Source organism: Cetobacterium sp. NK01 (genome assembly GCF_024506395.1).
Classification (GTDB): Bacteria; Fusobacteriota; Fusobacteriia; order Fusobacteriales; family Fusobacteriaceae; genus Cetobacterium_A; species Cetobacterium_A somerae_A.
This window is the reverse complement of record NZ_JANIBO010000001.1, coordinates 1268310-1325980: the sequence shown is the minus strand read 5'-3', so window position 1 is coordinate 1325980 and position 57671 is coordinate 1268310. Positions and strand designations below refer to the sequence as shown.

Annotated in this window: 44 protein-coding genes and 1 riboswitch (2 of these 45 cut by a window edge); of the genes, 16 read left to right on the top strand and 28 right to left on the bottom strand. The window is 30.9% G+C overall.

All coding sequences use genetic code 11. The features are described from left to right. Nucleotides 1–150, bottom strand: partial view of a sulfatase-like hydrolase/transferase gene (locus tag NON08_RS06505; protein ID WP_256690635.1) — the start only. 1224 nt of this gene lie to the left of the window's left edge; 150 of the gene's 1374 nt are visible here — the first part of the coding sequence; it begins with the start codon at nucleotides 148–150; its stop codon lies off the left edge, out of view. A gap of 236 nt (nucleotides 151–386) precedes the next feature. On the opposite strand from NON08_RS06505, the gene NON08_RS06500 reads away from it, so the two are divergent. Genes NON08_RS06500 through NON08_RS06485 form a run of 4 tightly spaced genes read left to right on the top strand, consistent with a single transcriptional unit; the run spans nucleotide 387 to nucleotide 5738 of the window. Further along, nucleotides 387–2285 (top strand): autotransporter outer membrane beta-barrel domain-containing protein, encoded by a 1899-nt coding sequence (locus NON08_RS06500; protein WP_256690634.1) that lies wholly within the window; start codon nucleotides 387–389, stop codon nucleotides 2283–2285. A gap of 8 nt (nucleotides 2286–2293) precedes the next feature. Beyond that, nucleotides 2294–4549, top strand: coding sequence for a polysaccharide lyase 8 family protein (locus tag NON08_RS06495; protein ID WP_256690632.1), 2256 nt, complete (start codon nucleotides 2294–2296; stop codon nucleotides 4547–4549). A 2-nt stretch (nucleotides 4550–4551) separates the two neighbouring features. After that, complete coding sequence (locus tag NON08_RS06490) at nucleotides 4552–5193, top strand: lactate utilization protein (protein WP_256690631.1); 642 nt, start codon at nucleotides 4552–4554, stop codon at nucleotides 5191–5193. Beyond that, on the top strand, nucleotides 5193–5738 hold the full coding sequence (locus NON08_RS06485; RefSeq protein ID WP_256690630.1) for an LUD domain-containing protein: 546 nt from the start codon (nucleotides 5193–5195) through the stop codon (nucleotides 5736–5738). Before NON08_RS06490 ends, NON08_RS06485 begins: the two co-directional genes overlap by 1 nt. A 50-nt stretch (nucleotides 5739–5788) precedes the next feature. Here NON08_RS06485 and NON08_RS06480 read toward each other — a convergent pair whose 3' ends face one another. The 3 genes from NON08_RS06480 to NON08_RS06470 all read right to left on the bottom strand — a co-directional run bounded on the left by NON08_RS06480 (nucleotide 5789) and on the right by NON08_RS06470 (nucleotide 10941). Further along, complete coding sequence (locus NON08_RS06480; protein WP_256690629.1) at nucleotides 5789–6979, bottom strand: glycoside hydrolase family 88 protein; 1191 nt, start codon at nucleotides 6977–6979, stop codon at nucleotides 5789–5791. Between the two features lie 119 nt (nucleotides 6980–7098). Then, a complete protein-coding gene (locus NON08_RS06475; protein WP_256690628.1) occupies nucleotides 7099–9090 on the bottom strand; it encodes a helix-turn-helix domain-containing protein in 1992 nt (663 codons plus the stop codon). 30 nt (nucleotides 9091–9120) lie between these two features. Further along, nucleotides 9121–10941 carry a polysaccharide lyase family 8 super-sandwich domain-containing protein gene (locus NON08_RS06470; RefSeq protein ID WP_256690627.1) on the bottom strand — a complete coding sequence of 607 codons (1821 nt, stop codon included), beginning with the start codon at nucleotides 10939–10941 and terminating at the stop codon, nucleotides 9121–9123. A gap of 382 nt (nucleotides 10942–11323) precedes the next feature. On the opposite strand from NON08_RS06470, the gene NON08_RS06465 reads away from it, so the two are divergent. Next, nucleotides 11324–12646 carry a YjiH family protein gene (locus NON08_RS06465; protein WP_256690626.1) on the top strand — a complete coding sequence of 441 codons (1323 nt, stop codon included), beginning with the start codon at nucleotides 11324–11326 and terminating at the stop codon, nucleotides 12644–12646. 35 nt (nucleotides 12647–12681) lie between these two features. Here the strand turns inward: NON08_RS06465 and cfa are convergent, their stop codons facing one another. Continuing rightward, a complete protein-coding gene (cfa, locus tag NON08_RS06460; protein WP_256690625.1) occupies nucleotides 12682–13806 on the bottom strand; it encodes a cyclopropane fatty acyl phospholipid synthase in 1125 nt (374 codons plus the stop codon). 133 nt (nucleotides 13807–13939) lie between these two features. Further along, entirely contained in the window at nucleotides 13940–14251 is a 312-nt protein-coding gene (locus NON08_RS06455) for a hypothetical protein (protein ID WP_256690624.1), read from the bottom strand. 203 nt (nucleotides 14252–14454) lie between these two features. Here NON08_RS06455 and NON08_RS06450 point away from each other — a divergent pair, with 203 nt between their 5' ends. Continuing rightward, nucleotides 14455–15477 (top strand): DnaJ C-terminal domain-containing protein, encoded by a 1023-nt coding sequence (locus tag NON08_RS06450; protein ID WP_256690623.1) that lies wholly within the window; start codon nucleotides 14455–14457, stop codon nucleotides 15475–15477. A gap of 38 nt (nucleotides 15478–15515) precedes the next feature. On the opposite strand, the gene NON08_RS06445 is transcribed toward NON08_RS06450, so the two are convergent. Further along, nucleotides 15516–17630: a TonB-dependent receptor gene (locus NON08_RS06445; protein WP_256690622.1), complete on the bottom strand. Its 2115-nt coding sequence runs from the start codon at nucleotides 17628–17630 to the stop codon at nucleotides 15516–15518. Between the two features lie 239 nt (nucleotides 17631–17869). On the opposite strand from NON08_RS06445, the gene NON08_RS06440 reads away from it, so the two are divergent. Further along, nucleotides 17870–18421: a hypothetical protein gene (locus NON08_RS06440; RefSeq protein WP_256690621.1), complete on the top strand. Its 552-nt coding sequence runs from the start codon at nucleotides 17870–17872 to the stop codon at nucleotides 18419–18421. Nucleotides 18422–18455: 34 nt separating this feature from the next. On the opposite strand, the gene NON08_RS06435 is transcribed toward NON08_RS06440, so the two are convergent. The 3 genes from NON08_RS06435 to NON08_RS06425 all read right to left on the bottom strand — a co-directional run bounded on the left by NON08_RS06435 (nucleotide 18456) and on the right by NON08_RS06425 (nucleotide 23443). Then, complete coding sequence (locus tag NON08_RS06435; protein WP_256690620.1) at nucleotides 18456–19169, bottom strand: HI0074 family nucleotidyltransferase substrate-binding subunit; 714 nt, start codon at nucleotides 19167–19169, stop codon at nucleotides 18456–18458. 61 nt (nucleotides 19170–19230) lie between these two features. Beyond that, complete coding sequence (locus NON08_RS06430) at nucleotides 19231–20184, bottom strand: TDT family transporter (protein WP_256690619.1); 954 nt, start codon at nucleotides 20182–20184, stop codon at nucleotides 19231–19233. A gap of 154 nt (nucleotides 20185–20338) precedes the next feature. After that, the gene (locus NON08_RS06425) at nucleotides 20339–23443 is read right to left on the bottom strand and encodes an SNF2-related protein (protein WP_256690618.1); all 3105 of its coding nucleotides are present in this window, start codon (nucleotides 23441–23443) and stop codon (nucleotides 20339–20341) included. Nucleotides 23444–23580: 137 nt separating this feature from the next. Here NON08_RS06425 and NON08_RS06420 point away from each other — a divergent pair, with 137 nt between their 5' ends. From NON08_RS06420 to fsa, 3 genes are read left to right on the top strand one after another with little or no spacing between them, the layout of a single operon-like run. Continuing rightward, entirely contained in the window at nucleotides 23581–24420 is an 840-nt protein-coding gene (locus NON08_RS06420) for a transketolase (protein WP_256690617.1), read from the top strand. Further along, nucleotides 24413–25354 (top strand): transketolase family protein, encoded by a 942-nt coding sequence (locus tag NON08_RS06415; protein WP_256690616.1) that lies wholly within the window; start codon nucleotides 24413–24415, stop codon nucleotides 25352–25354. Before NON08_RS06420 ends, NON08_RS06415 begins: the two co-directional genes overlap by 8 nt. Nucleotides 25355–25366: 12 nt before the next feature. Next, nucleotides 25367–26002, top strand: a complete 636-nt coding sequence (gene fsa, locus NON08_RS06410; RefSeq protein WP_256690615.1) for a fructose-6-phosphate aldolase — start codon at nucleotides 25367–25369, stop codon at nucleotides 26000–26002. A 67-nt stretch (nucleotides 26003–26069) separates the two neighbouring features. On the opposite strand, the gene NON08_RS06405 is transcribed toward fsa, so the two are convergent. Then, nucleotides 26070–28313 (bottom strand): hydratase, encoded by a 2244-nt coding sequence (locus tag NON08_RS06405; protein ID WP_256690613.1) that lies wholly within the window; start codon nucleotides 28311–28313, stop codon nucleotides 26070–26072. Nucleotides 28314–28552: 239 nt separating this feature from the next. Between NON08_RS06405 and NON08_RS06400 the strand changes: the two genes are divergently transcribed. Then, entirely contained in the window at nucleotides 28553–29866 is a 1314-nt protein-coding gene (locus NON08_RS06400) for a CitMHS family transporter (protein ID WP_256690612.1), read from the top strand. Between the two features lie 19 nt (nucleotides 29867–29885). On the opposite strand, the gene NON08_RS06395 is transcribed toward NON08_RS06400, so the two are convergent. The 3 genes from NON08_RS06395 to NON08_RS06385 form a co-directional block, all read right to left on the bottom strand. Further along, a complete protein-coding gene (locus tag NON08_RS06395) occupies nucleotides 29886–30515 on the bottom strand; it encodes a GntR family transcriptional regulator (protein WP_256690611.1) in 630 nt (209 codons plus the stop codon). Nucleotides 30516–30627: 112 nt separating this feature from the next. Then, complete coding sequence (locus NON08_RS06390) at nucleotides 30628–31974, bottom strand: Na+/H+ antiporter NhaC family protein (RefSeq protein WP_256690610.1); 1347 nt, start codon at nucleotides 31972–31974, stop codon at nucleotides 30628–30630. Nucleotides 31975–32058: 84 nt separating this feature from the next. Then, complete coding sequence (locus NON08_RS06385; RefSeq protein WP_256690609.1) at nucleotides 32059–33456, bottom strand: PLP-dependent aminotransferase family protein; 1398 nt, start codon at nucleotides 33454–33456, stop codon at nucleotides 32059–32061. Nucleotides 33457–33562: 106 nt separating this feature from the next. Between NON08_RS06385 and NON08_RS06380 the strand changes: the two genes are divergently transcribed. From NON08_RS06380 to NON08_RS06365, 4 genes are read left to right on the top strand one after another with little or no spacing between them, the layout of a single operon-like run. Continuing rightward, nucleotides 33563–34708 carry an iron-containing alcohol dehydrogenase gene (locus NON08_RS06380; protein WP_256690608.1) on the top strand — a complete coding sequence of 382 codons (1146 nt, stop codon included), beginning with the start codon at nucleotides 33563–33565 and terminating at the stop codon, nucleotides 34706–34708. After that, complete coding sequence (gene mtnA, locus NON08_RS06375) at nucleotides 34705–35763, top strand: S-methyl-5-thioribose-1-phosphate isomerase (protein WP_256690607.1); 1059 nt, start codon at nucleotides 34705–34707, stop codon at nucleotides 35761–35763. Before NON08_RS06380 ends, mtnA begins: the two co-directional genes overlap by 4 nt. A gap of 4 nt (nucleotides 35764–35767) precedes the next feature. Continuing rightward, nucleotides 35768–36946 carry an S-methyl-5-thioribose kinase gene (gene mtnK, locus NON08_RS06370; RefSeq protein WP_256690606.1) on the top strand — a complete coding sequence of 393 codons (1179 nt, stop codon included), beginning with the start codon at nucleotides 35768–35770 and terminating at the stop codon, nucleotides 36944–36946. A 14-nt stretch (nucleotides 36947–36960) separates the two neighbouring features. Continuing rightward, entirely contained in the window at nucleotides 36961–37626 is a 666-nt protein-coding gene (locus NON08_RS06365) for an L-fuculose-phosphate aldolase (RefSeq protein ID WP_256690605.1), read from the top strand. A gap of 40 nt (nucleotides 37627–37666) precedes the next feature. On the opposite strand, the gene NON08_RS06360 is transcribed toward NON08_RS06365, so the two are convergent. From NON08_RS06360 to NON08_RS06305, 12 genes are all read right to left on the bottom strand, one after another. Beyond that, nucleotides 37667–40018 carry a TIM-barrel domain-containing protein gene (locus tag NON08_RS06360; RefSeq protein WP_256690604.1) on the bottom strand — a complete coding sequence of 784 codons (2352 nt, stop codon included), beginning with the start codon at nucleotides 40016–40018 and terminating at the stop codon, nucleotides 37667–37669. A 58-nt stretch (nucleotides 40019–40076) separates the two neighbouring features. Continuing rightward, the gene (locus NON08_RS06355) at nucleotides 40077–41375 is read right to left on the bottom strand and encodes a TRAP transporter large permease (protein WP_256690603.1); all 1299 of its coding nucleotides are present in this window, start codon (nucleotides 41373–41375) and stop codon (nucleotides 40077–40079) included. Continuing rightward, nucleotides 41375–41857, bottom strand: coding sequence for a TRAP transporter small permease (locus NON08_RS06350; protein ID WP_256690602.1), 483 nt, complete (start codon nucleotides 41855–41857; stop codon nucleotides 41375–41377). Before NON08_RS06350 ends, NON08_RS06355 begins: the two co-directional genes overlap by 1 nt. A gap of 12 nt (nucleotides 41858–41869) precedes the next feature. Further along, nucleotides 41870–42844, bottom strand: coding sequence for a TRAP transporter substrate-binding protein (locus tag NON08_RS06345; RefSeq protein WP_256690601.1), 975 nt, complete (start codon nucleotides 42842–42844; stop codon nucleotides 41870–41872). Nucleotides 42845–42872: 28 nt separating this feature from the next. Continuing rightward, nucleotides 42873–44477 (bottom strand): mannitol dehydrogenase family protein, encoded by a 1605-nt coding sequence (locus tag NON08_RS06340; protein ID WP_256690600.1) that lies wholly within the window; start codon nucleotides 44475–44477, stop codon nucleotides 42873–42875. 27 nt (nucleotides 44478–44504) lie between these two features. Then, a complete protein-coding gene (uxuA, locus tag NON08_RS06335; protein ID WP_256690599.1) occupies nucleotides 44505–45551 on the bottom strand; it encodes a mannonate dehydratase in 1047 nt (348 codons plus the stop codon). A gap of 28 nt (nucleotides 45552–45579) precedes the next feature. Then, complete coding sequence (uxaC, locus tag NON08_RS06330) at nucleotides 45580–46983, bottom strand: glucuronate isomerase (protein ID WP_256690598.1); 1404 nt, start codon at nucleotides 46981–46983, stop codon at nucleotides 45580–45582. A gap of 185 nt (nucleotides 46984–47168) precedes the next feature. Further along, on the bottom strand, nucleotides 47169–47864 hold the full coding sequence (locus NON08_RS06325; protein WP_256690597.1) for a GntR family transcriptional regulator: 696 nt from the start codon (nucleotides 47862–47864) through the stop codon (nucleotides 47169–47171). Nucleotides 47865–47934: 70 nt separating this feature from the next. Further along, complete coding sequence (locus NON08_RS06320; protein ID WP_256690596.1) at nucleotides 47935–48801, bottom strand: ROK family protein; 867 nt, start codon at nucleotides 48799–48801, stop codon at nucleotides 47935–47937. After that, complete coding sequence (locus NON08_RS06315) at nucleotides 48798–50423, bottom strand: FAD-binding protein (protein WP_256690595.1); 1626 nt, start codon at nucleotides 50421–50423, stop codon at nucleotides 48798–48800. Before NON08_RS06315 ends, NON08_RS06320 begins: the two co-directional genes overlap by 4 nt. A gap of 70 nt (nucleotides 50424–50493) precedes the next feature. Further along, nucleotides 50494–51369 (bottom strand): N-acetylneuraminate lyase, encoded by an 876-nt coding sequence (locus NON08_RS06310; RefSeq protein ID WP_256690594.1) that lies wholly within the window; start codon nucleotides 51367–51369, stop codon nucleotides 50494–50496. Between the two features lie 118 nt (nucleotides 51370–51487). Next, nucleotides 51488–52480 (bottom strand): LacI family DNA-binding transcriptional regulator, encoded by a 993-nt coding sequence (locus NON08_RS06305; protein ID WP_256690593.1) that lies wholly within the window; start codon nucleotides 52478–52480, stop codon nucleotides 51488–51490. 173 nt (nucleotides 52481–52653) lie between these two features. On the opposite strand from NON08_RS06305, the gene NON08_RS06300 reads away from it, so the two are divergent. Continuing rightward, nucleotides 52654–54243: a sodium:solute symporter gene (locus NON08_RS06300; RefSeq protein WP_256690592.1), complete on the top strand. Its 1590-nt coding sequence runs from the start codon at nucleotides 52654–52656 to the stop codon at nucleotides 54241–54243. A 57-nt stretch (nucleotides 54244–54300) separates the two neighbouring features. On the opposite strand, the gene mgtA is transcribed toward NON08_RS06300, so the two are convergent. Together mgtA and NON08_RS06290 are read right to left on the bottom strand one after the other, a co-directional pair. Next, nucleotides 54301–56946, bottom strand: coding sequence for a magnesium-translocating P-type ATPase (gene mgtA, locus NON08_RS06295; protein ID WP_256690591.1), 2646 nt, complete (start codon nucleotides 56944–56946; stop codon nucleotides 54301–54303). 248 nt (nucleotides 56947–57194) lie between these two features. Continuing rightward, a riboswitch (M-box (ykoK) riboswitch) is annotated at nucleotides 57195–57354 on the bottom strand. A gap of 62 nt (nucleotides 57355–57416) precedes the next feature. Further along, nucleotides 57417–57671: the final stretch of a mannitol-1-phosphate 5-dehydrogenase gene (locus NON08_RS06290; protein ID WP_256690590.1), read on the bottom strand. 894 nt of this gene lie beyond the right edge of the window; only the last 255 of its 1149 coding nucleotides appear in the window; its start codon lies off the right edge, out of view — the gene reads right to left on this strand; its stop codon occupies nucleotides 57417–57419.

Here is a 57671-nt window from a genome sequence, read left to right as displayed (position 1 = left end):
CAGAGGACATGTTGTATAGGCTCTTTTAAAGTCAAATCCCTCTTGTGCTAATCTATTTAGATTGGGAGTTACCTCTTTCCCATTTTGCACCATTCCTATGGTGTCCCCTCTTTGGTGATCTGTTGTTATAAAAATCAAGTTTTTCTTCACTAAAAAAACACCTCCTAATTTTATATGAGTATATTTTATTGAGCTATTGTTAGCAATATTCCGTTTTCTTGCTCAACTCATATAAATAAAAAAACATATATTTAAAAACGTTCTGTTTAAAATAATATACAAAGAAAAAAGAACATAAAAAACAGAATATTTACATGCTGTTTTTTTAAATGTAATATGGCAATTGAACTAGTTTCAAAAGTATATTAAACGGGAGAGTATATTTTATGAGAAAATTTTATTTTACTAATTTTATTTTATTAACACTTCTAATTGGAACAATATCACAAGGAAGCGAAAACTTAGGGAAAAGTATCGCTCATCTTCCTGAAACTAACTTAGAAGAAAACTATAATATCAGAAGATTTATTCGTTCATCTTTACAAAACGACCCAACAACTTGGGAAAAAGATAGATATATCAATTCAGTTGATTACTTACATGTTTCTGATAACTACAAAGGAGATTTAGATGGAAGTGGAAATTCAAATCTTTACCTAGCTACTTTCCAAAAAAGATTAAGTCCAAATGAAAAAATAGCATTTTTTATTGGAGGCGGTGATAATAAAATAAAATTTGATCAACCTATTAGAATTAATAGAGATATATTTTTCGCTGGTGGATATCATTTTTATGAGTTTTCAAATAAAATAGCTCTATCATCTATTTTGTCTTACAATCACTCTCATGATTCAGTGCACATAGAGAATAACTCTTCTACTTCACCATCTATGAGTTTATCTTTTGGAAGTCATTTAAGTTACCCTATTCCAAATGAATTCTTAAATCTTTATTTAAACGGAGGAATAGATTGGGCTAAAATATTCCATGGTACATATAGCAACGGTACGTACAATACAAAAAACAACACAGAATATTATGACTCAGTTAGACCTACTGTAGGTATTTCTGGAGAAAAATCTTTCCTTTTACAAAACAAAGAGGTTTCTCTTAAGCTTTCAACAAGCTACGAAAAAGAGATGGGAAATATAAAGGATAAAAAAGTTTTATGGAACAATGGCGTTAGAACAAAGGTTGATGCTTTAGATAAAGATGACATTGTTAATATTGGAGTAAATGCTGATATTAATCTAACTGAAAATTTAGATATTGGAGCTAGCTATAACAAACTTTTAGCAAAGGATTATGACGCTGATTTATATGGAGCTAACTTCACTTACTCTTTAGATAAACCTATGCTAGAAGGATTTGACTACTTCAATACCCTTGATAAAGAAAAGCGTTTTAGAGTTTCTTCTAACTTCATGCTAGAATCAGAGGATTATGACGACAATACCACTGGAACTGCTGGTTCTACATCATTCTCTCCTAGATTAATTTTAAGTGTTAACGACAAAAAAGGAGACTTTGTTTATTTAATGGATACTTTCTATAAAACAGAGGACTGGTTTGGAGGAAGAAAAGAAAAAGAGGGGAAAGATACAAATAGAAGAATCAATCCACAGATCAACTGGAAAGGTCTTCAAGTTACTGATAATTTAAAAATTCATGGTTACATTGGTTGGAGAAATCAAGTTAGAAAACAAACTGATTCTAAAGGAACTCATTGGAGAAACACAACTGACTCATACAGAATAGCTCCTGCAATTAACTATACAATAAACAAAAATGTTGCTTTCCTTGGTTCAACTCTACTTGCTATGGATGAAATTAGCGATTCTAGAGATAGCTATCCATTCACTCATAACTATTGGGCTGAAAATATATACGGATTTAGATTTATCATTAACAAAAATCTAATTTTAACTTCTAATATCTACAGACTAGATAAAAAATATATGGGAAATAATAGCAAAACTGCTCACAGTACTCAATTTAGACCTGTTATCAGATACAACTTCGTAGATGGATCATTCCTACAGTTACAAGGAAGATTCTCTTTAACTAATGGTGAAAGAGTTGAAAATAGACAGGGAATTGTAGCTCAATACAACGAAGAAACAAGATATACTGCTACTATGGGTTATAAAGTTACTGATTACTTCTCAACTTATGCCGAAGTTGCATTAAATAGTTTCAAAAGAACAAAAGATTCAGATAAATCAGTTTCTAGAATAAGTAGAGTTCTAGGAAAAGTTGGATTTATTTATATACTTGATATTTAGGAGGTTTTATGAAAAAAATTTTCTTATCTTTTTTACTGATATTTTTAGGAGGGGTTTCCTTTGGAAACTCCTCTTCTACCGATACATACTCTGTTATCAGAGAGCGTTTTACAGAACTTACAAACAACAATAGTAACGATGAAAAAGCTAAAAAGCTTTTAGATACTTTAAACACTAATCCTGATAGAGTTTTTCTTTGGGAACAGTTTTCTGATATGAAAAATGGGCCTCACATTTTATCTACTTATAGAAATTTAACAGACATAATTAAAGCCTATACTGATAAAAACTCATCACTATATCACAATAAAGAGGTTAAAAATACAATTATTAACTCTTTAAACTGGTTAAGAGAAAATGCTTATAGAGAGAACCTACCTGAATTAGGTAACTGGTGGCAATGGGAGATTGGAATTCCTAAAGAACTAAATCGTATTGTTGCCTATATGTATCCAGATCTTTCTAAAGAACAAGTTCAAACATTTTTAAATGGCAGCAAATATTTCCAACCTTACGCTGAATGGTCTGGATATAGCGAAGGAGCTAAAACTTCTACATCACCTAATAAAAGATTATCCACTGGTGGAAATAGAATTGATACCTGTTACATTGTTTTTATGAGAGGTATCTTAACTCAAAATAAAGATGAAGTTCTAAACGCTTTAAATAATCTTGGTGAAGTTGCTGAATACGTAACTTCTGGAGATGGTTTTTATAAAGATGGTTCTTTTATTCAGCATAGTAGTATACCTTACGGAGGAACTTATGGAGAGGTTTTATTAAGCGGTCTAGGAACTATCCAAAACTTAATTGCTGGTACAAATTTAGAGATTAAAGATCCTAGATTTAATAATATTTACGACTCTTTAATAATTGGATATAATCCTCTTTTCTTCAACGGAAGAGTATCAGACTCAATAAGTGGACGAGCTGTAACTAGAAAAAACTCTAGTGACTTAACTAGAGGTGTTAGCAATCTTGTTGCTATCGCTATGATCTCACAAGGAGCTCCTGAAAAGTATAAAACTCAATTACAAGAGATTGTTAAAAGAAACATAGAAACAGGAGATAAAGGAGTTATTTTAAGCAGAATCAAAAATCCTGTAGAAAAAAGAGTTGTTGAAAATATATTAAAAGACAAAAATATAAAAACAAACACTCCTTCAGGAGTTAAAATATTTGGAAATATGGATAGAGTTGTTAATAGAACTCCTAATTATTCTATTGTTTTAAGCTTACACTCTTCTAGAGTTGGAAATTTTGAAAGTATCTTAGAAGAAAATACAAAAGGGTGGCACGCTGCTGATGGGATGTACTATATCTATACTCCTAATTTAACTGAGTACTCTGAATATTGGCCTTTAGTAGACCCATATCACCTACCTGGTACAACTGAAAGTATAACTCATAGAGAAAATAGTGTTGGTGAAAGAAGACACGCTAAAACTATGGTTCAGAAAGATTTTGTCGGTGGAACTACTGATAATATTAACTCTATTATTGGAATGGATTTTTCCTCTTGGAACGATCTTACAACAGCTAAAAAATCATGGTTTATTACTCCTGAATTCACTGTTGCTATGGGATCTAATATCGCAAGTGAAGATGGAGAGGTTCACACAACTGTTGAAAATAGATCTATCAACACTAAAGATGAAATTGAAAAAATTACAAAAGATAGACTAATTCTAAAAAATCCAATTTCAAATCTTTACACTGGATTTATCATCTTAGATGATAATGCTCTTGTTACAACAACAGAAAGAAGAGTTGGTAATTGGGATAAAGATAACACTGAACTTTCTAAAAACTTTGTTAAATCATACATCAACCACGGAAATAATCCTAAGGAAAAAAGCTATATCTACGCTATAATTCCTGAGAATAATTTAACAAATGTAGAAAATTTCCCTATTAATGATATTAAAGTTTTAAGACAAGATAGCTTTGCTCATGGAATAAATTTTAAAAACATTACCGCTATAAACTTTTGGCAAGAATCTAATGACGAAGTTGGTATTTTCACTAGTAAAACTCCTGCATCAATATTAGCTATAAGGGATAAAAATAAAATGTTCATGTCAGTTAGTGATCCAACACATAAAAACTCTAAAGTTGTTTTCACTATCAAAGGAATATACACTTTAGAAAATATTAATACTAATATAAAATTAGATACTACTAAAGATTCTACTACTATAACTATTTCTAATCTAAAAAATGGAGCTACTGAAAACTTTACTCTAATATCTAAGGAGAACTAATAATGGATACATCAAAAAAAACTTTAAATAAAAATAAAATCCTAACTCTAATGGATACCCTTTCTAAAAATGACTACATTCCTATATATGCAGATAGTGTAAAGGATGCCAGAGAGATCGTATTAAATTTAATACCTATACACTCATCTATCGCTCTTGGAGGCTCTGTAACAATCAATGAGCTAGACGTTATAGATACCTTCAGAGATGGAGGATATCAACTTTTCGATAGATACAATCAACCTGATTGGCCCACAACTCTCCAGTGTATGAGAGAGGGCCTTTTAGCAGATTATTTTCTAACTAGTACAAATGCTATTAGTGAAAATGGTGAGCTTATACAAACTGATTCTGGTGGTAATAGAGTGGCTAGTCTACTTTGGGGGCCTGAAAACGTTATTGTCGTTTGCGGAATAAATAAACTAGTGAGCACTTGGCAAGATGGAATGGCTCGAATAAGAGAGTTTGCAGGACCTTTAAATTCTAAAAGAATCAATCATAAAACCCCTTGCAATATCTCTGGAACTTGCGAAGATTGTCAGACTAAACAACGAATCTGTAACTTTACATCTATAATAAAATCTGGTAAAAGAGTGGGTAAACCTATAACCGTTATAATTATAAATGAAGAGGTGGGATACTAATGGATCAAAATATGAAATGGTTTTATAAAATTAAAGCTGAAAATATCACACAAACACTACTTTCTAAAGAGTATGACGCTATTCTTTTAGAAAATCTAGAAAGAGTAAAAGAGTTTTTAATCTCTAAAATCTCTTCTTCAGATTCAGTAGTTCTTGATCAGTCTCCTTTTTTAAACTCCTTAGACCTTCTTCTTCCTATTGGTAAAAAAGGGTGTAAAGTATTCGATTATAAAAAAGAGCGCCAAGCTATTTTAGCTGATAATTTTATTGTAGAGTGTGATTTTATAACTGAAAATGGAGAGTTAATCTTTTTAGATGATTTTGCTAGCTGTGCAGCTACCTTTGGTCCAAATAAGATATTTGTCATTGTTGGAGTAAATAAAATTATAAAAAATCTATCTGAAATCGATAAAAAATCAAAAGATATTTTAACTTTAAGAAACTATTTCAATGAAACAAATGATAGTTTCAGCATAGTTCATCACGGAAGAAAATTTCCTAATAAATATACAGTTATTGTAGTTCCAGAGATAATCGGTTTTTAAAACTATATTTACAAATAAAAAAGCAGAGTTATAACTCTGCTTTTTTTATTCTACCAGTATTTCTTCCACTCTGGTTTAAAGATTCTTGTTAGAGCCTCTAAATAATAGTAATCTCCCCAAATGTTACACTCTTTAACTCCAGATCCATGAGGAATTGAGTATACAGCATCTGTTAAAAGACCATTAGAATAATCTAAATCTTTTGTACTATAGTTTTTCATAAGAGATTTCATCATCTTATGAGCTGCATTTAAATAGATCTCTTTATCTGGATCACTCTCATCTAAATATTTATCCATTTCTAGTATTCCACAAACAGCTATTGCTGCTGCTGATGTGTCTCTAGGCTGCCCAGAACCGTCTGTAAACACTAGATCCCAGTAACATACGTCATCCTCTGGTAAACTGTTTATAAAGTAGTTTGTAACTCTTTTATAAAGATCTATGTATCTCTTATCCTTTGTGTACCCATAAGCCAATGGGAATCCATAAACTCCCCAAGCTTGACCTCTTGCCCAAGCAGAGTTGTCTGAATACCCTTGAGCTGTAACTCCTCTTGTAGGCTCTCCTGTCTCATGATTGAAGTAATAAGTGTGATGAGTTGATGAATCCTCTCTCACAACAACACTTGAAGCTGTAGCTAAATGTTTTGCACCTATTTCAGCAAACTTTTTATCTCCAGTCATCTCCGTTGCCCAAAATAGTAAAGGTACATTCATATTACAATCTATAATAAGTCTATAATCCTCTGGCTTTCCTAAATCTCCCCAAGCTTGTATAAACTGCCCTTTCTCTTGGAATCTTGTAATTAAGTGCTCTGCAGCCTTTATTCCAACCTCTTTAGCTAATTCACTTCCAGTAACTCTTTCTTGAGCTACTGCTGAAAGAGAGTATAAAAATCCTATATCATGGTGATTTAAGTGAAGTTTCTTCTCAATTCTACTTCTATATCCTTTTAACTGATACTCAGCTATTTTTCTATATTTTTCATTTTCTGTAACCTCATAAGATAACCATAACATTCCTGTCCAGAACCCCACTGTCCAGTCGTCAAAATCCTCTGCATTCTTTGTTCCTGGGTATATATTATTCACACTTGCAGCTCTTGGATATGTATCAATAAATACCTTTGAATTTTCATCTATTTTTTTCATAGCTTCATGCATTGCAAAAAACAGATCCTCTTTTGATAATCTAAACTCTTCTGAATATTTTTCTCTTGTCTTTTTTAATATCTCCATTTTTATCTCCCCTTTTGAGTTTTAAATTTAAGTGGATTATAATGGGAATTTATTCAGTTGTAAATCATCTTTTTTGTATCATCTTTTTTCTATATTACATTTTATATTCCATTTTAGCTTTATTTTTCTAAAATCTCCTCAGGATTAAATTGTGTTGGTGATATCCCCTCATATTTCTTGAATATTCTAATAAATGTATTAGAACTGTTATATCCTAATTCTTCTGCTAAGTCCTTAATTTTAATGTCTTTTTTCTCTTTTAATATCTCTTTTGCTTTTTCTATCCTATAGACATTTATATAGTTTTTAAAGTTATCTCCCATAACTTTTTTGAATAAAATACTTGTATATTTAAAAGAAAGACCTAAATAATCTGCTAAGTTATCTAATGAAAAATCCAAATGATAATTATTATCTATGTAACTTTTTATCTTATCCCTTATAGCTTCATTTTCATCTTGTTCGCTACTCTTCTTTTGTTTACATATCTCAGATATTAAATCATTAAAAATACTTCTAATTTTATCTAAATCTCCTGTTTTTGTAATACTTTCTATATCCAAATCATCACAATGTAGTGAACTTTCAATCTCTTTTAGTTGTACAACAACTCTATTTAAAGTGTTGTATAAAAGTCCTGTGAACTCCTTTATATCCTTTTTATCCATAGCCTCAGGATTTATTCTATCTATAAAAATCTCATCCACTATTTTTTTAGCACCTTGAAGATTTCCATTTAATAACTTAGATACTAATTTCGCCTCTGTTTCTATTGGATATGTAAGTATTAATTTTCCACTTTTTATATTTTCAGAGAATAAAACTTTTCTTCCTTTTGCCATAAATTTAGCATCTAAAATCTTTTTACAAGTTATATACTCTTGAGGGAAACTTTCTACAGAAACAAACTCATCAGAAGCAGCAGCTATTAATTCTACACCATATTTGACACTTATATTTTCCAATATAAAATGAAATGCGTCTTCAATAACAGAGTCACTCTCTTCTGGAATTATAAAAGCAATACTTTTATAGTCAATGTTAATATATTCGTATCCACCCTCTGTTGATAAGCTCTCTTTTAGATACTCTCTAGCTGAAGTGAAATTCTTAAAGTCTAATCCTTCATCATCACTATCATATATCTCTACTAATACAATTTTTAACTTTCTTCCTTGAAGTCCCTTTACTTTTCTAGTCAACTCTCCAACTTCATCAATTTTTTTAATACCTAAAACAAAATCTCTTAAGTTTTTTCTTCTATCTACAACGGCTAAATTATTTATCTCTCCAATAAGCTGTTTTCTCTCTTTATATAACTTAATTGAGTAATCAATAAGCAAAAACAGTAGACCTAAAATCACGAATATAACAACTGATTTTAAAAATAACATCTGATAAAAAATTGAATAGTTCGGTGTATATAAAAATTTGAAATTTAATCCACTACTTCTTAATATATACCCCTCATTTCCTCTTCTTTTTACCACAATATTTTTATCTAGATAGTATATTTTATCATTTTTTAATATATCCCATCTTCCCTCTTCATCATCTATAAGTTCAGAGAAAAAAAGATCTCTATCTAAAGTTACTATCCAAAATATCCCTTCTTGTAAGTTAAAAATCTTATTTTTTAAAATAAAACTTATCTCTTTTTTTCCTGGAATTAAAAGAAAATTAGAATCTGTTTCTATTTTTTTCATAGCCCCTATTTTTTTTAAATGAACATTTTTCTCTCTTGTTCCATTTCCTGTAACTATAACATCAGAATCATCTTTTCCTAAACTTAAATTATATCCAAGTTTTCCATATATATTATTCTTTTTTTGTATCTCCTGTAAAACTTTAATTAAATTGTAATAAGATACATCTTTTAAGTTATAATACTCTTTTATTGGTTCAGTATTTTCTAAATCACCTATTGATGACATTACTAATTCTATCTTTAAATTTATCTTATTTAAAACTCTTTCAACTCTTAACTCTTCCTCTTTTTTATATGAAATATACTCACTAACCCCAAATAAACATATAATTATTGAAGATAAAAGTAAAAAAGCATAGACTTTTTTATAAAAAAATACATTTTTACGTTCTTTTTTTAACATGATTCCCCTTTTATAAAACTTTTTATTTTATTATACTACAACTACCACTTCCCATGCAATAGTATAATTGATCGGATTCTCTCCTAAATCTATCCAAATTTTTATAAACTTATTTTCATCTGATCCATACACTTCTAAATTTATTTTTTCACTTTTATAAAATTTATATATTAAATTCCCTAAAGAGATCTCTTTAAACTCCCCTGTTACCTTTTCTCCCTCCATTGGCTTTCCATCTAAACGTACAGTTTTGTTTTTTAGATTAGATATTCTCATATTAGCAACTGTTGAATAAACCTCTCCCTTCCCAGTTATATAGTTCTCTAAATAAACCATTCCACTCTTCTTAAAAATATAGTTTTTTCTGCTTTTTAACTTTCCATTCCAGTTTATAAACTCCATATACGCAACTCCAGAGTCCTCATTTCCATATCCTTCTGCCACACTATTTTTAGGCATATTATCTACAGTACTCTCTATATTTTTTACTTTTTCCATATCCATTTTTATCTCAGTTGTTCCTGGAATATAGTTAAAATCAACTCCTTTCCAGTAATCTATATACTCATCTCCTCTAGAATAGATATAAACTGCTCCATCTCCAGTGAACCAACCCCTTGTATTTTCACCATTGAAACTTTCAAAAGTTCCTATATTTTTACTATGCATAGCTATACCTATTGCAAAATTTTTATTTCTATAAAATACTCTATCCATCTCATTAAAACACTTTACTTCACTAGAATAATCTTTAACTTTGATCTTTGAGTTCTTTAAAACCTCTTTAGATAAATTGTAGAATATCGCTCTTTTCTCCTTCTTCTTATATGAATAAAACTCATCTAAAGCTAACTCTCTTTTAGCTATCTCTAAAAGTTTTATTCTATCAGTTTCCTCTACCCCATCAGCTAAAAGTAGTAGGGAATTTATAACCTCATGTCCTATTTGATGATCATTACCAGCTCTTGTTATAGCTCTTCCATTGACTATATCTGTCATAGCTCCTTTAAAAAACAGCGGTTCAAAAGAAGCATAAACTCTTTCACAAATTTTACCTGTATCTATTTTCTCTCTCAACTCTTTATTAACTAGATATATTATCTCTGCTATCCCTGAAAGTAAAACATTTCCATAAGTTCCTGCATATGGTATAAATCCATGTTGAATGAATGATCCATCTGCATAAAAACCATCTCTATTACTAATTGTCTCTACATTTTTTTCATCTATTATCTCTAAAGTTTCAGACATAGATTCCACTGCCTTTTGACACATAGCCATATCCTTTAAAAGAACCCCTCTTAAAAATAGAATCTTTGCTGTATCTATTAGATTTCCACCAGTTGCTCTTCTTAAAGGTTTTCCACTAGGATGAATTGCCACTGGATTATTTCCAAGGTAATTTTCATCTGGCAAAAAATATTTTGTTACATCTAATATTTTATTTATAAGCTCTTTTTTTAACTCTTTATTAAAAAGGATTAAGATATCATTTAAAAGTAAAGGATACCCAATCTCCCACTGCCACCAGTTTGTATGTTCTATAGAGTTTAGATTATAGTAGTTTTCATAGTTATTTTCTAAAACACCCTTTGCTATTTCAACTATTTTTTCATCTCTATAGTATTTTGAATTAGTTGTGTTATAAGCAACTCCTAAAGTCAGGATCTTTTTATAACTATCTCTCACCCTTTCAACTAAAACTTTACTCTCCTCTTTATCTATTAATGTACTATTTTCACTACACTCTTTTAAAATATCTTTACACTCATGCTCTAGTTTTTTTAAAACCTCTTCTGGTGCATTTTTCCCTGTTAAATATTCTATACGTTTTTTTAAAATCTCCCCCATTTATTTCACTCCTTTTATAATCTTTTTTCTATATTTATAGAATTCTTTTTGCCTTTAATATACTAATTTGAATATATTTAGTAAATATACCGTTTTCTCTAGCCATAGGCTTTTTTCCATTTCTCTACTAAAAAAAATATTTTTTTTCTTTACATTCCCTTTGATTTCAAGTATACTTAACTGACAATTTAAACAGAGGTTAGTTCACTTATATGTTTTGAGCCTAAGGCCGATGGCGATGACGACATGTTCCTGTGAATTAAGTATTACGAAGCTGCCATAGTAATACGCTTAATAACATAAGTTCTCAATTCAGGCATACTTTTTATTAAGTATGTTTTTTTATTTGGCAGAAATTTTTTAATTTCTGGAGGTTTTTATAATGGCAATACTAAAATTTGGTATTTATTCTTTAATGGGACTTTTAGCTTTTCTAGCTCCTATTACAATTGGTGGTGAATCATCTATTATTATGGGTCACCTAAAAAACTTTGTTCTAAATAATTTTTCAAGCTGGGTTAATTTCTTAATAATGTTTTGTTCAGTTATTACAATTTCTGGAACAATACTTGGATTCATCAAAAAGAATTTTAAAGAACAATATTTAAACGATCTATTCGTTACAGATAAATTAAGTGGTATCTTAAGAATAGGTGGTTCGTTCATGTTTATTTTAATCTCACTTGGAATTGCGCCTGAATTTTTAAGCAACGAGAACACTGGTGGTTTAATGGCTGGAGATATGATCCCTCCTCTTATGGTTACTTTCTTCATAGGAGTTATGCTAATGCCACTTCTTACATCTTTTGGATTAGTTGAATTTATTGGGACACTAATCGCTCCTGTAATGAGAAAAGTTTTCAAAGTTCCTGGATATGCTGCTATTGATGCTTTAGCTTCATTCCTTGGAGATGGAACTATTGGAATTGTAGTTACAGATCAACAGTACCAAAAAGGTTACTATACTCAAAGAGAAGCTGCTATAATTGCAACTTCGTTCTCAATAGTTGGTATATCTTTTGCTGCAGTAGTTGCAGATTTACTTAAGTTTTCTAAGATTTTCTGGGTATTTTATGGAACTATAGCTTTCTCAACAATAGTTGCTGGTTTCATAATTGCTAGACTACCTTTAAAAAAGTTTAAAAATGAATATTACGATGGAAATAAAGTGGATGACAACGGAGCTAAAAGTTTTGCTGAAGCTCTTCACTTAGCGACTACAACAGCTGGAAAGGCCTCTGAAAAAGAGATTATTGTAGACTCTCTTTTTAAAGTTTTAGTTATCTATATAACTTTCATTCCAGTTATTATGTGTGTTGGTTCAATTGGTTTAGTTATTGCTGAAAACACTAGTTTCTTCAATATCCTTTCTATGCCATTAATGCCAATTTTAAAGATGCTTGGATTCACTCATGAAGTTGCATCTCAAATGGCACCAGCTATGATTGTTGGTTTCTCTGATATGTATCTACCTGCTTTATTTATTGAAAATACAACTAGTGAAGTAGCTAGATTTATAGTTGGAACTCTTTCTTTTGCACAATTAATATTTTTAAGTGAAACTGGGATGATATTAGTTAACTCTAAGATGGGATTCTCTATATTAGACGTAGCTAAATTCTTTATTTTAAGAACTGCTATAACATTCCCTATTATCTATTCAATCGCGATGATACTTGTTAAATTCGGAATTTTAAGCTATTAAAAAAAGAGGGGTATCCCTCTTTTTTTTTATGTTTTTTAAGAGATACGACAATCTATCTTATCAACTCTTTTCTTTGTCATAACAATTTGCCAAAGTGATAGATCTCTAGCTCTAAAAGCTCCTGCACAAGCTAAGATATAGTATTCCCACATCCTTTTAAATCTCTCATCATAGTTTTCTTTTATGTTGTCCCAATTTTTTATAAATCTCTTATACCATTCCATAAGCGTCTTATCATAATCAGGACCAAAATCATGCCAATCTTCCATATAGAAATTATCTTCCATTGCTTCTCCAATACCTTTTATTCTTGGTATAGCTCCATTTGGAAATATATATTTCACTATCCAAGGATCAGTTCCTTTTCCAGAGTCAGATCCTCCTATTGTATGAAGTAAAAATACTCCATCATCTTTTAATAACTCATTCATCTTTTTCATAAAAACTTTATAGTTTTCTGGTCCCACATGCTCAAACATTCCAACAGAAACTATTCTGTCAAATTGTTCTCCCTTTATCTGTCTATAGTCCTCATATAAAAACTTTACAGGCAACCCTTCACAAAGTTCTTCTCCAAGTTTTATCTGCTCTTTAGATAGAGTCACCCCTGTGCATACAGCTCCATATTTTTCAGCTGCATATTTCATAAAAGGACCCCATCCACAACCTACATCTAAAAGTGTCATTCCTGGCTTTAACCCAATTTTTCTACAAATTAAATCCAGCTTTTGCTCTTGAGCTTCCTCTAAACTTCCTACACCTTTCCAGTATCCACAACTATAAACCATTCTCTCATCTAGCATATTTTTGAAAAGATCATTTCCTATATCATAGTGGTGATGTATATCTTTTTTACAGTTACTTATTGTATGTGATGAAAATACTCCTTTTAGCTTTTCTTTTGCTGCTGCTAACATAACCTCTTTATCATATTTACTTTTTAGATCAGCTCTTAAAACATTAAAAATAAATTGATCTAGCTGTTTACAATCCCAAAGATTATCCATATATGCTTCTCCTAATCCAAGAGAACCATCTTTTAAAACTTGACTATAGAAGTAGTCGTCATTTACTAGTATATCCCAATCTCTCTCTCCATTAATTTTTATGTCTGCATAGTCCAATAAACTTTCAACTGCTCTTTTAGAATCCATCTTCATCCTCCTATTTTTTAGTTTTACGCTCTCAATATACAAGATGTTTTTTTATTCTCCTACAAATTAGTTAATAATTTCAGATACGAAATAAAAAAGACTAGATCTTTTCATCTAGTCTTCATAACTCAAGCTCTAATTAGTCTCTATAAGCAAAGAAATGCTCACAGTCTCCAAACTCTTTTTCTTTTAATTTCATTAACTCTTTTATAACTTCATTAAAGTCAATATTTGAGTACTCTATATCTTCATTTCCTCTATCTATGATAGTAAATCTATCATCATCAACTTTTGTTAAAGTTATTTTATGAGCTTTTGAGAATGGTTTTCCTTTTTTTGTAAACTCTTCTCTTTCTACTTGACTGAATTCAACTTTCTCTCCAGTTTTCATTTCATTAACACACTCTAAAATAAATGATTCAAATTTTTCTGTTGTTATTTTTATAGACATAGCAAATCACCTTTCCTTAGATATATTATAATTTTTTTTACTCTCTGTAACCTTTGTTCTACAAAAAAGAGATTTTTCTTTTTATTTTTTATATATTTTTTTCTTTTATAAATCTAAAGGAATTTCTTCCTTAAGTTAGTAAAGTAAAAAAGATAGTTATATAAATTATTTAATTATAGTTTTACTATAAAAGGAGGCTAGCTATGGCTCTAAAAGAGGATTTTTATAAGATTTTAGAAGTTAATAAAAATGCCAGTGAAGCTGAGATAAAAAAAGCTTATAGAAAACAAGCTAGAAAATATCACCCTGACAAATTTAGTGCTTCTAGCGAAACTGAAAAGGCTAACGCCGAAAAGAAATTTAAAGAGGTTAATGAGGCTTACCAGATTTTATCTGATCCTGAAAAAAGAACTCAGTACGATACTTTTGGTCACGCTGCTTTTGAACAAGGTGGTGGTCCAAGTAGTTCTCAAGGTTACGGACAATATGGTGGTGGACAGAATTACCAAGACTTTAACTTTGGCAATTTCAACTTTAACTTCAATGAGTTTGGCGGTGGTAACGAAGAGGATTTAGGAGACATTTTTGGATCATTCTTTGGAGGTAGAGGTTCTAGAAAAAGAGGTCCTCAACCAGGAAGTGATCTTTCCATGGAGATTGAGATATCCTTAGAAGAATCTGCTAAAGGCGGAGAAAAAACTATAAGATATGCTCGTACTGGAAAAAATGGAGCTCCTGAAGAGGTTGAGAAGAAATTTAAAATACCTGCTGGTATAGCAGATGGACAGAAATTAAAACTTGCAAAGTTTGGTAATGCTAGTACAAGTGGAGGTCCACATGGAGATCTTTACATACATATAAAAATTAAAGCAGATGATCTTTTTGTAAGAGATGGTTATGACATTATCTGTAAAGTCCCTGTTAGTTACTATACTGCATCCCTTGGTGGAGAAGTGGAAGTCCCTACTTTAAGTGGAAATAAAAAAATAAAAATACCTGCTGGAACTCAAAGTGGAAAACGTTTTGCACTTAGAGAGTATGGTATCTTTAATCCTAAAACTAAGAAAAAAGGAAATCATTATGCTGAAATTGTAATTGAAGTTCCTGTTGATTTAGATGATGAGCAAAAGACTTTACTTAAAGAGTTTGATGAAAAACTAAAAGATAAGAACAGAAAAATTAAAACAAGTTTCTTAGATAAAGTTAAAAGATTTTTTAAATTGTAACTCTAAATAAAGCTAAGTAGAAAAACCTACTTAGCTTTTTACATTTGAAGTTTTCCAGAGATATAGTAGTTTCTTCCTGGAGCTGGAACTGCTGTGATACTACTCTCTTCATAGTTATATTTCTGATCAAAAACATTATTAACTCCAAAGGCTATGCTTAAAATATCTGTGACTTTATATGTCAGCATAAGATTAGTGTAATTATAACTACTTATTTTTGTATCAATAACCTCATCTTTTTTTCCATACTCTTTAAACATATAACTTCCAACTAAATTGAAATCTATGTTTAGTGCCACTTTATTATTTAAATCATAACTTACTCCCAATATAATCTTTCCTTTAGGAACCATTGGAAGCTCCTCTCCTTCGTATAATCCCTTCATTATTTTTATGTTTACATATGAAAGAGATTGGTATGTTGTTAATCTTTCAAAATATTGCTCTAAATATAGTTCTCCTCCAAACTTTCTCACTTTATTTAAATTTTTATACTGCCACTCTTTTAGTGCTGGATTATATGAATTTTTTTGAATTAAAACTATCTCATCATGAGTAAACGTTGTAAATAGAGATAGATTTATATAGGTTTGTTCTATAAAGTCTCTCACTCCAAACTCTATATTATCTGAAGTTTCAGACTTTAAATCATTTGGAATATACTTCATATTTATTTTATCCGTTATCTGTCCTGGAAGAGGAGATGTAAAACCTCTTTCATATCTTGCATAAAATGTTCTTGTACTTGTATCTTTATAAGTTCCTCCAACTTCAAAGGCATAGTTATCACTTTTTTCTTCATTATCAATCTCTTTATATTCATAGATTCTATTCATAGATAAAATCTCAGTTTCACTACTTCTTTTTCCACCAAATCTCGAATGTTCATATCTAGTTCCTAAAATTAGTTCAAATTTTTCTGTTAAATTATATCGATTTATTCCATAGATACCATTGGTCTTTTTATAGATATTATTTTTTAGATCAATATCTACATCTCCTTTTATTTTAAAGTCTGGTCTTGGTTTTAGAAAAAAATCTCCATTAGCTTTTATTTCACTATCTCTCAAAAGTTTTGTATAATCGTAATCATACCCTAAAATAAACTCACCATTTTCATATATATATTTACCTCTAATTTTAGCTCCTTTACTCCTCTCTTGAAAGTCTCCTGTCATAGATGCTAGTAAATCCTCCCCTAAAACTTCAAAGGGCATATTCCCAACTTTAGGAAGCTCATAATCCATAAGTGAATTCTCTTCAAACTCTCTTTTAAAATTTTGATAGTAAAAACTACTTAAAACAGTTAAGTTCTCAGTAAATTTATATTCATAATCTAAGCTATAACTCTCTCTTTTAGATTTACTATCTATTGGAAACCCCATAGTTTTCCTATTTTTTTCTAACTCATCTTTAAATACAGGTGTTGAATAATCTTTATTTTCCTGAAAGTAACCCATTTGAAACTTAACTCTGTTTCTCTCATCTATTTTATAATCTATTCCACCATTGAAGCTATTAGATTCTTGAGAATCTCCATCTCTATAACCATCTCCTTTTAGATAGTTATAATTGAAATTTGTATATAAATTTTCTGTTAAATTTTGTCCTAAAGATATTGCTTCATCTCTAAAATTATAAGATTTTAAACCACTTTCTAAAACTAAAAAATCCTTTTTTAAAGAGGATTTAGTTATTATATTTATAACTCCACCTGAACTTCCTGAACCATTTAAAACACTTCCTCCTCCAGGTATTACTTCTATTTTTTCAATAGAGTTTAAAGGTATCGTATTTATAGGTAAAGTTCCCATTGACTCATCAATGGGATTTAAACTCACTCCGTCACACAACACCTTAACTTTCGTTATTGACTTCTCTCCATTTCCTCTTATATCAACTCTTGGACCAAAGTATGTATCTTGTATAATAACATTTGGAACTCCTCTTAAAACCTCTTCTAAATTTTTATAATTCCCATTATCAATCTGCTCTTTAAATAAAATTATAACATTTTTATTCTCTGAAAGAAGAGGCGTTTCAAAACCACTAGTTGAAACAATAACTGAATCTTCTAATTTTATAATCCCATTTTGAGAAAAACTAAGTATAGATATAGCCCAGAATATAGCTATAGTTTTTAATGAACTCAATGTAAAATCCCCCTTTTGTACCCTTTTAAAGTTCTTACTGATATTTTAATTTTATTCCTTTTACAAAAATAAAATAAAAAATTTGAATCGTGGTTCAATTTTTTCTTGACTTTTAGCAAAATTTGAACTATAATTCAACTACGGTAAGAAATTTTTAAAACTTTTTCCAAAAAAACCAAATGAAAAAAAGACTCTTATTATTAGAGTCTTTTTTTATAAGAAACAACGGAGGTACAATTATGGCTTTAATAACTGTTGCTAATACTGGCGAAGTTATAAAAAATCAACTTTATTTAATTAATTTAATTGACGACTTTCACTACAATCTTCAAAGTAAAGAGGATAAAATTAACTATATACTAAATTTTAATTTAAATCAATTTCCAGCTTTTTTAAGAGATGACTTAGTACATATTGAAGCTGAGCAAGAATTAGAAAAATTTCGTTCTAAATTTTTCCCCAATCTTCCATCTAGATGTGGAGCTCAATTTGCTTTTGAAAAGCTTACAGATCTTTTAGCAGCTACTAAGATGTACGGTTGGAAAGGCACTATTTGTAAGGTCTCTGTAGATACATCTCAAAAGTACACTCTATCAAAGCACAATGCTGATATAATCTCTGAAATTAGAAAATCTGATTTTAAATCTATATCAGACAGCTTAAAAGAGTATTGGAAAGGCGATGTTCAGTGGGAGAAATGTCATGATAGAGATATTCATTTTTTACCTACAACAGAGTATTTAATTGAAGGAAAAATAAATATTATTGAAACTTTAGAAAGAACTATATAACTATAAAAAAGAGGAAGCTTTATAAGCTTCCTCTTTACTTTATTTTCTCTATCATAATAGTTTCAAATTTATTAAATAAATTTATATATTCTAATTTAATTTTATCATATATATCCCAAGCTGTTTCCTCATTATATGTATGAGAAGTTCTATTTCTATTTAACATAAGATTTATCCACTCTGAAGCATCCTCAATTAAGCCCTCTTTAAATCCCTCTCTAAAAGTTTCTCTTGGACTAACAACTTCTACTCCTTGATACTCTAAATAACTTTTCATAAGTTTCCAACTTAATTCGTATACAAATTCAAATCTTTGAATAGTTCCATCTAAATACAACTCATCTAAATGAGCATCTTTTTCTAAAGCAATATTTAATTTATTAAGAGCTTTTCTAAAATCTTCAAGCTTATATTTCAATTTATTTTCATTCATTAGAATTTCCCCCAAATCATTAGTTTTATATATTAAGATTCCATCTTTATCTATATTTTTTTTTATATTTTCTCCAATTTTATCATTATATTCTATAATATCTACCGTATATTTTAAATTTGATTCATAGAAATCTTCTTTTACAAAATTAAGAATATTTTCCACTCTAAAATTTATTGCTAAATCTATGTCTGAAGTTTTTTTATAATCTTCTCTGGCTCTAGAACCAAAAATTTTTACCCATTTTATTTTTTCTTTATATTTTTTTAAAATATCAATTATTTGAAAAAAATCAGTTTCTGATAGACCGTACATTATTTCCCTCCTAAACTTTTTTATATATTATAACACATAACTATAAAAAAAAGAGGAAGCTTTATAAGCTTCCTCTTATTTCTTTTACTTGATTTATTACTATTCTTACTATTCTTACAAATATAATTGTTATAAAAAATACTGCTAAAGTTGTTGCTGCTACACCAAAGTTATACCAGAAAATTCCTCTACTTTGGTCAATACTTGCAATATACTTAGAATATTTTAAAATTGCTGTAGATCCTATTGCAAGTGGGAATGTAAATGATGCATATACTGGTGTAAATTTAAGTCTTATAATTTTTACCATAGATATATAAAGTAGTGCTGTCATAAATATTCCTAAAGGAAATAAAAATCCTACCATTGCTGGGTTTGGAGTTTCAAAAGCAACTAAATAACCTGCTAAACAAAGATTAGGTGGCGCTGCCATTATAGCAAACGTTGGTAGTCTAGCATCATCTATCTTTTCAACAAATATAATTCTATAAAGCATCATAGGAAGCATAACTATGTAAAATGCAAACCCTATGAAAAAGATTGCCTTAGCTAACTCTGGCATTCCCATAGCTGCTGAGTCCACTGAAGCAACAACAACACCTATTGGAGGAACAAACCAACTTGGAACCATATGCTCTATATTCCAAGAACGAAATCTATGATATATAAACGATACTCCAAAGATCAGATGTAAAAATATACATAGTAACCATAATCCTTTTCCTAATACTGGTGAAAATTCATATAGTACAACTGAAAAGTTCATCAATGCCATATCTAAAGTAGGTATAAAACTTCCAAGTGTTGGATGCTTTAGTTCCTCTTTAAACACATCAAAGTGAAGAACATTCTTTATTATAATCGGTAATAACAACATTAAAGATATAAAGTTTCCTAAGTATAAAGCTCTTGGATCAAGTATAACCGCCACTGCTCCACTAACTCCAGATACACCTAAAGCTAAACCTGTTAGAGCCACTGGCAAATACTTAAAATAGTTTTTTAAATTCTTCATTTTCCTCGCCTCTGTTTTTATTCATTATTTTCAAATATAGTATAGCACTTTTTGAATCTCGGTTCAACTTTTTTTGTATATGTTTTATTTCTAAAATTTTAGTATACTTATTCTGAACTATTATACCTTTTTTTATTGATCTTTCTTTTTTTTCTTAAAATAATTTTAGAAGTTCCTCTCGATTCATTTTTAAAAGTTCCTGCTTCTCCCCTTCTAAAACCTCGCTTATCACTTTAGATTTCTCATTTTTAATGAGACTTATCTTTTCTTCAATAGTTCCCTTAGTTATAATCCTAAAAACATTCACTGTATTTTTTTGTCCCATTCTATGAGCTCTATCTGTGGCCTGATTTTCCACAGATGGATTCCACCAAGGATCAAAGTGTACAACTGTATCAGCTCCAGTTAAATTTAGTCCGCTTCCTCCAGCCTTTAAAGAGATTATGAATATATCTCCCTCTCCACTGTTAAACCTTTCTGCCAGTTCTAATCTCTCTTCTATTTTAGTTTTTCCATCTAAATAAAGCATACTAAACTCATTTTTCAAATACTCTTTTATTATGCTTAGCATCTCTGTAAATTGAGAAAAAAGAAGCACCCTATGCCCACCACTTTTAGCTTCTTGAAGAATTTCTAAAAGAGCCTCTAATTTTCCACTGTTTCCTTTGTAGTCCTCTATAAAAAGTTTTGGATGGTTACATATTTGACGTAGTCTTGTTAAGCACGAAAGGATCTTTATAGCATCGCTACCATCAGCTTCTACCTCTTTTTTATACTTCTCTAAATATGTGAGATATAATTTTTTCTGTTTCTCATCTAACTCAACAACAACATCCTGCTCTATTTTCTCTGGTAATTCTTTTAATACCTCTTTTTTAGTTCGTCTTAAAATAAAAGGTCCCACAACACTTTTTAAACTTTTTAAATTATCTAAGTATCTCTTTTTAAAAGTTGTGTGTGCTCCAAGGTACCCTGGAAATGCAAAATCAAAAATACTCCAAAGCTCTAATATATTATTTTCAATAGGAGTTCCTGTAAGAGCTATTTTAGTTTCTCCCTTTATCTCTTTTATAGCATTAGATGTCTTTGCTAAAATATTTTTTATATTTTGAGCTTCATCTATAATTATATTTGCAAACCCATCTTTAAACAGCATCTTTTCATAAAGCCCTAAATCATTTTTTAAAAGTCCATAGGTTGTTATTATTATCTCTTTGCTACCTATATTCTTAATAACCTCCTCTCTTTCCCATTTAACTCCTACGCACATCTTTACTTTTATATTTGGTGCAAATTTTTCAAATTCACTTTTCCAGTTATAAACTAAAGATTTTGGTGCTATAACTATGCTTGGTAGTTCTCTCTCCTCTAAAGCCAAATACACTATAGTTTGAAGAGTTTTTCCAAGTCCCATATCATCTGCTAAAATACCTCCAAGCCCTAATTTTTCAAGGGTTTTTAACCACTGAACTCCATACAGTTGATAATCTCTTAACATTGGAAACTCTTTTTTTATTCTTTTTTCTTCACCTTTTAAACATATAGTTTTTAGATTTTTTTCCATCTCTTTAAAATTTTCATCAAAAACTACATTTTTAATTCTTTGTAGTGTTGAGCTTAGAAAATAGCTATAATTCTTGGCTCTTGATATAACTCCAGCCTCTATCTCTTTTTTAGTGGCTTCTGCTATATTCAAAAGATCACTTAAATCATTTAGCTCCTCACTGTCTCCCACATCTATAATGCCACCATTTTTTAAAAGGTAATATTTTTTTCTCTCTCTAATGGCATTTAAAATTCCATTTAATTCACTTTTATCTATATTATCTATATTAAACTTTATCTCTAGTATATCTGTAACCTTTGTTTCTACTCTACAACTTGCCGTTGAGTAGCTTTTATTTTTAAACTCCTCTGAGTAGTAGATTTCATATTTTTTCTCAAGTTCAGGTATAGCTTCTACAACAAACCTATAGATACTTTCTAAATTTGTAATATGGTAAAACCCATTTTCAAAATTATTGTGATACACTTTTAAAACTTTACTATATAGGGACTCCTCCTCTAAAGAGTTATTTAAAAGTATAACATCCTCTAACTCACTTTCTGATTTTCCATCATAAAATCTCTTAGAATAAATCTTTAAACCATATGTGTTATATGAGTCTATATATATTTTATCCTCTATAACTTTAGGGGTATATATCTTTTCCTCTAATTTTTTAGATATCTCTAATCTTCCCATATTTTGAGCTGAATTTATAACTACTGGAAGGTTTTTTTCACTTACTATCATAGCTTTACTTCGACTTGTTCTTCTTAAAATATTTTTATACATCTCCATATCTAAAGATGAAATTCTATAAAAAACTGGTTCATTTTTATTTATAACACTTAAAAGAGTTCTTTCTCCTTTCAATATAAAATCATCTACATTTTTAAACTCCACAGCTACCGTTTCATCTTCACTCTCTTTCATCTCCACATCTAAAATATCTTTTAATGAAACTTCCTTTACAATAGCTTGATTCCCTTCTCCTAAAATATCAATAAATCTATCAAAACTTCTTTTATTTCCTAAAACTTCATTTAAATTTAACTCTCCATGATAACTTCTTTTGAATATGCCTTCATACTCTTTAAAAAAATCTAAGAATTTTTTTTCCCATCCTTGAAAATAATCTGTTTTTGGGTTGTAGCTGTAGGCTTTTCCAAAACTAAACTCCTCAGCCTCATAAGCTTCTAAAAATTTTGCAAATTTATTTGTTAATTTATATTTTTTTCCCTTTGAAATTATCTCCATATTAAAAGTAAGACTTTTATGCCCTATTATTACCTCTACCTCTGGAGTTATTTTTAAAAATATTGGATTCATTTTCTCTAAAGTTGGTTTTTTAAAAAATTCTAAATGAGTATCTGCCTCTGATTTTGAACTCATCTCTTTTTTTAGCACTAGGTTATAAGCTGCCATTCCCACTGCAGCTATATGCTTACACGGAGACATATTCTCTCTAAAATACATACAACTACAGTTGTAATCAACAACCTCTTTATAGTTAAATATAACATCAGTTCTGTAGTTTAAATATCCACTACTACCCTTTATAGTTCCAGTTAAATTACGAACACCCTCTCCATAGTATTCCTCTTCCACACTCTCTATTTGAAGTTTTAATATCTTTCCCTTTTTATAATACTCTTCCCCACGTTTATACATTATTGAACCGACTTTATCTAATAAATTTTTTAAAAATTCCACTCAATCCCTCCTAATGTTTTCCTACATTATATCACATCGCCCATCTTCACATAATTATGAAAAATAAAAAATATTTTGTAGGTTATTTCTAAAATTTATAGAATTATATAGTAAATACCTAAACTTAGGAGGTTTTTATGCCTGATATTATCCAAATGGAAAAATTTGCTAAAGATATTCGAAAAGAAACTTTAAAAATGCTTTTAAATAGAGGTTTTGGACACATTGGCGGAGCTATGTCCATTGTAGAAACTCTTGCAGTGCTATATTCAACTATGAAAATAAACCCTCAAGATCCTAAAAATTTAGATAGAGATTTTTTTGTACTTTCAAAAGGGCATGCAGGACCAAGCCTTTACTCCACTCTTGCTTTAAAAGGATTTTTTCCTTTAGAGACTCTGATGACTTTAAATGATAATGGTACTACTTTACCTAGTCATCCAAATAGAAACTTAACTCCAGGAATAGATATGACAACTGGTTCTTTAGGACAAGGAGTTTCTGCTGCTGTTGGAATCGCTTTAGGACTTTTAAGAGATAGCAGTGAAAGACATGTTTACTGTATTGTTGGAGATGGTGAGCTAAATGAGGGACAGTGCTGGGAAGCTATTCAGTTTGCTGCTCACTTTAAATTAACTAACTTTACACTTTTTGTAGATAACAACAAAAAGCAACTAGATGGAACAACTAATGAAATCTGTGAAACTTTTAGTATCTTAGAAAAACTTAGAAGTTTTGGATTTCACTCTATGCAAGTTAAAGGAGACTCTGTAGGGGAGATTTATACAGCTTTAAAAGGAGATAACTTTGGGAAACCTAAAGCTATTGTTTTAGATACTATTAAAGGGCAAGGAGTTAAATACTTTGAAGATTTAAAAGCAAATCACCATGTTAGATTTAATGATGAGATGAAGGGAGTTCTTCTTTGGGAGATTCAAAATTTTGAACAGGGTGATAAGGAGGATGAAAATGAGTAACCTTGTATTAGATAGTTTAGAGATGAGAAGAGCTTATAGTGAAACACTGAAGGAACTTATAAAAAATGATAAAAATGTCTATGTCTTAGAAGCTGATCTTTCTGAAGCTATAACTACAACAACTATTGGTGATGAGTTTCCAGATAACTTTGTAAACTGTGGAATTATGGAAGCCAATATGGTAGGAGTTGCAAGTGGCTTGTCTCTTCTGGGAAAAATCCCTTTTATACATACTTTTAGTCCTTTTGCTACTAGAAGATGTTATGACCAGATATTTTTATCTGGAGCTTATGCTGAAACAAATATTAAAATTTTAGGCTCTGATACTGGTATAACCTCTCAATATAATGGAGGAACACACACATCCTTTGAAGATATAGCTCTTATGAGAGAGGTTCCTGGAGCTACAGTTATGACAGCCACAGATTCTACTATGTTAAAATATCTAATTCGTGAGATAAAAAATATCTATGGAATCCACTATATAACAACAATTAGAAAAAATGCTTATAAAATATATGATGAAAATGAAAAGTTTGAAATTGGAAAAGGAAAAGTCTTAAAAGATGGTAAAGACTTAACGATAATTAGTAGTGGAATTATGGTTGCAGAAGCTTTAAAAGCTGCTGAAGAACTTGAAAAACAAGGAATTAGTGCAGCTGTTATTGATATGTTTACCATTAAACCACTAGATAAAGATTTAATTATTGAGTATGCTAAAAAAACAGGAAAAATTATAACAGCTGAAAATCATAATGTTTTAGGTGGTCTTGGAAGTGCTATTGCAGAGGTTCTTGTTGAAAATTATCCAGTCCCCATGAGAAGAATTGGAGTAGAGGATAGATTTGGACAAGTTGGTACTCAAGACTTTTTACAAAAAGAGTATGGTTTAACAGCTGAAAAAATTATAGAAAAAGCAAGTGAGCTTGCTTAGGGAGGAACAAATATGAAGATTTTTATTGATACTGCCAATGTTGAAGAGATTAGAGACGCTGCTAAGATGGGGTATATCTCAGGAGTTACAACAAATCCATCTTTAATTGCTAGAGAGGGTAGAGATTTTAAAGAGGTTGTCACTGAGATTACAGAAATTGTAGATGGTCCTGTAAGTGCTGAGGTTATCTCTTTAAAAGCTGATGAGATGATAGCAGAAGCTATGGAACTTAGTAAGATTCATAGTAATATAGTAATAAAACTTCCTATTACAAAGGATGGTTTAGAAGCTTGTAGACACCTTGTAGATAGAGGAATCAAAACGAATTTAACTCTTATTTTCTCTGCTAACCAAGCTCTTTTAGCTGCTAGAGCTGGTGCTACTTACGTTAGTCCATTCCTTGGAAGACTTGATGACACTGGAGTAAACGGTATTGATCTTATAAAGGAGATCTCTGAGATTTTTAAAGCTCATAATATTGAAAGTGAGATTATAGCTGCTAGTATTAGAAACCCTTACCATGCTAAAGAAGCTGCTAAAGCTGGAGCACACATTGGAACTATTCCATACTCTGTGCTTTGTAAAATGCTAGAACACCCTCTTACAGATGCTGGTATAGCTAAGTTCCTAGCTGATTGGAATAGATAAACTTTATACACACACACTTTATTATAGAGAAAGCTAGATAAATTAATATCTAGCTTTCTTTTATATTTTAGTTCTCTTTATAGTAGTTAATTAAACACCCATCTACTAGAATTTTTCTCTCTGTATCAGTTAATGCCTCTAACTTTAATTCAAGCTCTTTTATTTCGTCACTTCCACTTGATATTACATACCCTTTCACTGTATCCACTTTATTTTCAATAGCTGATTTTACATCTTTTATATAGATATAGTCATCATTTGCAAAGTTTACATCTTGCTTTATAATAAATGGAATCATTCCCCAGTTAATTAGGTTTGATCTGTAACGTTTTGTTGCATACTCTCTAGCTATATTTGCCCATCCACCTAAAACTTTCTGACAAGATGCAGCTTGCTCTCTAGCTGATCCATCTCCTGGTTTATTTGCATATATTGTACTTCCTATTCCAATCTCCAAAGGTTTTATATTACTATCAATAGTTTTTATTTTGTTTAAAACTTTTTCTAACTCTCCCACAAAAGGATTTTCTCCATTTTCTCTTTGTAACTCAAATCTATGAATCTCTTTTGCCTTTTTCGTATAATCAGGTACTCTTCTTGAAAGAGTAAATTCAGCAAGTCTCATTGGATTCGAACGATATGATGATGTCTCTCCTGAAGGTATAAGCTCATCTGTTGTTGTAACAGGGTCATTTATAACTGCACAAACTTTTAAAAGCATATTTTCTGTAAGTGCTGGCATTTTTGGCCAATCAATTATATTTGGTCCATAGATTAAGTCTGATGATTTAGACTCTTCAAATCCATCATAAACTTTATTTTTATAAACTTTATCACTAAACTCATACTTTGGCTTAGTAAACTCTACATCAATATCTGTAGCTGCTGTTAACTTTCCTCCATTGATTGCTGTTGCTGCAATAGACCTAGCATCCATTAGTGCTACCATTGATATTTGTCCATCTCCTGGTTTTGATCCTTCTCTATTTGGGAAGTTTCTAGTTGTATGTCTTAGACTTAATTGTCCATTTGCAGGTGTATCTCCCGCTCCAAAACACGGTCCACAAAATGCAGATCTAACAACTGCTCCACTTTCCATTATAGTTCCTATTGAACCATTTTTATTAAGATTTATATATGTTGGTTGGCTTGATGGATACACACTTAATGTAAAGTCCACTCCCACAGATTTATCTTTTAAAATATCTGCAGCATCCACTATATTGTCATAAGTTCCACCTGCACATCCTGCTATAACTCCTTGCTCAGCAAAAAGAGATCCATCTTTTATCTTACTTTTAAGATCTATTTTTATTCCCTGCTCTAAAGCTTCCTCTTCTACTTTTGTTAGTATCTCATCTAAGTTACTTTGTAACTCTTTTATTGAATAAACATTACTTGGATGGAAAGGAAGTGCTATCATAGATTCAATTTTATCTAAATCAATTACAACCATTCCATCATAATAAGCTACATTCTCTGGAGATAACTCTGAATACTCCTCAGATCTATTGTGCTCCTTTAGATACTCCTTAACTTTTTCATCAGTTTTCCAAATTGAAGTTAAGCATGTTGTCTCAGTTGTCATAACATCTATACCATTTCTAAATTCAACATCTAAGTTTGATATTCCCTCTCCCACAAACTCCATAACTTTATTTTTTACAAATCCATTTTTGAAAACAGCTTTGATTATTGTTAAAGCTATATCTTGAGGTCCTATACCTTTTTTAGGTGCTCCTTTTAAATATATTCCCACTACTCCTGGGTATTTTATATCATAAGTTTTGCTTAGAATCTGCTTTACCAGTTCTCCTCCACCTTCACCTATAGCCATAGTTCCCAACGCCCCATATCTTGTATGACTATCAGAACCTAAGATCATCTTTCCACACCCAGCCATAGTTTCTCTCATATATTGATGAATTACACCTTGATGAGGTGGTACATATATTCCACCGTATTTCTTAGCCGCTGAAAGACCAAACATGTGATCATCCTCATTTATTGTTCCTCCAACAGCACAAAGAGTGTTGTGGCAATTTGTTAAGACATAAGGAATTGGAAATTTTTCAAGACCGCTTGCTCTAGCAGTTTGTATTATTCCTACGTACGTTATATCATGAGAAGCTAAGCAATCAAATTTTAAATTTAAATCTTCCATATTATTTGAAACATTGTGCTTTTCTAAAATTTTATAAGCTATTGTTCCTTTCTTTGAAACCTCTTTATTATATTTTACACCAGATTCCTCTGATATAATCTCTTTTCCATTAATTAAAAATACTCCATTATTATATAAAGATATCATAAGTCCTCCCGCAAATTTCACTTTTGAATAATTGTATACAATTATATTTTATATATTTTTTTAATTTTGTCAACTGTTTTTTTATTTTATTTTTTAATTAATATGTTACTTTTTAGTAAAAAATGTTTTTAAAAAAAATATATTGACTTTTTTAAAACAAAAATTTATAATTTGCACAACAAGAATTTTTGTATACAATTGTTCAATTTAATTTTGATAGTTTTGGGGAGGTTTTATTTATGTTACTAGCCGTTGCTGGTTTTATTATGTTATTTGCTATGATGTATTTTCTTTTTAAATCAAAAACTATACCTTTGGTTGTTTTTATCACAATTCCATTTATTGCTGCTGTTTTAGCTGGTTTTTCATTTCCAGAGATTGTCACTTTTGTAAAAAAAGGTGTCGGAAAAACTAGTGAAATGGCCGTTCTATTTATTTTCTCAGTTACTTTCTTCGGTCTAATGTCTGATGCCGGGATGTTTGACGTTATTGTTGATAAGTTGGTAAAAAAAGCTGGAACAAATGTTATTGCAGTTGCCGTTGTCACTGCCATTGTTGCCATTTTCTCCCACCTTGATGGTGCCACTGTTACAACTGTTTTAGTTACAGTTCCAGCTCTATTACCACTTTATAAAAAATTAAATATCCGTCCACAACTTTTACTTATGATTGTTGGAGCTGGAATGGGTGTTATGAATCTTTTACCTTGGGGTGGTCCTGTTGCTAGAGCAGCTACAGTTTTAGGGATGAATCCAAATGATTTGTGGCATATCATGATTCCTATTCAAATTTTAGGAGTTGCTACTACAATTGGTCTAGCTGTTTTTGGTGCTATGAGAGAGATTAAATTTAATGGTGCTGGTGTTTTGGAAAAAACATCTCCTGAATTTGAAATAGAAGAGGGAACTCATATCTCTCAAAAGAAAGAGAATGAATTAAAAAGACCTAAGTTAACAGCTTTTAATATGCTTTTAACTCTTGGAATTTTAGTTTTATTACTGATTAATACTTTCCCTCCATATTTTGTATTTATGATTGGATGTGCTGTTGCACTTGTAGTTAACTATCCTAATCCTAAAGATCAAAAAAATAGATTAAAAGCTCATGCTCCTGCAGCCCTTGATGTATCATCTGTTATGCTTGGAGCTGGAGTTATGGTTGGAATTTTAGGTAATAGTGGAATGCTAGAAGCTATGACTATACCTCTACTAAAGGTTATTCCATCATTTATTGCTTCTCAGTTACATATATTAATGGGAGTTTTATCTCTACCTCTTGGATTAGTTTTAGGAACAGATTCATATTTTTATGGATTGATGCCTCTTGCTATTGAAGTTGGTAAAAACTTTGAAATTGCTCCTTTAAATATGGCTGTAGCTATGACTATTGGAAAAAACCTTTCTCTTTTCATAAGTCCTTTAGTTCCTGCTACTTTCTTAGGAATAGGACTTGCTGGTATTGAGTTAAAAGATCACATTAAATACTCATTTGCTGGTTTATTTGGTGTATCTTTAATTATGATGGTATTTGCACTATCTATAAATATGTTCTAATAAAAAAAGACCGTCAAACTTATTTGATGGTCTTTTTTACTACTTCTTTTGCATTTAACAGATGAAGTCTATTGGCTTCTTTAGCTTTTTCTAACTCTCCATCTCTCAATAAACTTATAATTTCAAAATGTTCGTTATAAGCTTTTAAAACTCTATTTTCACTTTTTAAAGATTTTCTCTTTAATGCTGATATTATAAAATCATAGTGTCTCAATATTTTCACAGCATACTCTAAAGATGATGCTGAGTAAACTAAAGAGTTATACTCTAAAAATAGTCTTCTTGCTTCTTCCCAATTTTCAGTATCTATAAGATATTTTGTCAAAATCAAATTTTGGTATATCCTATCTATTCCACTTTTATTTTTTGCAATAGAATCAAATAAAATTCCCTCAAGACATATTCTAATCTCAAATATTTCATCAATTTTTTGTTGAGTTATCTCCATAATTCTTAATCTACCATTTGGCAATCTTTCAATTATGTCCTCAATTTCTAACTTTTTTATAGCTTCTCTCAAAGGAGTTCTACTAACATTTAGTTTATTTGCATAGTCAATCTCTACTACTTTATCTCCAAAATCGATATTTCCAACTAATAGATCATTTTTTATTGTTTCATAGATATTATCACTACTACTCTTTCTCATTATTATAGTCTCCTAGTCTTTTTATATCTCATATGATACTTTTTTTTCTAAAATTTAGCAAGAAAAAAGACCAACTTAAAATCTAAAATTTTAAATTGGTCTTTTTATTTTTTTAGAATACCTCTTTTTCAACCTCTTGCTCTATTATTGTTTCTTTTTGATATGCTTTTAATCTTGGCACATTGAATACAATTGACAATCCACCAAATAGAATCATTAAAAATGAATAATAGTTATAAGGTACTATCTGCATTGGAGATATTTGAGCTAATCCTGCAGCTACAAGAAGTTGACCTCCATATGGAAGTAATCCTTGGAAAGCTGAAGAGAAAATATCTAATAAACTAGCAGTTCTTCTTAAATCTATTGAATATTGCTTTGATATATTTTTAGATAGTGGTCCTGCAGTTACAATAGAGATTGTATTATTAGCTGTTGCAACGTCGATTAATGCAGCTAATGTAGCTATTCCAGCTTCTGCTCCTTTTTTACTCTTTATTTTAGATGTTATTTTATCAAGTAGATAGTTAACTCCTCCATAGTAATTCATAAGAGCTATTATTCCACCTATTGTAATAGCAATTAAACATAGATCTTGCATCCATCCAAATCCTCTTTGAATAAATCCTAATAACTCTACAAAATTGAAAGCTCCAAGAGCTAACCCTAAAATAGATCCAGTTCCTATACCAATTGCTAAAACAACCATTACATTTAATCCAATTAAAGCACTCACTATAATCGAGATATATGGAAGTATTTTTATTAAAGAATAATCTCCCACTGCAACAGTTCCACTTGCTTCAGGAACTAATGATAAAATTATAATTGTAACTATTACTGCAGGTAAAACTATTAACGCATTCATTTTAAATTTATCTCTAAGCTCTATTCCTTGAGTTCTTGCAGCTGCAATTGTTGTATCAGAAACAAAAGATAGATTGTCTCCAAACATTGCTCCTCCAACAACAGTTCCCATTAAAAGAGATAGATCTAAACCAGTTTGTTGAGCCATTCCTATTGCAATTGGAACTATCGCTGTAATTGTTCCCATAGATGTTCCCATAGCAAAAGAGATAATACAACTAATAACAAAAATTCCTGGCAGTATTGCCTTTGATGGTAAAATACTTAAACCAAAGTTTACTGTTGCATCCACTGACCCCATAGCATTTGCAACAGAGTAAAAGGCTCCTGCTAAAATGAAAATTGTAACCATTAAAATTATTGTTGATTCTCCTCCACCTCTAGCAAAAATCTCAACTTTTTCTTCAAGTGATATTTTTTTATCTTTTCTATTCAGTGATAATGCGTATGCTAATACAAACATGAAACCAACTAAAACAGGCATACTTGAAAAATTATTTGTAACTATTCCTGTCACTAAAAACATTATCACAAATAAAATTAAAGGTGTTAATCCCATAAAGCTTTTGTAATTATCTTTTTCATTCAACATCTTTACTCACTCCCCTTAAAAACTTAGTGCTACGATATTAACTCATAAGTTTTTTAAAATCAAGAAAGTGCTTAACAAAGTGTTCTATAACACTTTATTATTTATCTCCTTTATGGCATTTTCAATTATGTTTAAACCTTTTTCTATCTCATCTTTTTTTAACCCAACAAAACTCAACCTAATTTTTGAGTCCACTCTTTTATCCCAGTAAAAAATAGTTCCAGGAAGAAAAGAAACTCCATTTTTTTTACAAAGATAATAGAACTCCTTTTCATCAATATCCTTATTTAGCTTAATCCAAATTGACCTTCCTCCTCCTGGACTATGCATAAGTCTTACTCCCTCTATTTTCTTTAATCTCTCTATCATATATTCATATTGCTCTTTTATCTTCTCTCTTATTTTTGCTAGACTCTCTTCATATATCCCATTTTTTATTAAATACTCTAAAGTTTTCTGAGTGAAATTACTTGGAGTTATCTCTGAATTTAGAACTTCAAAATCCAACCTCTCTCTAAATATAGGAGGTACAATCATATAGGATATCTTCATCTCTTTATGGATACATTTAGCTAGATCTTTTATATAAAAAACTCGCTCTCTTCCAGCTCTATCATAGCTTTTTAAAGATTTTGGTTTCTCCTCTAGGTAGTAAAAGTCTGAACTGTTATCCTCTTCAATTATATAAAAATCATACTCTTGTGCCAATTTAAGTAATTTCTCTTTTTTCTCACTAGACCACACTATTCCAGATGGATTTTGATAGTTAAAACTCTCATATACAAAGTCTATTTTACTATTTTTTAAAACCTCTTCAAAATCTTTAAAATCCCAACCATCCTCTAAAAGATGGATTCCATTAACAATAGCTCTCTCTTTAAATAAATTTAAAGCCTTGTACTTTGTAGGATCTGAAACTACTATAGTTCTCTCTCCTTTTTTCTTAAAAAATAGTTTTAAAACAGTATTTAAACACTGCTGAGAACTATTTAAAACCACTATCTCTCCACTTGATATAAATATGTCTGAATCCTCTAAGTGATCCGCTATTGTGTCTCTTAAATCTTTACTTCCCTTTAAATTTTCCTCTTCAAATATATCATCATTTAAAACCAAAACTTTAAGCATTATATTTCTCAAATCTAAACCTATAAGTTTTATTGAATCTATCTCATCCTTTGAAAAATCTATAAGATTTTTCTTTTCCTCTTCAGTTATTAAAGCCCTTTCTAAAATTAGTCTATTATCTAAATTTATGGAAAAATCTCTATTTTCACTTACAAAACTTCCCTTTCCTAAAACTTTAAAAATGTACCCTTCACTTTCAAGCATCTCATAACCTTTTAACACAGTTGTTGTATTTAACCCCTTTTTTATAGATATCTGTCTTAGAGATGGCAGTTTTTCTCCTGCTTTTAAATCTCCATTTAATATTTTTTCTTTAAAATACTCATAAACATCTAAACAAGACCCTCTTTTCATAATTTTGTCTAAGTGTTGTAAAACACTTAATGCCCCCTTTACTTGATTTTTTTCAGTTTTAGAATTATATATATTATATTATAACATATTTCAAGGGGAGGCATAGATGGAGAGTTTTAATTTTAAAAGTTCCACTAGAATAATTTTTGGGAAAGATAGTTTTAAAGATGTTGGTAAATATATAAAACCTCATTCTTCAAAAATATTACTACATTATGAGGGAGAGTTAATTAAAAAACTAGGTATATACGACACTGTAGTTAACTCTTTAAAAGAAAATGATATTGATTTTATTGAACTATCAGGAGTGGTACCAAATCCAAGACTATCTCTTGTGGAAAAAGGTATCGATATATGTATAGATAACGATATTGATTTTATACTAGCTGTTGGTGGAGGTAGCGTTATTGATTCATCTAAGGCTATCGCTCTTGGAACTCCATATATTGGGGATGTTTGGAACTTTTTTACTGGAAAAGATGAGCCTACTACCTCTTTAAAAGTTGGAGTTATTCTAACAATTCCTGGGGCTGGATCAGAGATGTCTGAAAGTAGCATCATTACAAGGGAGGAGGATTTAACTAAAGCAGTTTGCGACACTGAATTTAATATTCCTGAGTTTGCAATACTTGATCCTCAAGTTTGCTACTCTATTCCAACAAAACTTATGTGCTGTGGAATTGTAGATATTTTATCTCACCTTATGGAAAGATACTTCTCTCCCACTGAAAATGTTGAATTAAGTGATTCTCTTTTAGAAGGAGCTATGAGAACTATTGTAGATCTTGGACCTAAGTATTTGGAAAATCCAAAGGATTACAACACTTGTGCACAGATCATGTGGACAGCCACTGTTGCTCACAATGGTATGATTGCTTGTGGAAGAGTTGCTGATTGGTCATCACATAGAATTGAACATGAGATCAGTGCTATTTACGACTTAAATCACGGAGCTGGAATGGCTGTTATTTTCCCAGCTTGGTTAAAATATGTTAAAGATATAAATCCTAAAAAAATCCAGAGCTTCTCAAAAAATGTATTCCACTGTGAAAATGGAATTGAAGCTTTAGAAAACTTCTTTAAGTCCTTTGGTTTAGTAACTACATTAAAAGAGCTAAACATACCTAATGAAAGCTTTGATTTCATGGCTAAAAAAGCTTTAGGAAATAGAGGGACTATGGGAAATTATGTTAAATTAAATGCCAAAGATATTACAAATATACTAGAGATTGCAATGGGAGGAAACATATGAAAACTGAAAAAGATTTTATCTATTCTATAGAGTGGAGCGAGGACGGAGCTATTATTTTAGATCAAACTAAACTTCCTACAGAGACTGTTTTTTTAACAGTGACAGATGAGAAACAGATGCATCACTATATAAAAACTCTAACAATTAGAGGAGCTGGTGCTTTAAGTATTGGTGGAGCTTACGGTGTTTACTTAGGAGTTTGGAAATCAGAGGAAACAGACCCTAAAAAATTTGTAGATAAAGTTCTTGAAGTTTGTGACTATATGGATACAGCTAGACCCACTGCTGTTAAGTTATTTGTAATGGTTGATAAAATCAGAAAGTGTGCTTTAAAAAATGCTCATCTTTCTGTGCCTGAGATAAAAGCAGCTATTTTAAATAGATGTCATGAGATAAGACAGGAAAATATAGATGATTGCGCTAAAGTTGGTGAGTATGCTCTCTCTCTTTTAAAGGATGGAATGACTGTTTTAACTCACTGTAACGCTGGAAGTTATGCAACTGTTATAAGAGGTTCTGCATTAGCTCCATTTTACCTTGCTAAAGAGAGAGGAATGAATATCAAAGCTTTTGTAGATGAAACTAGACCTCTTTTACAAGGTTCTAGATTAACTGCTCATGAGCTTCAAAAAGCTGGAGTAGATGTAACTTTAATCTGTGATAATATGGCTGCTTACTGTATGCAGCAAGGACTTATAGATGCTGTTGTTGTATCTAGTGATAGAATCGCTGCAAATGGAGATACAATTAATAAAATAGGAACTTACAATGTGGCTGTTTTAGCTAAATATCACAACATCCCTTTCTATGTAGCTTCAACTTTTGCCAGTGTGGATTTCAGTATGGAAAAAGGTAGCGATGTACCTATTGAGCTTAGACCTGACGAGGAGATCACTGAGGGATTTGGAAAAAGAACTGCTCCTTATGGTATAAAGGTTTATAACCCTTGTTTTGATGTTACTCCTAACGAGTTAATCACAGCTATTATCTGTGAAAAGGGAATTGCTAGACCTAACTACAAAGAGAGCTTAGCTAAAATGAAAGGGGAGGAATAGTAATATGGCTGCTTATGAGATTTTAAATGAGGATTCTGCACTTATATATTCAGTTGAAACTTTAAATTTTTTTAATGATAAAAATTGTTTAACTTGTAAAGAGATTGGAGATGGTAATCTAAATAATGTCTTTAGAATTGTAGATTCTACCTCTGGAAAGTCTCTAATTTTAAAGCAATCTCTTCCATATGCTAGAACCTCTGTGGAGATGAAGTTAGATGCTAAAAGAGGAGAGATTGAAGCTATGGGCCTTATGACTCAAGGAAAACTATCTCCTAACATGGTTCCTATTGTCTATAACTATGATCCCTCTAAATATATTATAGCTATGGAGGATTTAACAGGTCATGAGATTCTTAGAACTGCTATGATAAATGGTGTTATATTTCCAAATTTAGGAAAAGATGCAGCTAGCTTCTTTGCTAATACACTTCTTAGAACTAGTGATATTGTTCTAGATAGCAAAACAAAAAAAGATGAGGTACTAAAGTTTATCAATAAAGATCTTTGTGATTTAACAGAGCATCTAGTTTTAACTAACTCAGCATTTTTAGCTTCTAGAAATAAAATTGATGATCATCTTCTAGATTTCGTTAAAGAAAATGTTTTCAATGATAAAAAAGTAGCTTTTGAAGTGGCAAAGCTAAAACATAACTTTATGTGTAACGCTCAAGCTCTTCTTCACGGAGATGCTCATATAGGTAGTATATTTGCCAAGGATAACAGCTTAAAATTCATTGACACTGAGTTTTCATTCTACGGTCCTATGGGATTTGATGTTGGTATGTTTTTAGCTAACCTTTTTATGAATGCTTGTTACCATAAAGCTCTTGGAAATATACAGTATAAAAACTATGTTTTAAATCAAATTGAAAGCTTTATAGATAACTTTAAAAAGGAGTTCATTGAAGTTTGGGATACATACGCAACTGAACACTTTGCTAAAACTAATGAGGAGTTTAAGTTCTGGTATTTAAACAACGTTTTAAAAGATACTGCAGGGTATTGTGCTTGTGAAATGATAAGAAGAACAACTGGTTCATCTCACGTTAAAGAGATGGATGATTACAACGATAAAGATATACAAAAGAAAGCTCAAATGAAAAACATCACTTTAGCTTTACAAATACTATTTAACCAAGAAAAATTCAAATGTGGAAAAGACTATAGAGAACTTTTTTAAAGGAGAAAAAAACTATGCTTTTAGAAAAAGAGAGAGAAGAACTTATTGTTTACGGTAAAAAAATGATTACAGAAAATCTAACTAAGGGTACTGGAGGAAACTTAAGTATCTTTAATAGAGAGAAAAATTTAATGGCTATTACTCCTAGTGGTATTGGTTATTTTGATATAACACCAGAGGATATTGTTATTATTGATGTGGCTACTGGAAAAATTGTAGATGGACATAGAGTTCCTTCAAGTGAATGTGATATGCATAGAATTTTCTATAAATATAGAGATGATATTGATGCTGTTGTTCACACTCACAGTACTTTTTCTACAACAATCTCATGTCTTAATATAAATCTTCCTCCTATTCACTACATCCTAGCAACTGCTGGTATAGATGTTAGATGTGCTGAGTATGCAACTTATGGAACTGTGAGACTAGCTAAAAATGCCTTTGAAGCTATGAAGGATAGAAATGCTGCGCTACTTGCAAATCATGGATTAATAACAGGGGGAAAAACTTTAAAAGAGGCTTTCTCTGTGGCTTTAGATGTTGAGTTTTGCTCTGAGCTTTTCTGTAGAGCTAAATCTATGGGAGAACCTGTTTCACTATCTGTTGAAGAGATGACTTCTATGATGGAACGATTTAAAACCTATGGAAAAAGAGTTGAGGAACACGAAGAAATTTAAAATAAAAAGGGGTAGTATCTTAAAGATACTACCCTTATTTTTATTTTATTATTTTTCTATTTTTAGAATCTACTACATAGATCTCATAGTTATCTTGAATAAATGCTTGATCTCCATCTTTTTCAATGTTTATTTTTACAGTATCTTCTTGTGTTTCTACTCTAACTGTTACTTTTGCACAGTTTCCTGTCTTGTAACTTTGAGTTAATCCATCATCTTCAAAAGATGTGAATTCTGATACTCCAGTAGTTTCATTTGCATAGATGATAAAGGCTCTCTTATCTTGATCCTTTGTTTCAAAGCTATAGTCATCAGTATCATTTATAGGTATAATTGCTCCCTCTCTTATAAATAGTGGGAATGTACCTAACTCCACTTCAACCTCTATAGTTTGTCCACCTTTATAAAGCTTGTTAGTGTTGTAATCATACCATGAGTTTCCTTCTGGTAAGTACACTTTTCTTACTTTTTCTCCCTCTGTAACCACTGTTGCTACTAACATATCGTCACCTAATAAGAACTCATCATTTTCATTAAATGTATTTCTGTCGTTTTCGTAGTTATAGAAAGTTGGCTTCATTATTGGAGTTCCCTCTGTGTGAGCTCTATATAGTAAGTTATATATGTAAGGAGTTATCTTTCTTCTAAAGTCCATAGCCTTTTTTATCTCAGCTAAAACTTCTGGATACATCCATGGTACATTAACTGACTTATCATCGTTCCATGAGTGAATTGTAAATCTTGGATAGAAAATTCCATTTTGTACCCATCTTACAAATAGCTCAGGTGTTGGTGCTGGACCTGAGAATCCTCCAACGTCATGTCCTAAGTTATAAACTCCTGAAAGTGCTAAACTTATTGCCATGTAATTATTATATCTCAATGTTTTCCACTCTGTTCTGTTATCTCCAGACCATGTTTGAACATACTTTTGCATCCCTGGACATCCTGCTCTTGAGATTAGGTAAGGTCTCATGTTACCATCAAACTCTTTTTGAGCTTCAAAAGATGATTTCATCATAAGTAAAGTTTGAATAGGTCTTATTAACTCTATGTCTAACCCCTCTCCAAATCCATTACATCTAGCTTTTGGATCCCAAATCTCATACTCATTATTATCGTTCCAAGTTGAATCTATTCCTAATTCTAAAAGCTTCTCTTTTACATTCTCTTTCCACCAGTTAACAGCATCTTTATTTGTAAAGTCTATGTAAGCTCCATTGTCATCCCAGAATTGAACTAACTCAGGCTCATCACTATTTCTCTCTTTTACAAATAGTCCTTTCTCTTTCATTTCAGCAAATTTTGGATGGTCATGTAAAAATGCTGGTTTTATGTTTGCACAAAGTCTAACTCCATTTGCGTGGTAGTTATTTGTGAACTCTTTTACATCTGGGAACTTCTCATTATTCCAGTTAAATACATATCTCTTGTCTCCAATAGAAGTATATCCTGAAGATAGTTGGAATGAATCACATGGAATCTCATGCTTTTTACAATCATCTAAGAAGTTATTTAAAAGTTTTTGTGACTCTGGTAAATCTGTGTAAGTCATAGTTGATCCTGAATAACCAATACTCCACTTAGGTGAGAATATAGTTTTTCCAGTTAACCAAGAGAATCTCTCTGTTACATCTTTTACTTGTGGTCCAGCGATAACATAATAGTCTAAATCCCCATCTTTAGCTTCAAAATATCTGTATAATCCGTGGTAGTTATCTAGCTCTGTTCCCATCTCAAAAGTAACTGTTGAGAAGTTATCATAGAATAATCCAAATGAGTATTTAGTCTTTGGATTTCTAGTTATATAAAATGGTATATGCTTGTATAATGGATCACTATACTCAGCATCATAACCCATTGGATCTAGGTTTTTCATTCTCATTCTTCTAAAGTGTTTATTTAATTTTCCACTTTTCTCTCCAAATCCAAAGTATTGCTCCTTTAAATCTCTCTCTAAGTAGTGGTATATGTTTTCATCCCAATATCCAAAGTTATAAGCTTGAGTTTTTCTATCTTGAGCTATCTTTACCCACTCATTTTCTGATTTTCCAAACCAAGTCATCTTCATACCATTAAGGTCTACAATAACTTTTAAAAGCTCAGTTGAAATAGTTACTGTTCCTTCAGCTTCTACAATTTCAAATTGAGGTAGTTGGAATACAGAGTGATCAAATCTATCTCTTCCCTCTATTGGAAAGTCCTCCATTCCAGGTGTTACAGTCCAAGTTTTTCCAAGCTTTAATTTACCCTCTTTTAAAAATGTTACTTTAAAGATATCTTTTTCTAAAATTGAAAGTTTCACTTCTAAGTTTAACTCTTTTGAAGCAAATGTTACTATATTTTCTCTATTGTCTATTTTTTCAAATAGATAATTTAATTTTATTCCCATAATATACTTATGAGGGTAAATTTACTTTACCCTCACCCTCCTTATTTATACAATCTTTTTATATTAACTTAAATAGTTTTGGTAATCCTAAACTTATCCACGGAATATACGTTATCATTAAAAGAGTTATAATTAAACCTATAAAGAACGGTATTAATTCTTTTATTACCTCTTCAATTTTAACCTTGGCTATTCCACACCCTATAAATAAAACACTTCCCACTGGTGGAGTACATATTCCAATACATAGGTTTGATACTAACATTATACCAAAGTGTACTGGGTGTAGTCCTAATTTTGTTGCAATTGGTAAAAATATCGGTGTAAATATTAAGATTGCTGGTGTTAAATCCATAAATGTTCCAGTTATTAATAAAATAACATTCATTAATAGTAGGATTATTATTTTGTTATCTGATAATCCTAAAATAGCGTTTGTTATGAATTGAGGTATAGTTGAAAACGCCATTGCCCAAGACATGATGCTTGATGCACCTATTAGAAACATTATTATTCCAGTCATTTTTATAGTATCTTTAAAAATTGTTTGCATATGTTCAAAAGTTAAGCTTTTATAAACTACAACTGATAGAAACAGTGTATAAACTACTGATATTGCAGATGCCTCTGTTGCAGTGAATATTCCAGCTATTATTCCACCAATTACTATAACTATTAATAGTAAACTTGGAATTGCATCTAATATAACTTTTGTAGCTTCTCCAAATGAAACTTTTCCTTCAACTGGATAGTTATTCTTTTTAGCTATAAAGTAAGCTATTATCATAACACTAAGTCCCATAAGTATTCCAGGTACATATCCTGCTACGAATAGAGCTCCTATTGATGTTCCTCCACTAACTAGTGAGAAAACAATTAGAGATCCACTTGGTGGAATAAGTAATCCTGTTGGAGATGACGCTATATTTACTGCTGCTGAGAATTTTGGATCATATCCCTCTTTTTTCTGTAGAGGATCTAATGTTCCTCCAATAGCTGCTGCTGCCGCTACTGCTGATCCAGATATTGATCCAAATAACATATTTCCTAAAACGTTAACCTGAGCAAGTGATCCTGGTAGTCTTCCTCCAAGTAACTTTGCAAAGTTAACTAGCTTTATTGCTATTCCTCCTGTGTTCATTATACTTCCTGAAAGGATGAAAAATGGTATTGCCAGTAGTGTGAAACTGTCCATTCCAGTTATCATCTTTTGAGCTGAAGCTATAACTGCCACATCAAAAGGAAGATTAATAAGTATTGTTAAAAAAGAAGCCAGTCCAATTCCAATAGATATAGGTGTTCCTATTGCTAATAGAATGAAAAAACTTATAAATAAAACGCTTACCGTTAGAGCCATTATTTATTTCCCTCCTTTAACATACCTTTTAATTCAACTATGTCTATTAACATATATAATAAATTGATTATTCCTGATATAGGAAGTATTGAGTAGACAACTCCCATAGGAATCTGTAGTGATGGTGATAACTGTCCCATTGTGTTCAGTGAAAGTTGCCCTCCACCAATTACTTGAACTAGCAGTATGAAGATTAAAACAATTACTGAAATTAACATCTGTAACTTTGTTATCTTCTCCTTTGGTAGTTTACTTACAAGAAGATCTATTGATAGGTGAGCTTTTACTCCAAAAGCGTAAGTAGCTCCTAATAATCCTATCCAAATTAAACTAAATCTTGAAAATTCATCTGTAAATGTACTTGGATTATTTAATACATATCTTGATATAACTTGCCAAGTAACTGCTAAAACTAGCAACGTTAAAACTAATGAAGAAAATAAAATTATTATTTGATTTATTCTATTTCTTAAGCTTTCCATTATTAGCCCCCTTTATTTTGTATCCCTAATAGAATTGATTAATCTTGCCATTGTCTCATTTTTCATCAACTCATCATACATAGGTTTAACTTTCTCTTGAAATGGCTTTTTATCTGGATACACAAACTTTACATTCATCTCTTTAGCCTGCTCTATTTGTATTTTTTCCATTTCATCCCATAGAGCCACTTGATATTCAAAAGCTTCTTCTGCTGATTCTTTGAAGATTTTCTTTTGCTCATCATTTAACTTTTTCCAAGTAGAGTTACTAATAAAGAAAACGTCTGGTACAATTGTATGCTCATCATATGAATAAAACTTTGAAACCTCTCCATGTCTATCTGTTGTTATAGCTGAGATGTTATTTTCAGCTCCATCTACAACTCTTTGTTGTAATGCTGTATATAATTCACCATAAGATAGAGGAGTGGCAGTCCCACCTAAGTACTCAACCATTTTAATAGCTGTGTTACTTGGCTGAACTCTTATTTTTAATCCTTTTAAATCATCAGGTGATTCAATAGGTTTTGAACCGTAGAAGTTTCTAGTTCCTGCTGTAAAGTAACCTAATCCTACGAATCCACTTTTTTCAGTCATCCCTAAGAACTCATCTCCCACAGGACTTTTTAAAACTCTTAAGAAGTGCTCATAGCTGTTAAATAGGTATGGCATTGAAAATATAGCATACTCTTTAACGAATCCCTCTATTGGAGAAGCACTGGCTTTAGTCATATCTATAGCCCCTGCTTGCATCAATTCAATTAACTCTCTCTCCTGACCTAACTGACCATTTGGAAATATTTGAATCTTTACCTCTCCATTTGTTTTTGTTTCCACTAGTTCAATAAACTTTAGCATTCCTTTATGAACTGGATGTGTCTCACTTAAACCGTGAGCTAATTTTAAATTTAAATCCCCACTGCTTTCATTTTTATTGCAACCCAAGAATGTAAAAAGTGTGGCAATTAAAAAAATTATTTTTTTCATATCTTTTGCTCCCCATAAATTTTAATTTTTATTTTGTTTCTAAATATTTATGTAAAGTATTTCTTACTGCATCCTCCCCAGATAGCATTTCTACAAAATAATTTTCTACTAATTCTGAAAGACCAATCTCCTCTAAATTAACTCCAAAGATTCTCTCATTTGTAAGTACATTTTTTAATTGCCCTTTATAACTTTCAGGTTTTCCAAACTCAATTCCTGCTAGCTCCTTTTTAAGCATCTCTAACATCGGGTCATTACTAATTGATCTCTCTAATCCCTTATCATCCACTCCTAAAAGGTATCTAAACCATCCTGCTAATACAAGTGGAATATATTTTAACGATTTAACATCTAAGTTCTCATCAGCCACATATGACTTTATAGTCTCTCCAAATCTGATAGCTATCTTTTGAGATGTATCTGTAGCTATTCTTTCTGGTTGATCTGGAATATATGGATTTAGGAATCTCTCATCTATAACCTCATCTATAAAGGCCTTTGGATCGATTATCTTTGGACTTTCAACAACTTTTAAAGCCTCGTTATAACCAACCTCTTTTATTAATCTGTTTAAATCCTCATCACTTGCAGCATCATAAACTGATTTTTTATTTAGAATACATCCAAATATTGCAAGTGTTGTATGTAATGGGTTTAAACATGTAGTTACTTTCATTTTCTCTGTTTTCTCAACAGTTTCTCTATCTGTTAAGAACACTCCAGCTGCCTCTAAGTTTGGTCTTCCATTAGGGAATTTATCCTCAACTATAAAGTACTCTGGTATTTCAGCGTTAACAAAAGGAGCCACAAAGCTGTTTCTATTTGTAATAACTGGTGACATATCCTCAAATCCTAACTTCTCTAAAGAGATCTTTACCTCTTCAGCTGGTCTTGGAGTGATTTTATCTATCATAGTTACAGGGTAAGAAACTTTAGACTCATCTTTTAAATATGCTAAGAAAGCATCCTCAACATATCCATTAGTGTTCCAAGCTGTAGCTATTTCTAAAACAGCCTCTCTTATTTTATCCCCGTTTCCAGAACAGTTATCCATACTAACTAAACTTATTGGTGTTCCATTAGTTTTGAATCTTGAATAAAGTAGTTTTGTAATTAAAGCCATTACATGTTTTGGAGAAGTAAATCCATTTTTGAAATCCTCTAAGATAACTCCAAAGTAGTTTCCTGAAGGATCCTTTAAGTTATATCCTTTTTCAGTTATTGTAAAACTGATCATCTGAAGTGAATCTTTTTTTACAATCTCCTCTAAAGTATTGAAGTTTTCGTCAGTAGCTTTTATCGACTCAACGATACTACCTATGATCTCATTTTGGAAATCCCCATTTTTATTTAACGTTGTTAAAATCGTTAAGTTATCAAATGGTGTGTAAGCCTTATCTATAATCTCTGTATCAAACCCCTCAGCTACAATAATCCCTGTATTCTCTAGATCTTTTTCAATTAAAACTTGTTGCACTTTCCCCATGTATGCTCTAAAGATATTTCCAGCACCAAAGTGTAACCACTTTGGTGTTTTTAAAGTCTCCTCTTTTACCTTTTCAATATCATATTTTGGTACTATTACCCCTAATGAACCATCTATGTTTTTTATATCCTTTAAGTTTAATTTCATCTTGCTATCTCCTTTTGTTACTAACTGTTACTTTAACTTAGAAAGAGTTTCCCAGATTCCTGTTATATAACTTGCTCCTAAAGCTCTATCATATAATCCGTATCCTGGCTTTCCTGTTTCTCCCCAAATCATTCTTCCGTGATCTGGTCTTAAGTATCCATCAAAGTTGTTTTTATGAAGTGCTGCCATAATCTTAACTATATCTAATGATCCACACCCTGAGTAGTGAGCTGACTCTTCAAAGCTTACTCCATCCTCAAGAAGTTTTACGTTTCTTACATGCATAAAGTGAATTCTTCCCATTGCACTGTACTTGTCTACTAATTTCTCCATATTGTTGAAGTTAGCACATCCTAATGATCCTGTACAAAGAGTTAATCCGTTGTACTTGCTATCAACTAGACTTAAGAATCTATCAACATTTTCTTCACATGTTATGATTCTTGGAAGTCCAAAGATTGGCCAAGGTGGATCGTCCGGGTGAATAGCCATTTTTACATCAGCCTCTTCAGCTACTGGAATAATCTCTTTTAAGAAATACTCTAAATTAGCCCAAAGTCCCTCTTGTCCTATACTTTTATATCCTGCAAATAGCTCTGCTAATTGCTCTTTTGTGTAGCTTGAATCCCATCCTGGAAGTGATAGGTTGCTGTTTAATGGATCTAATGCATCCACTTGGTCCTTGTAGTAAACAAGTGCTGTTGACCCATCCTCTAACTCTTTATCTAACTGTGATCTTGTCCAGTCAAATACAGGCATGAAGTTGTAACATATAACTTTAACTCCTGCAGCTCCTAAATTTCTTATGTTCTGCTTGTAGTTTGCTATATACTCATCTCTTTTTCCAATACCTAATTTTATATCTTCATGTACTGGTACACTCTCTATAACATCAAATTTTAGTCCAGCTTTTTCAACTGTCTCCTTTAAAGCTAATATCTTATCCATTGGCCAAACATCTCCAACTGGAACATCATATATAGCTGTTACAATACTATCCATTGTTGGAATCTGCTTTATATATTCCAGTTTTACTGGATCAGATTCTCCATACCATCTAAATGATAATTTCACTTTCTCCTCCTTAAAATATCTATATTAATTAAATTTCTAACTTAAAGTAGTTCTTTGCATTGATGAAACATATCTCTTCAATCATCGCTTTTAAAATCTCCTCATCATATGGAACCTCTCCATCCTCTACCCAAGTTCCCACTAAGTTACAAAGTATTCTTCTGAAGTACTCATGTCTTGTGTAAGATAGGAAACTTCTAGAGTCTGTAAGCATTCCCACAAATCTTCTTAAAAGTCCCAGTTGAGATAGAGCTGTCATTTGACGAATCATTCCATCCTTTTGGTCGTTAAACCACCATCCAGATCCAAACTGAATCTTTCCTGGAGTATCACTATTTTGGAAGTTACCAATCATTGTTCCAAGAACTTCGTTGTCCTTTGGATTTAAACAGTAAAGAATTGTTTTTGGAAGTTCTCCATTCTTATCTAAGCTGTTTAACACTTTTGATAAAACCTCTCCATAGTTATTATCTGCTATTGAATCAAAACCAACATCTGCACCTAGTTTTTTAAACATTCTTTCGTTGTTATTTCTAAGAGCACCCATGTGCAGTTGCATTCCTAAATCATTTTTGTAGTAGATCTTTCCAAGTGCTAAGAAGATCTCAGTTTTATATGTATCTGCTTCCTCTTTTGTTAAAACCTCTCCTGCTAATCTCTTAGCGAAGATCTTCTCTATCTTATTCTCAGTGTCTCTTCTATAAAAAGGTGCCTCTAAACTGTGATCAGTTACAACACAACCATTTTCAACGAAGAACTGCACTCTACTTTCTAAAACTTCTACTAGTTTTTTGAAAGAATCTATCTTTTCATTTGAAACAGTTTCTAATTTTTCTAACCAGATTAAGTAATCATCTTTTTCTAAATAGATAGCTTTATCAGGTCTAAAAGTTGGTAAAACTTTTACTTTAAAGTTCTCATCTTTTAAAATCTCTTGGTGGAACTCTAATGTATCAGCAGGATCATCTGTTGTACAAAGTGCTTTTACATTTGATCTTTCAATAAGTCTTTTAGCTGTAAACTCACTTGTTTTTAAAAGCTCATTAGCTTTGTTCCAGATGCTCTCAGCAGTCTTTCTATTTAATACCTCTTCTATTCCAAAGAATCTCTTAAGCTCTAAATGAGACCAGTGAAAAAGTGGGTTTCCATAAGCGTATTCCATAGTTTCTGCAAAAGCTAAGAACTTCTCATAGTCAGTTGCATCTCCTGTAATGTATTTTTCATCCACACCATTTGATCTCATAGCTCTCCACTTGTAGTGATCACCATAAAGCCAAATTTGTGTTATATTTTCATAGCTTTTATTCTCAGCTATCTCCTTTGGATTAAGGTGACAGTGATAATCGAATATTGGCATTTTCTCTGCGTATTCATACAGTTTTTTACTCACATCATTTTTTAATAAAAAATCTGAATCCATAAATTTTCTCATAGAAACTCCTTTTTAAAACTATCTTTGTATTAGTTGTATGCAAGTATGATAACCAATCTTTCACATTTTGTCAACATTTTTTTTCGTTCTATTTTAGAACTATATTGTTCATTTTTAAATAAAAAGCACTTGAAACATAGTGTTCGAACCATACTTCAAGTGCTTATCTTATATTATCTTTAATTTTATTTGTTACAAAAATATTCTGGGTACTTAGCTTCATATTTTTTTATCACATCTTTATAGTTTAAAAGATGCTTTTCTATTAAATTACCTATATTCTCATTGTTTACGTTTTTTATTGAATCAACTATTTTTATATGTTGATTTAGTGTAGCTTCAATATTTGTTTTTTCTAGAGCATCTAAAAGTCTAAGTCTATCATAGTGAGTAGATAATCTTTTTATAGCTTTCCAACTATTCTTTTTATTGTAGTGATCAAATAAGATATAGTGGAACTCATTATCTAAAGTAAAGAACTCATGTAGATCTCCATCAAAATTCAAAATTATCTTTTGATATTCAATATTTTTTTCCAATTTCATTACCAGTTCATCTATATTTTCATCTTGACAAGCCATTTTTAAAATTCTCTCCTCGCAAGTTTCTCTCACAAAAATAGCTTCCTCAACTAGGTTTAGGTTTATCTTAGAAACAAAAGAACCTCTCTGTGGAAAAACTTCTAATAACTTTTCTTCCACTAGCTGAACTATTGCCTCTCTAAGTGGAGTTCTACTCACATTTAACATTTTACTTAACTCTATCTCCCCTATAGATTCCCCTGGCTTTAAATTTAGATTCATTATATTCTCTCTTAATACTCTATAGATATACTGTCTAGTGTTTTCTTTAGAATTTTTACTTACCCCTTGTAATCTCATCCTTTTCTCTCCTGTCGTTGTTTGATATTTATATTATAACAGCAATTTAAAAGAATGTATACTAGTCATACTAAATTTTTAAAGCTAAAGCTATACCACCTAACAGTCCAGCATTATCTCCAAGCTTAGGACTAACAATATATTCATCTATATTTTCTAAAATTTCTTTAGTTTGAACATAATTATTTAATATCTCTTTTATATTTTTTCTAATCAAAGGGAATAATTGCAGTTGTTTCATTACTCCTCCTCCAAGAACTATTTTCTCTGGTGAAACTATCAAGATATAGTTTACAAGAGCTTGAGCTATATAGTATGCTTCTAATTCCCAAGCTTTATGGTCAACTGGAAGTTCATAAGCCTTTGTTCCCCATCTCTCCTCAATAGCTGGTCCAGATGCCAATCCTTCAAAACAATCCTTGTGAAATGGACATTTTCCTTCATATATATCCTCTGGATGTCTTTTAACAATAATATGTCCCATCTCAGGGTGAAGCATTCCATGGACTAACTTTCCAGAAACTAATGCTCCCCCTCCTATCCCAGTTCCAACAGTTAAATAAAGACAGTTTTTCAATCCTTTTGCTGCTCCCCAAGTAGCTTCTCCCAGTGCAGCTCCATTTACATCTGTATCAAAAGCTAGAGGAACATTTAAATTTTTTTGTAACTCTCCAATTAAGTTAAAATCGCTCCAATATTTTTTAGGAGTTTTAGTTATGTATCCATAAGTCTCAGAATTTGGATTTGGATCAATAGGTCCAAACGAACCTACTCCAATGGCTTCAACTCCTTTATCTTTAAAAAAATCATAAACTTTTTGTAAAGTAATCTCAGGTGTTTCAGTAGAAAAACTAACTCTTTCTAAAACACTCCCATTTTCATCGGCAATTCCACATACAAATTTTGTTCCTCCAGCCTCAATCGCTCCTAATTTCATAGATACTCCTTTTCTACTTTAAATTTATTATTTAATCTTGATACTATAACTCTATATGTTTTACTATCTCTTTTTGGAAAATCCTCTCTATAATGAGCTCCTCGACTCTCTTTTCTCATTTTCATAGAGTTTAATAGTAATTTTGCGCTCTCTATTTTTAAATAAAGTTCTATAGAATTTGGCTTTATATTTTTTAATTTTTCCAATCCTTCATCTAAACTTTTTTCCTCTCGTTTTATTCCACCATGTAAAGTCATAATTTTTTTTAACTCTAAAATATTTTTTTCGTTCTCTTTTAAAGATGATGTATTTTTATTATCTTTTAAAATTTCATTTTTCCAACTTATAAACTCATCTATAAGATCTTCAGTTAAGATTGTTTCGTTAGGAAGATTTGCAATATATTCCCAAGCTTTTAATGCTGCTCTATTTCCAAAAACAAGGGCTCCACCAACAGAATTTCCTCCTAATCTATTTGCACCTTCCACACTAGAAGAAAGCTCACCTATAGCAAATAATCCTTTTACACCAGTCTCTCCACAGTCAGTCACCATAACTCCGCCATTGCATCCATGTGCAAATGGAGCTATGACAATTTTATCTCTACACATATCTATATTTAAGCTATCTTTTAGCCAACTAAGGTAAACTGTATAAAACTCTCCCTTATCTTCATAGAGATCCTTATGAAATTTCAATTCTACACCTTCACTACCTTCACCAATGGCTTTTATCATAGCCAAATCAATTTCAAAACTTTTAAAATCACAGCTAAAAGGAGCATAAGAACTTCTCTCCAACCAATAATCTTTTTTGTCACTGTCTATTCCAGGGTATATAAGCTTACCATTTAAGTCATACATCCCTAAAACGTATTTTGCTGTATGTTCTCCGTATAATGTATTATATTTAGGGCTTATAAACGCTGGTATAAACTGTATAAACTCCATATTTACAACCTTAGCTCCAGCATCTAAAGCAACTATATGTCCTGTACCATCCACATCAGTTGGATATAAGTTATGTTTATAAAGTCCTGCAACTCCACCAGTCGCCATTATAATAGCTTTTGTTCTCACTAGAAAAAACTCTTCTTCACCATTTTGGAAAATAACGCCTTTAACAGCACCATCTCTTTGTAAAATTTTAACAATTTTACATTCCTCTTTTATTGTTATATTTTCAATGGAATCAAATATCTTCTTTCCATTGTCTCTAGCTTTATCCCAGTTGTTTATTAAGTATATGTCTCTAGGATATTTAGCAAAGCAAGCTGGTCTATTATCTCCTCTTAACCAAGGTTCAAAACCAATCTCTTTTAAATAATCTATGCTTTTTCTAATATTTTTTATATACCCTTGAACCATATGTGGATTATCCATTCTTAATCCAACCCTGGCTATATCTTCATAGAATAATTTCTCATCTTTTTGAAAAGAAGCTGTTGCTTGTATACCCAAAGTTCCCTTTAGAGGGAAGAAACTAGCACCACCTCCAAATTTAGAGCTCGACACTAACATTACATCTAATCCTTGATCAGAAGCTTTTTTAGCTGCTACTAATCCACCAATACCACTTCCCACAATGATTATATCTTTATCTTCTAAAACTTTTATCCCCATTTAAACACCCCACTTACAATTAAATATCTCTATGAAAAAGAGAGAGTTTTACCTCTCTCTCAGAATATTCTTATAGATAATTTTTATAGATCTCTTTTGCTCTTTCAACTTTTTCAGCAGGTAATTTTCCTAAAGGTTCTTTACAGTATCCTGCATCTACTCCTTGACACTTTAAAATCTCTTTTAAAGTTTGGAATAATCCATTTCCTAAAACAGCTTCAATCATATTATTTGCTTGTCTTTGTAACTCTCTTGCCTCATCAATTTTTCCCTCTTTAGCTAAAGTAAAGATCTTCTTAGCATTAGCACCGTTTACATTGTATGTACTTCCTATTGCACCATCAACATTTAAAACTGTTGCAGATAGTAACATCTCATCAAATCCTGAGTATAATAATTTATCAGGGAAAGCATGTCTTAATCTCTCCATTAAATAGAAGTTTCCTTCTGTAAACTTAACTCCAATAATATTCTTATTCTCAAATAATTCTGCAAATTGATCTACGCTCATACTAACTCCTGTTAAAAGAGAGATTGAATAAACGATCATTTTATTGTTAGTTTCATTAACTATTGTATTGTAGTAATTTTTTATCTCTTCAAAAGTAAACTTATAGTAGAATGGTGTTACTGCAGAAAGAGCATCATATCCTAAATCTGTTGCGTATTTTCCTAATTCCACAGCTTCTTTTAAATCAAGTGATCCAACTTGAGCGATCATTGCTACTTGCCCTTTACATTCGTCCATCGCTATTTGAAAAATTCTTTTTTTATCTTCAATTGGTAACATGAAGTTCTCTCCTGTTGATCCACCTACGTATAATCCATCAACTTTCATGTTATCGATATTATGTCTTACTGTTTCTCTAATTCCCTTTTCATTAATATTTCCGTTCTCATCAAAAGCTACAAGTAATGCTGAAAAAATCCCTTTTAAATTATCCATTTTCTTTACTCTCCTTTTTCTATTCTTGCATTTTTCATATTTTCAGAACATATGAACGCGCGAACATTTTTATTTGAGTTTAGAATAATCCATTTTTTTTCAAATGTCAACCTTTTTTTTATTTTATGAGAGATTTAAATGCAACAACTGGATTTATAAAAGTATGTTCTATGGATTTTCTATTTTTATATAGAGATTCAAACATAGTTTTCCCAGCAATATAGCTTATTGTAGAAAACTGCTCATTTATAGAGGCATACATAATCTCCTCTTTTACGTAATTATTTATTTTTGGATTTCCTGCTATTCCCACTATTTTATATTTTTTTTCTTTTGTTAAAATTTCTAAATTTTTATCTATTAATTCCAAAGTATATCTATTGGAAAAAATCCCTTTTATACTGTCATCTAAATACTCCTCTAAAAAATTATCTAATTGGAGAATATTTTTTCTAACTTCAACAACTCTCAGTTGATTCCTTGGAATTGATATTGCTAGCCCTTTGTAATACTCCTCTACAGAAACCTTATCTCCAGGAAACTTCAATACTAAAACTTTTTCATCCTCTCTTAAAATTCCTCTAAATATATCTCCTGCAACCTGTCCACTATTATGGTAGTTTGCTCCCACATGTGCCACTGTTTCACATAAAAAGTTATCTAAAGATAAAAATTTTACTTTTTCATTACTTTGTACTCTTTTTAAAATTTCAGTTTTTATTAGAGGAGTTATAATAATACCCGCCACATCTTTTCTCTCTAAAACTTGATCTAACTCTTTAAGTTGATTTTCAGGTTCATTTATAGATGTTTCTATCACTTTTATTTTATAACCAAATCCTTTGTATTCTTCCTCTATCTCTTTCAATCCCTTTTTTAACTCATCACTATAATAGTTGATCACAGATTTTAAAAGAAAGGCATAAACTATCTTTTCATTTTTAGTGGCTAAGGTACTACTGATATAATTTTTTTCATACCCATGCTTTTCAATGATTTCTAATATTTTTTCACGTGTTATTTTTTTCACACTTTTTTCATTGTTTAAAACCCTCGAAACAGTTGCTCTACTCACGCCTGCTAATCTTGCAATATCTTCTTGTTTAAGCACAACTAACCTCCTGCTGTTTATTTTATCTATTATATTATAATTGATTTTTCAACTTTGTAAAATAAAAATATAGTTGTAATATTCAAAAAAAAAACTTGACAAAACAGTACAATAGGTTTATTATCGAACCATAAAAAGATTTATGAACGCGCGAACAAATTTAGGAGGTTGTTATGGCTTGGCATTGGTTTAACTGGCTTGTTTTAGCTTTTTACTTTTTAGCAATGGTTGGAATTGGGGTATACTTTTCTAAAAAAAATAATTCAACTGAAGATTACTTTACTGCAAGTGGAAGAATTCCATCGTGGGTAACAGCATGTAGTATATATGCTACTGCTCTTTCTTCGATATCATTCATAGCGATTCCCGCATCGGTTTTTAAAGAGGGTGCTATAATGGGAATGGCTCCTCTTGGTATTATTTTAATGGTTATATGGGCAGCAATTGTTTTTGTTCCATTTTTTAGGACTGTAAATGTTACAACTGCTTATGAATATTTAGGAAGAAGATTTGATAATGGTTTTAGATGGGTTGGTAGTTTATCTTTCATTCTTTTCCATTTAATTAGAATGGCTGTTGTTCTTTATCTTCCAACACTGGCTTTAAAAGAGGCTTTACCATCTATTAATCCAACTTTACTTCTGGGGATAGTATCGTTTTTATGTGTTGTATATACATCTATGGGTGGTATAGAGGCTGTTGTTTGGTCTGACGCTATTCAAACAATTATCTTACTACTTGGAGCTTTTTTAATTATAATTATCGGTTACAATGCTACTCCTGGTGGTCTATCTGTAGCTTTTGAAACTCTTGTTAAAGATGGAAAAACTATTCCTGATTCAGCATTAAAACTGTCTTTTACAGGAACTACTTTTGTGGGTATCTTATTTGGAGGATTCTTTAACGCTATCTATTCATATGTTGGTTCTCAAGATATCGTTCAAAGATACAATACAACTAAAAATGATCATGAAGCTAAAAAAAGTTTATTTATGAATGTACCTTTATTATGTATAAGTGTTTTAATTTTCTGTGGTATGGGAACTGCACTTTATCTATTCTTTAAATTTAAAGTAGCTCTACCATCTAATATAAATGGAAATGCTCTATTACCTTATTTTGTTATAAACTACATTCCAGTTGGTTTCTCAGGAATTATACTAGCAGCTATCTTTGCTGCAGCTCAATCAACTGTTTCATCTAGCTTAAACTCTCTATCTACTTGTGTTACTTCTGATATTATCGCTCCTTTAAAAAAGGGATTAACAGATAAAGATAAGTTAAATATAGCTAAAGGGGTTAGCTGGGGAGCTGGTCTATTAAGTACAATTTTAGCTATTAGATTTTTACAAAGTGGTCAAGGGGATATGTTCTTATACTTCCAAGCTATTACAGGGTTATTAGGTGGACCAATTGCTGGATTATTCTTAATTGGTATCTTCAGTAAAAGAATTGACAATAGAGCTGCTTGGATTGGATTTATTATCTCTGTTGCTGTTGCTGTTTATATTGGAAATCCTGCTGGGTTATTAACTAAATTTATTCCTGGTTATACAAAACCTGCTGTATTTGAGCTTTTAATCTCTTTAATTATTATGTTAGCTTGTATCATTCCAGCTTGGATTGCATCATTTGTTTTAGGTAAAGCTAAAGAGGAAAATATTGCAGGGCTTACATATTTCACTTTAAAAGATGAGATTATTAGAAAAGAGAAAAAAGAGTCTAATGAATATAAAAAAAGTTTTCATAAAGTTATAAGTTAAAATTGCTATATTTTTCAGTGAGCTCATAAATCTCATGAGCTCACTTTTTAATTTTATTTATAATAACTCTTTATATCTCTTTATAAACTTTATTTTTAACACTGAAACTAGAGATATATATGAAACTATCGTAATAAATAAAAATATAAAATAGTAGTAAGGTAAAGTTGTCATTCCTAACTTATCTCCTAAAAATGTAAATGGAATAACTGTTCCTATCCCAATTCCTAAAGTAGTCAAAAGCATAACTTGCCAAGATGGTCTATGCTTTAAAAATGATACTTTAGATGTTCTTATTAAATATATAACAAGAGTTTGAGACCACAGAGATTCAATAAACCAAGCTGTATTGAAAATAGAGATAAATCTCTCTTGTCCTAAAGCATCTAAAGCATGGAAATTTCCTTTTAAAATATATGGCCCTATTATAAAATACATAATTGCATATGTTGTTATATCAAAGATCGAGCTACTAGGACCTATCCAAAGCATAAAGTTCTTAATAGATGATGCATCCCATTTCTTAGGACTCTTTATAAACTCTTCATCTACATTATCCCAAGGGATAGCAACACAAGAGATATCATATATTAAATTTAGCATTAAAATCTGAATTGGAAACATTGGTAAAAATGGTAAAAAAGCACTTGCAACTAACATTGAAAACATATTTCCAAAGTTTGAACTTGCTGTCATTTTTATATATTTAATTATATTTCCATATATCTTTCTTCCCTCAATTATTCCATCTTCTAATACCATTAAACTTTTTTCCAAAAGTATTATATCAGCCGACTCTTTTGCAATATCCACAGCAGTATCCACTGATATTCCAACGTCAGCTTCTTTCATTGCTGAGGCATCATTAATTCCATCTCCCATAAATCCAACTGTATGACCATTCTCTTTAAGTGTCTTTACTATCAATGTCTTTTGACTTGGAGACAACTTTGCAAAGATGCTATTATTTTCTACAGCTTTTTTTAGCTCAGTTGTAGATAACCCCACTAGCTGAGAGCCTAAAAGTATTCCATTATTCTCTAAACCAACTTTAGAGCAGATATATGATGTCACTGCATCATTGTCACCAGTTAAAATTTTAACATTGACATTGTGATTAAGAAGTGATTTAATAGCCTCTTTTGTACTAGGTTTAGGAGGATCTAAAAATGCTAAATATCCTATGAAAATCATGTCGTTTTCATCACTTAGCGAGCATTCTTTTTTATTCATCATCTTTTTAGAAACACCTATAATTCTTAGCCCTTGGTTATTAAATTTTTTAACTTCCTCTATTATTTCACTCTCTATATCCTCAGTTAAAGGAACTATATCATTGCCTTGTTGAATAAAGCTTGAAATGTTTATCATCTCTTCAACAGCGCCTTTTGTCACCAATTCAATCTCTTTTTCATTTTCAATTAGAACACTCATTTTTCTACGATTGAAATCAAAAGGTATCTCATCTATTTTTTTACAATTTTCTATCAACACTTTTATATCTTTTTCGTTGGCATGATTTATTATGGCAACATCTATAAGATTTTTTAATCCTGTTTGATAGAAACTATTTAAAAATGCATATTTTAAAACATTTTTATCCTCTTTTCCAAAAGTATTTAAATATCTTTCAAGAACAATCTCATCTTGAGTTAAAGTTCCTGTTTTATCTGTACATAAGATATCCATTGCACCTAGATCTTGGATAGCATTTAGATTTTTTACAATAACTTTTTGCTTAGCCATTTTTCTAGCACCTTTAGCCAAGTTTGCAGAAACAATCATAGGTAGCATCTCAGGCGTCAACCCAACTGCTATGGATAAAGCAAATAAAAATGCTTCAAACCAATCCCCTTTTACAACTCCATTTATTAAAAAGATAAAAGGTACCATAAAAAGCATGAAAGTCACAAGTAGTTTAGAAACAGAATTCACTCCTTTTTCAAAACTTGTCACTCCTTTTTTATGGTTTAAATCTTTTGCTAAATTTCCTAATATTGTTCCATCTCCAACAGTTACAACTATCCCTTTAGCAGATCCACTAACTACATTGCTTCCCATAAAAATTAGGTTTTTTGATTCCAAGGGAGATTGACTCTCACTAGAATCAAATATAAATTTTTCCACTGGTTCACTCTCTCCAGTTAAAGAGGATTGACTTATAAATAGATCCTTTGCTTGAAACAGTCTTATATCTGCTGGAATGATATCTCCTGCTTTTAAAGTTATTAGATCTCCCACTACTATCTCATCCACAGGTATCTCTTTTGATATATCTCCTCTTGTTATAAGTGCTGTTGTTTCAATTAGTTCATTTAATTTTTCAACAGCACTATCTGAACGAGATTCTTGAATAAATCTTAAAAGACCACTTGTTATAACCATAGTTGAGATTATTATAACTCCTGTAAAATCCTGTTCTCCTGGATTAGCTAAAACAACTTCAGTAAAAAATGAAACTCCAGCTAAAACAAAAAGTATAACTGTAAATGGGTTGATAAATGACAAAATAAATTTTTTTATCAGTGACTCTTTCTTTTGTTCTGACAATTTATTTTTACCAAAAATCTCTCTCATAGGTATAACCGATTCCTCATTTAAACCTGATATACCTGTTTTTAATTTCTTAAAAATATCTTCAATATTTTCCTTCATAGCCCAGCTCAACATATTTTGAGCATTTAGTGTTTTTAGTGTTTTCATTTTAAATTCCTCCTCATAATTTGATTTTTTTCAAATGAGAAGTACCTAAATTTTTCAATGCTAAAAATAGAATAGATCTTTTTTCATAAGAGAGTTTAAATCTATTCTGGAATAATATTTTAAATAATGGGTACTTCTCTTACTACTCTGGACCTCGCCTTCCATTTTTACACCTCCAAATTTTAAAATTTAAAATAAAAAAACCTTATTACTCAAACAGTAATAAGGTAAATAACAAAATAGTCTTTTACATTAGTCACCGTTTGAGCTTTAGCTTCATAGGGCGATGAAATTACATTATTCTATGCCTTGTTTTTCGACATAGACTGTTAACCAACTCATAGTGTCTCCACTATTTCGCGGCAGTAACCCTTATCCCTATGGTAGCCTCACCTACCGATTTCTTTATCTGACTTGATATTACTATATTAAAACTCTTTTGTCAATTTTTTTATTTTCTCTTTATTTATCTATATCATGTTGTAATGATAAGAAACTCTATCTTCAAGTCCATAACTATTTTCTAACCCTGATATCTTTTTAAAAGTTTCCTTTATTCCTAACTCATTGATCATCCCATTTAACTCTAAAGCCTGAGGATCGTTTTCATTTTGATACTTCATCGCTGCAGCTATCCCCTTTACTAAACTCTCATTCTTCAACTCATAATCTAGCGTTCCTCTAAGTGGCTTTATCAGTCTATCATTAAAACTTAATTTTCTAAG

What these genes read in the sequence shown, in the direction of transcription:
- NON08_RS06500 (WP_256690634.1), top strand. Translation starts at nt 387, where the DNA reads ATGAGAAAATTTTATTTTACTAATTTTATTTTATTAACACTTCTAATT.
- NON08_RS06495 (WP_256690632.1), top strand. Translation starts at nt 2,294, where the DNA reads ATGAAAAAAATTTTCTTATCTTTTTTACTGATATTTTTAGGAGGGGTT.
- NON08_RS06490 (WP_256690631.1), top strand. Translation starts at nt 4,552, where the DNA reads ATGGATACATCAAAAAAAACTTTAAATAAAAATAAAATCCTAACTCTA.
- NON08_RS06485 (WP_256690630.1), top strand. Translation starts at nt 5,193, where the DNA reads ATGGATCAAAATATGAAATGGTTTTATAAAATTAAAGCTGAAAATATC.
- NON08_RS06480 (WP_256690629.1), bottom strand. Translation starts at nt 6,979, where the DNA reads ATGGAGATATTAAAAAAGACAAGAGAAAAATATTCAGAAGAGTTTAGA.
- NON08_RS06475 (WP_256690628.1), bottom strand. Translation starts at nt 9,090, where the DNA reads ATGTTAAAAAAAGAACGTAAAAATGTATTTTTTTATAAAAAAGTCTAT.
- NON08_RS06470 (WP_256690627.1), bottom strand. Translation starts at nt 10,941, where the DNA reads ATGGGGGAGATTTTAAAAAAACGTATAGAATATTTAACAGGGAAAAAT.
- NON08_RS06465 (WP_256690626.1), top strand. Translation starts at nt 11,324, where the DNA reads ATGGCAATACTAAAATTTGGTATTTATTCTTTAATGGGACTTTTAGCT.
- cfa (WP_256690625.1), bottom strand. Translation starts at nt 13,806, where the DNA reads ATGAAGATGGATTCTAAAAGAGCAGTTGAAAGTTTATTGGACTATGCA.
- NON08_RS06455 (WP_256690624.1), bottom strand. Translation starts at nt 14,251, where the DNA reads ATGTCTATAAAAATAACAACAGAAAAATTTGAATCATTTATTTTAGAG.
- NON08_RS06450 (WP_256690623.1), top strand. Translation starts at nt 14,455, where the DNA reads ATGGCTCTAAAAGAGGATTTTTATAAGATTTTAGAAGTTAATAAAAAT.
- NON08_RS06440 (WP_256690621.1), top strand. Translation starts at nt 17,870, where the DNA reads ATGGCTTTAATAACTGTTGCTAATACTGGCGAAGTTATAAAAAATCAA.
- NON08_RS06435 (WP_256690620.1), bottom strand. Translation starts at nt 19,169, where the DNA reads ATGTACGGTCTATCAGAAACTGATTTTTTTCAAATAATTGATATTTTA.
- NON08_RS06430 (WP_256690619.1), bottom strand. Translation starts at nt 20,184, where the DNA reads ATGAAGAATTTAAAAAACTATTTTAAGTATTTGCCAGTGGCTCTAACA.
- NON08_RS06420 (WP_256690617.1), top strand. Translation starts at nt 23,581, where the DNA reads ATGCCTGATATTATCCAAATGGAAAAATTTGCTAAAGATATTCGAAAA.
- NON08_RS06415 (WP_256690616.1), top strand. Translation starts at nt 24,413, where the DNA reads ATGAGTAACCTTGTATTAGATAGTTTAGAGATGAGAAGAGCTTATAGT.
- fsa (WP_256690615.1), top strand. Translation starts at nt 25,367, where the DNA reads ATGAAGATTTTTATTGATACTGCCAATGTTGAAGAGATTAGAGACGCT.
- NON08_RS06405 (WP_256690613.1), bottom strand. Translation starts at nt 28,313, where the DNA reads ATGATATCTTTATATAATAATGGAGTATTTTTAATTAATGGAAAAGAG.
- NON08_RS06400 (WP_256690612.1), top strand. Translation starts at nt 28,553, where the DNA reads ATGTTACTAGCCGTTGCTGGTTTTATTATGTTATTTGCTATGATGTAT.
- NON08_RS06395 (WP_256690611.1), bottom strand. Translation starts at nt 30,515, where the DNA reads ATGAGAAAGAGTAGTAGTGATAATATCTATGAAACAATAAAAAATGAT.
- NON08_RS06390 (WP_256690610.1), bottom strand. Translation starts at nt 31,974, where the DNA reads ATGTTGAATGAAAAAGATAATTACAAAAGCTTTATGGGATTAACACCT.
- NON08_RS06385 (WP_256690609.1), bottom strand. Translation starts at nt 33,456, where the DNA reads ATGAAAAGAGGGTCTTGTTTAGATGTTTATGAGTATTTTAAAGAAAAA.
- NON08_RS06380 (WP_256690608.1), top strand. Translation starts at nt 33,563, where the DNA reads ATGGAGAGTTTTAATTTTAAAAGTTCCACTAGAATAATTTTTGGGAAA.
- mtnA (WP_256690607.1), top strand. Translation starts at nt 34,705, where the DNA reads ATGAAAACTGAAAAAGATTTTATCTATTCTATAGAGTGGAGCGAGGAC.
- mtnK (WP_256690606.1), top strand. Translation starts at nt 35,768, where the DNA reads ATGGCTGCTTATGAGATTTTAAATGAGGATTCTGCACTTATATATTCA.
- NON08_RS06365 (WP_256690605.1), top strand. Translation starts at nt 36,961, where the DNA reads ATGCTTTTAGAAAAAGAGAGAGAAGAACTTATTGTTTACGGTAAAAAA.
- NON08_RS06360 (WP_256690604.1), bottom strand. Translation starts at nt 40,018, where the DNA reads ATGGGAATAAAATTAAATTATCTATTTGAAAAAATAGACAATAGAGAA.
- NON08_RS06355 (WP_256690603.1), bottom strand. Translation starts at nt 41,375, where the DNA reads ATGGCTCTAACGGTAAGCGTTTTATTTATAAGTTTTTTCATTCTATTA.
- NON08_RS06350 (WP_256690602.1), bottom strand. Translation starts at nt 41,857, where the DNA reads ATGGAAAGCTTAAGAAATAGAATAAATCAAATAATAATTTTATTTTCT.
- NON08_RS06345 (WP_256690601.1), bottom strand. Translation starts at nt 42,844, where the DNA reads ATGAAAAAAATAATTTTTTTAATTGCCACACTTTTTACATTCTTGGGT.
- NON08_RS06340 (WP_256690600.1), bottom strand. Translation starts at nt 44,477, where the DNA reads ATGAAATTAAACTTAAAGGATATAAAAAACATAGATGGTTCATTAGGG.
- uxaC (WP_256690598.1), bottom strand. Translation starts at nt 46,983, where the DNA reads ATGAGAAAATTTATGGATTCAGATTTTTTATTAAAAAATGATGTGAGT.
- NON08_RS06325 (WP_256690597.1), bottom strand. Translation starts at nt 47,864, where the DNA reads ATGAGATTACAAGGGGTAAGTAAAAATTCTAAAGAAAACACTAGACAG.
- NON08_RS06320 (WP_256690596.1), bottom strand. Translation starts at nt 48,801, where the DNA reads ATGAAATTAGGAGCGATTGAGGCTGGAGGAACAAAATTTGTATGTGGA.
- NON08_RS06315 (WP_256690595.1), bottom strand. Translation starts at nt 50,423, where the DNA reads ATGGGGATAAAAGTTTTAGAAGATAAAGATATAATCATTGTGGGAAGT.
- NON08_RS06310 (WP_256690594.1), bottom strand. Translation starts at nt 51,369, where the DNA reads ATGGATAATTTAAAAGGGATTTTTTCAGCATTACTTGTAGCTTTTGAT.
- NON08_RS06300 (WP_256690592.1), top strand. Translation starts at nt 52,654, where the DNA reads ATGGCTTGGCATTGGTTTAACTGGCTTGTTTTAGCTTTTTACTTTTTA.
- mgtA (WP_256690591.1), bottom strand. Translation starts at nt 56,946, where the DNA reads ATGAAAACACTAAAAACACTAAATGCTCAAAATATGTTGAGCTGGGCT.